The 57,237-nt window shown below is 57.3% G+C and carries 54 protein-coding genes and 2 pseudogenes (1 of these 56 only partly in view); 25 read left to right on the top strand and 31 right to left on the bottom strand.

Going from position 1 to position 57,237, the window contains the following annotated elements; all coding sequences use genetic code 11:
- The 3 genes from L901_RS06720 to glp form a co-directional block, all read left to right on the top strand.
- Nucleotides 1-711 carry the 3' portion of an arsenate reductase (azurin) large subunit gene (locus L901_RS06720; protein ID WP_059754750.1) on the top strand. Its footprint begins 1,827 nt before the window's first position, so only the last 711 of its 2,538 coding nucleotides appear in the window; the start codon falls outside the window, past its left edge; its stop codon occupies nt 709-711.
- Between the two features lie 68 nt (nt 712-779).
- Nucleotides 780-1,163, top strand: a complete 384-nt coding sequence (locus L901_RS06715) for a cytochrome c family protein (RefSeq protein ID WP_059754747.1) — start codon at nt 780-782, stop codon at nt 1,161-1,163.
- Between the two features lie 58 nt (nt 1,164-1,221).
- Nucleotides 1,222-2,490 carry a gephyrin-like molybdotransferase Glp gene (glp, locus tag L901_RS06710; protein WP_059754745.1) on the top strand — a complete coding sequence of 423 codons (1,269 nt, stop codon included), beginning with the start codon at nt 1,222-1,224 and terminating at the stop codon, nt 2,488-2,490.
- 351 nt (nt 2,491-2,841) lie between these two features.
- On the opposite strand, the gene L901_RS06705 is transcribed toward glp, so the two are convergent.
- The 4 genes from L901_RS06705 to L901_RS06690 form a co-directional block, all read right to left on the bottom strand.
- Nucleotides 2,842-3,903, bottom strand: a complete 1,062-nt coding sequence (locus tag L901_RS06705) for a LacI family DNA-binding transcriptional regulator (protein ID WP_059754743.1) — start codon at nt 3,901-3,903, stop codon at nt 2,842-2,844.
- 41 nt (nt 3,904-3,944) lie between these two features.
- Nucleotides 3,945-5,330 carry an aminotransferase gene (locus L901_RS06700; RefSeq protein WP_059754740.1) on the bottom strand — a complete coding sequence of 462 codons (1,386 nt, stop codon included), beginning with the start codon at nt 5,328-5,330 and terminating at the stop codon, nt 3,945-3,947.
- A 15-nt stretch (nt 5,331-5,345) separates the two neighbouring features.
- Nucleotides 5,346-7,268 carry a hydantoinase B/oxoprolinase family protein gene (locus L901_RS06695; RefSeq protein ID WP_082710517.1) on the bottom strand — a complete coding sequence of 641 codons (1,923 nt, stop codon included), beginning with the start codon at nt 7,266-7,268 and terminating at the stop codon, nt 5,346-5,348.
- 67 nt (nt 7,269-7,335) lie between these two features.
- The gene (locus tag L901_RS06690; protein WP_059754737.1) at nt 7,336-9,378 is read right to left on the bottom strand and encodes a hydantoinase/oxoprolinase family protein; all 2,043 of its coding nucleotides are present in this window, start codon (nt 9,376-9,378) and stop codon (nt 7,336-7,338) included.
- 349 nt (nt 9,379-9,727) lie between these two features.
- On the opposite strand from L901_RS06690, the gene L901_RS06685 reads away from it, so the two are divergent.
- From L901_RS06685 to L901_RS06670, 4 genes are all read left to right on the top strand, one after another.
- Nucleotides 9,728-10,843 carry a substrate-binding domain-containing protein gene (locus L901_RS06685; RefSeq protein ID WP_059754735.1) on the top strand — a complete coding sequence of 372 codons (1,116 nt, stop codon included), beginning with the start codon at nt 9,728-9,730 and terminating at the stop codon, nt 10,841-10,843.
- 131 nt (nt 10,844-10,974) lie between these two features.
- Nucleotides 10,975-12,027, top strand: coding sequence for an ABC transporter permease (locus tag L901_RS06680; RefSeq protein ID WP_020810093.1), 1,053 nt, complete (start codon nt 10,975-10,977; stop codon nt 12,025-12,027).
- The gene (locus tag L901_RS06675; protein ID WP_059754732.1) at nt 12,024-13,511 is read left to right on the top strand and encodes an ATP-binding cassette domain-containing protein; all 1,488 of its coding nucleotides are present in this window, start codon (nt 12,024-12,026) and stop codon (nt 13,509-13,511) included. The genes L901_RS06680 and L901_RS06675 overlap by 4 nt, the downstream gene beginning before the upstream one ends.
- A 2-nt stretch (nt 13,512-13,513) precedes the next feature.
- Nucleotides 13,514-13,933, top strand: coding sequence for an SDR family NAD(P)-dependent oxidoreductase (locus L901_RS06670; protein ID WP_245289593.1), 420 nt, complete (start codon nt 13,514-13,516; stop codon nt 13,931-13,933).
- Nucleotides 13,934-13,972: 39 nt separating this feature from the next.
- On the opposite strand, the pseudogene L901_RS06665 reads toward L901_RS06670, so the two are convergent.
- Together L901_RS06665 and L901_RS06660 are read right to left on the bottom strand one after the other, a co-directional pair.
- Nucleotides 13,973-14,579 (bottom strand): annotated as a pseudogene (locus L901_RS06665) (alpha/beta hydrolase); the annotation flags it as partial.
- Between the two features lie 62 nt (nt 14,580-14,641).
- Nucleotides 14,642-15,613, bottom strand: a complete 972-nt coding sequence (locus L901_RS06660) for a carbon-nitrogen hydrolase family protein (protein ID WP_020810099.1) — start codon at nt 15,611-15,613, stop codon at nt 14,642-14,644.
- 177 nt (nt 15,614-15,790) lie between these two features.
- On the opposite strand from L901_RS06660, the gene L901_RS06655 reads away from it, so the two are divergent.
- A complete protein-coding gene (locus tag L901_RS06655; protein WP_059754730.1) occupies nt 15,791-16,702 on the top strand; it encodes a helix-turn-helix domain-containing protein in 912 nt (303 codons plus the stop codon).
- Between the two features lie 195 nt (nt 16,703-16,897).
- Here L901_RS06655 and L901_RS06650 read toward each other — a convergent pair whose 3' ends face one another.
- The 8 genes from L901_RS06650 to L901_RS06620 all read right to left on the bottom strand — a co-directional run bounded on the left by L901_RS06650 (nt 16,898) and on the right by L901_RS06620 (nt 25,387).
- Nucleotides 16,898-18,430, bottom strand: a complete 1,533-nt coding sequence (locus tag L901_RS06650) for an IS66 family transposase (protein ID WP_059754728.1) — start codon at nt 18,428-18,430, stop codon at nt 16,898-16,900.
- Nucleotides 18,431-18,501: 71 nt separating this feature from the next.
- Nucleotides 18,502-18,858, bottom strand: a complete 357-nt coding sequence (tnpB, locus tag L901_RS06645) for an IS66 family insertion sequence element accessory protein TnpB (RefSeq protein WP_059754725.1) — start codon at nt 18,856-18,858, stop codon at nt 18,502-18,504.
- Nucleotides 18,855-19,331: a transposase gene (locus L901_RS06640; RefSeq protein ID WP_245289592.1), complete on the bottom strand. Its 477-nt coding sequence runs from the start codon at nt 19,329-19,331 to the stop codon at nt 18,855-18,857. The genes tnpB and L901_RS06640 overlap by 4 nt, the downstream gene beginning before the upstream one ends.
- Nucleotides 19,332-20,161: 830 nt before the next feature.
- Entirely contained in the window at nt 20,162-21,589 is a 1,428-nt protein-coding gene (locus L901_RS06635) for an arabinose isomerase (protein WP_059754720.1), read from the bottom strand.
- 30 nt (nt 21,590-21,619) lie between these two features.
- Nucleotides 21,620-22,630, bottom strand: a complete 1,011-nt coding sequence (locus tag L901_RS06630) for an ABC transporter permease (RefSeq protein ID WP_059754717.1) — start codon at nt 22,628-22,630, stop codon at nt 21,620-21,622.
- Nucleotides 22,627-24,192 carry a sugar ABC transporter ATP-binding protein gene (locus tag L901_RS06625; RefSeq protein ID WP_059754714.1) on the bottom strand — a complete coding sequence of 522 codons (1,566 nt, stop codon included), beginning with the start codon at nt 24,190-24,192 and terminating at the stop codon, nt 22,627-22,629. Before L901_RS06625 ends, L901_RS06630 begins: the two co-directional genes overlap by 4 nt.
- 26 nt (nt 24,193-24,218) lie before the next feature.
- The gene (locus L901_RS27600; RefSeq protein WP_245289591.1) at nt 24,219-24,392 is read right to left on the bottom strand and encodes a hypothetical protein; all 174 of its coding nucleotides are present in this window, start codon (nt 24,390-24,392) and stop codon (nt 24,219-24,221) included.
- A 53-nt stretch (nt 24,393-24,445) separates the two neighbouring features.
- Nucleotides 24,446-25,387 carry a substrate-binding domain-containing protein gene (locus L901_RS06620; RefSeq protein WP_245289590.1) on the bottom strand — a complete coding sequence of 314 codons (942 nt, stop codon included), beginning with the start codon at nt 25,385-25,387 and terminating at the stop codon, nt 24,446-24,448.
- Nucleotides 25,388-25,579: 192 nt separating this feature from the next.
- Between L901_RS06620 and L901_RS06615 the strand changes: the two genes are divergently transcribed.
- Complete coding sequence (locus L901_RS06615) at nt 25,580-26,461, top strand: AraC family transcriptional regulator (RefSeq protein WP_059754711.1); 882 nt, start codon at nt 25,580-25,582, stop codon at nt 26,459-26,461.
- A 132-nt stretch (nt 26,462-26,593) separates the two neighbouring features.
- Here L901_RS06615 and virB11 read toward each other — a convergent pair whose 3' ends face one another.
- From virB11 to L901_RS06550, 13 genes are read right to left on the bottom strand one after another with little or no spacing between them, the layout of a single operon-like run.
- Nucleotides 26,594-27,595 carry a P-type DNA transfer ATPase VirB11 gene (virB11, locus tag L901_RS06610; RefSeq protein WP_059754708.1) on the bottom strand — a complete coding sequence of 334 codons (1,002 nt, stop codon included), beginning with the start codon at nt 27,593-27,595 and terminating at the stop codon, nt 26,594-26,596.
- An 8-nt stretch (nt 27,596-27,603) separates the two neighbouring features.
- Nucleotides 27,604-28,776, bottom strand: a complete 1,173-nt coding sequence (gene virB10 / locus L901_RS06605) for a type IV secretion system protein VirB10 (RefSeq protein ID WP_059754706.1) — start codon at nt 28,774-28,776, stop codon at nt 27,604-27,606.
- Between the two features lie 12 nt (nt 28,777-28,788).
- Nucleotides 28,789-29,643 (bottom strand): P-type conjugative transfer protein VirB9, encoded by an 855-nt coding sequence (virB9, locus tag L901_RS06600; RefSeq protein ID WP_020810107.1) that lies wholly within the window; start codon nt 29,641-29,643, stop codon nt 28,789-28,791.
- On the bottom strand, nt 29,640-30,311 hold the full coding sequence (locus L901_RS06595; RefSeq protein ID WP_020810108.1) for a virB8 family protein: 672 nt from the start codon (nt 30,309-30,311) through the stop codon (nt 29,640-29,642). The genes virB9 and L901_RS06595 overlap by 4 nt, the downstream gene beginning before the upstream one ends.
- A 3-nt stretch (nt 30,312-30,314) precedes the next feature.
- Entirely contained in the window at nt 30,315-30,581 is a 267-nt protein-coding gene (locus L901_RS06590; protein WP_059754703.1) for a hypothetical protein, read from the bottom strand.
- A gap of 36 nt (nt 30,582-30,617) precedes the next feature.
- Nucleotides 30,618-31,553: a type IV secretion system protein gene (locus L901_RS06585; RefSeq protein WP_059754701.1), complete on the bottom strand. Its 936-nt coding sequence runs from the start codon at nt 31,551-31,553 to the stop codon at nt 30,618-30,620.
- A gap of 4 nt (nt 31,554-31,557) precedes the next feature.
- A complete protein-coding gene (locus L901_RS06580; protein ID WP_020810111.1) occupies nt 31,558-31,791 on the bottom strand; it encodes an EexN family lipoprotein in 234 nt (77 codons plus the stop codon).
- Nucleotides 31,788-32,486, bottom strand: coding sequence for a P-type DNA transfer protein VirB5 (virB5, locus tag L901_RS06575; protein ID WP_059754698.1), 699 nt, complete (start codon nt 32,484-32,486; stop codon nt 31,788-31,790). The genes L901_RS06580 and virB5 overlap by 4 nt, the downstream gene beginning before the upstream one ends.
- Nucleotides 32,486-34,867, bottom strand: a complete 2,382-nt coding sequence (locus L901_RS06570) for a VirB4 family type IV secretion/conjugal transfer ATPase (protein ID WP_059755039.1) — start codon at nt 34,865-34,867, stop codon at nt 32,486-32,488. Before L901_RS06570 ends, virB5 begins: the two co-directional genes overlap by 1 nt.
- Nucleotides 34,860-35,201 (bottom strand): type IV secretion system protein VirB3, encoded by a 342-nt coding sequence (locus L901_RS06565; RefSeq protein WP_059754695.1) that lies wholly within the window; start codon nt 35,199-35,201, stop codon nt 34,860-34,862. The genes L901_RS06570 and L901_RS06565 overlap by 8 nt, the downstream gene beginning before the upstream one ends.
- Nucleotides 35,202-35,203: 2 nt before the next feature.
- On the bottom strand, nt 35,204-35,503 hold the full coding sequence (locus tag L901_RS06560; RefSeq protein WP_059754692.1) for a TrbC/VirB2 family protein: 300 nt from the start codon (nt 35,501-35,503) through the stop codon (nt 35,204-35,206).
- A complete protein-coding gene (locus tag L901_RS06555; protein WP_059754689.1) occupies nt 35,500-36,186 on the bottom strand; it encodes a lytic transglycosylase domain-containing protein in 687 nt (228 codons plus the stop codon). Before L901_RS06555 ends, L901_RS06560 begins: the two co-directional genes overlap by 4 nt.
- Nucleotides 36,187-36,188: 2 nt before the next feature.
- Complete coding sequence (locus L901_RS06550; RefSeq protein WP_059754687.1) at nt 36,189-36,728, bottom strand: hypothetical protein; 540 nt, start codon at nt 36,726-36,728, stop codon at nt 36,189-36,191.
- 93 nt (nt 36,729-36,821) lie between these two features.
- Between L901_RS06550 and L901_RS06545 the strand changes: the two genes are divergently transcribed.
- The 6 genes from L901_RS06545 to L901_RS06515 all read left to right on the top strand — a co-directional run bounded on the left by L901_RS06545 (nt 36,822) and on the right by L901_RS06515 (nt 43,889).
- Nucleotides 36,822-37,184 (top strand): MarR family transcriptional regulator, encoded by a 363-nt coding sequence (locus L901_RS06545; RefSeq protein ID WP_059754683.1) that lies wholly within the window; start codon nt 36,822-36,824, stop codon nt 37,182-37,184.
- A gap of 771 nt (nt 37,185-37,955) precedes the next feature.
- Entirely contained in the window at nt 37,956-39,146 is a 1,191-nt protein-coding gene (repA, locus tag L901_RS06540) for a plasmid partitioning protein RepA (RefSeq protein ID WP_059754680.1), read from the top strand.
- 84 nt (nt 39,147-39,230) lie between these two features.
- Nucleotides 39,231-40,226 (top strand): plasmid partitioning protein RepB, encoded by a 996-nt coding sequence (repB, locus tag L901_RS06535; protein ID WP_059754677.1) that lies wholly within the window; start codon nt 39,231-39,233, stop codon nt 40,224-40,226.
- Nucleotides 40,227-40,383: 157 nt separating this feature from the next.
- Entirely contained in the window at nt 40,384-41,616 is a 1,233-nt protein-coding gene (repC, locus tag L901_RS06530) for a plasmid replication protein RepC (RefSeq protein WP_059754674.1), read from the top strand.
- A gap of 274 nt (nt 41,617-41,890) precedes the next feature.
- The gene (locus L901_RS06525) at nt 41,891-42,769 is read left to right on the top strand and encodes a hypothetical protein (protein WP_147401468.1); all 879 of its coding nucleotides are present in this window, start codon (nt 41,891-41,893) and stop codon (nt 42,767-42,769) included.
- Nucleotides 42,770-43,499: 730 nt separating this feature from the next.
- Complete coding sequence (locus L901_RS06515) at nt 43,500-43,889, top strand: hypothetical protein (RefSeq protein WP_059754665.1); 390 nt, start codon at nt 43,500-43,502, stop codon at nt 43,887-43,889.
- A 266-nt stretch (nt 43,890-44,155) separates the two neighbouring features.
- Here L901_RS06515 and L901_RS06510 read toward each other — a convergent pair whose 3' ends face one another.
- Nucleotides 44,156-45,019, bottom strand: coding sequence for a phage exclusion protein Lit family protein (locus L901_RS06510; protein WP_059754661.1), 864 nt, complete (start codon nt 45,017-45,019; stop codon nt 44,156-44,158).
- Between the two features lie 80 nt (nt 45,020-45,099).
- Nucleotides 45,100-46,236 carry a site-specific integrase gene (locus L901_RS06505; RefSeq protein WP_059754660.1) on the bottom strand — a complete coding sequence of 379 codons (1,137 nt, stop codon included), beginning with the start codon at nt 46,234-46,236 and terminating at the stop codon, nt 45,100-45,102.
- Nucleotides 46,237-46,360: 124 nt separating this feature from the next.
- Here L901_RS06505 and L901_RS06500 point away from each other — a divergent pair, with 124 nt between their 5' ends.
- From L901_RS06500 to L901_RS06490, 3 genes are all read left to right on the top strand, one after another.
- Nucleotides 46,361-47,314: a DUF1403 family protein gene (locus L901_RS06500; protein ID WP_059755036.1), complete on the top strand. Its 954-nt coding sequence runs from the start codon at nt 46,361-46,363 to the stop codon at nt 47,312-47,314.
- Nucleotides 47,315-47,316: 2 nt separating this feature from the next.
- Entirely contained in the window at nt 47,317-48,003 is a 687-nt protein-coding gene (locus tag L901_RS06495; protein WP_059754658.1) for an SMC-Scp complex subunit ScpB, read from the top strand.
- Between the two features lie 238 nt (nt 48,004-48,241).
- The gene (locus L901_RS06490) at nt 48,242-48,892 is read left to right on the top strand and encodes a TetR/AcrR family transcriptional regulator (protein WP_059754656.1); all 651 of its coding nucleotides are present in this window, start codon (nt 48,242-48,244) and stop codon (nt 48,890-48,892) included.
- Here L901_RS06490 and L901_RS06485 read toward each other — a convergent pair.
- Complete coding sequence (locus L901_RS06485; RefSeq protein WP_082710515.1) at nt 48,889-49,566, bottom strand: TetR/AcrR family transcriptional regulator; 678 nt, start codon at nt 49,564-49,566, stop codon at nt 48,889-48,891. The two genes, L901_RS06490 and L901_RS06485, sit on opposite strands and share 4 nt — an antisense overlap.
- Before the next feature lie 321 nt (nt 49,567-49,887).
- Between L901_RS06485 and L901_RS06480 the strand changes: the two are divergent.
- Together L901_RS06480 and L901_RS06475 are read left to right on the top strand one after the other, a co-directional pair.
- A pseudogene (locus tag L901_RS06480) lies at nt 49,888-50,103 on the top strand (biotin carboxylase N-terminal domain-containing protein); the annotation flags it as partial.
- A 141-nt stretch (nt 50,104-50,244) separates the two neighbouring features.
- The gene (locus L901_RS06475) at nt 50,245-50,529 is read left to right on the top strand and encodes a hypothetical protein (RefSeq protein ID WP_059754651.1); all 285 of its coding nucleotides are present in this window, start codon (nt 50,245-50,247) and stop codon (nt 50,527-50,529) included.
- Between the two features lie 133 nt (nt 50,530-50,662).
- Here L901_RS06475 and L901_RS06470 read toward each other — a convergent pair whose 3' ends face one another.
- A complete protein-coding gene (locus tag L901_RS06470) occupies nt 50,663-51,712 on the bottom strand; it encodes an amidohydrolase family protein (RefSeq protein WP_059754648.1) in 1,050 nt (349 codons plus the stop codon).
- A 265-nt stretch (nt 51,713-51,977) separates the two neighbouring features.
- On the opposite strand from L901_RS06470, the gene L901_RS06465 reads away from it, so the two are divergent.
- The 5 genes from L901_RS06465 to L901_RS06445 form a co-directional block, all read left to right on the top strand.
- The gene (locus tag L901_RS06465; protein ID WP_059754645.1) at nt 51,978-53,132 is read left to right on the top strand and encodes a Gfo/Idh/MocA family protein; all 1,155 of its coding nucleotides are present in this window, start codon (nt 51,978-51,980) and stop codon (nt 53,130-53,132) included.
- 2 nt (nt 53,133-53,134) lie between these two features.
- Nucleotides 53,135-54,292 (top strand): dihydrodipicolinate synthase family protein, encoded by a 1,158-nt coding sequence (locus L901_RS06460; RefSeq protein ID WP_059754642.1) that lies wholly within the window; start codon nt 53,135-53,137, stop codon nt 54,290-54,292.
- 1 nt (nt 54,293) lies between these two features.
- Entirely contained in the window at nt 54,294-55,112 is an 819-nt protein-coding gene (locus L901_RS06455; RefSeq protein WP_059754639.1) for a sugar phosphate isomerase/epimerase, read from the top strand.
- 21 nt (nt 55,113-55,133) lie between these two features.
- The gene (locus tag L901_RS06450; RefSeq protein ID WP_059754636.1) at nt 55,134-56,705 is read left to right on the top strand and encodes a Re/Si-specific NAD(P)(+) transhydrogenase subunit alpha; all 1,572 of its coding nucleotides are present in this window, start codon (nt 55,134-55,136) and stop codon (nt 56,703-56,705) included.
- Between the two features lie 20 nt (nt 56,706-56,725).
- A partial coding sequence (locus L901_RS06445; RefSeq protein WP_197419694.1) for an NAD(P)(+) transhydrogenase (Re/Si-specific) subunit beta occupies nt 56,726-57,237 on the top strand: 512 nt, incomplete at its 3' end.

The raw sequence follows: 57,237 nt of genomic DNA, 5'->3' as shown, positions 1-57,237 counted from the left end.
GACATGGGCGACGCGAGCTATGCCGGGCAATTTAAGGGTTTCGACTGGAAAACCGAAGAAGACGCTTTCATGGACGGTTACAACAAGCACGCTCATGGCGGTGAGTTTGTGACCTACGAGAGGCTGAGTGCCATGGGCACAAACGGTTTTCAGGAACCGGCGACGGGCTTTTCCGACGGTAAGATCGCGGGCACCCAACGTCTTTATACCGACGGCGTGTTCTCCACTGATGATGGAAAGGCGCGCTTCATGGATGCGCCCTGGCGTGGGCTCCAGGCGCCTGGCAAGCAGCAGCAGAAGGACAGCCACAAGTTTCTGATTAACAACGGTCGCGCCAACACCGTTTGGCAATCTGCCTATCTCGATCAGGAAAACGACTTCGTCATGGATCGATGGCCGTATCCGTTTATCGAGATGAACCCGCAGGACATGACGGAGGCAGGCTTGGAGGAGGGTGATCTCGTCGAGATCTACAACGACGCCGGCGCGACCCAGGCAATGGCCTATCCGACGCGAACGGCGCGGCGCGGTGAAACCTTTATGCTGTTCGGTTTTCCGACCGGCGTGCAGGGCAACGTCACGAGTGCCGGAACAAATGAACTCATCATCCCGAACTACAAGCAGACCTGGGGCAACATTCGCAAGATTGCCAACGCACCCCGCAATGTTGCCCATCTCACCTTCAAATCGAAGGAATACCGGTCGCTCTGAACGCTCTCCGGGGGCGGCGAAGTCGCCCCCTCCCCCAAATCGTAAGTCAGAAATAAGGAAGTTTTCACATGCGGTATTTTCTCGCAACATTGTCGTTTTGCGCAATTATGGCGCCGATCGCCCACGCGGAAGGCAACGTCGACGATGGTGCAATCGTATTCAAGAAATGTGCGGCCTGTCATGCGGTCGGCGAAGGGGCGAAAAACAAGGTTGGGCCTGAACTCAATGCGATTATCGGCAGAAAGGTAGCTGCAGTCGAGGGCTTCAACTACTCCGCAGCCTTCAAGGCGAAAGCTGAAGAAGGATGGGCTTGGGACGAGAGCCACCTCACGGAATATCTTTCCAATCCGAAAGCCTATGTCCCAGGCACCAAGATGGCATTTGCCGGCCTTAAAAAACCTGAAGAAATTGCCGATCTCATCGCCTATCTCAAGACATTCCAAACACCATGAAAGCTTGGTGCCCGTCTGCCGATCAGGTGGGCACCGTCATCCTTTGCGAGGGGATAACATGAACATCGAGGCAGGTCTCAAAGGCAAAAACATCGGTTGTTTTGACGGTACGGACAAAATGAGTTTCGAGGATGCTGTCGAAGCTGCAATTCAGTGCGCGAAGCCTCCTTTCCAATCCGAACGCGTTGCGTTGCTGGATGCGGCGGGGCGAGTCCTGGCTGACGATGTCGCCGCACCCTCGTCTCTACCTCGGTTTGATCACTCGGCCATGGACGGTTTTGCTGTCCGAACTGCAAGTTTTTCCGGGTCTGGACCGTGGAGTGCACGCATCGAAAGAGTGATCGCTGCAGGTGCCACTGAGAGCATGCCAGCGTTCTCAGACGACGTAGCTGTCGAAATTTATACGGGCGCGTCCATCCCGGATGGCTTTGATGCCGTCATGACGCGCGAAAGCTGCACGCGGTCCGGCGGGGAAATTACGTTTTATGTCGCTCCTAGTCAGGGGCTGAATATTCGCAGAGCTGGCGAAGACATCGCGGAAGGAACGGTCGCAGTGCCGGCCGGAACTACCATTACACCGCACACCGCTGCGCTACTGGCGGGATTGGGTATCCGCGAGATTGCGGTGCGTCCCAAATTGCGTATCGCCTTCTTCTCCACCGGTTCCGAACTGTGTCAACCCGGCGAACGGCTTCAGGTTGGTCAGCTATACGACTCCAACCGCTACATGGTCACAGCACTGTTGGCCCAACCATGGATCGATTTTACCGACCTCGGACACCTGGACGACAACCTTGACATGATTTCCCGATGTCTCGCCGATGCGTCGAACCAATTTGACGTCGTGATTGCTTCTGGCGGAATGTCGCAAGGCGGAGCTGACTTCATGCGCCAGGCTCTGACCGCGAACGGCGGTGAGCTTTCCGTCAACAGTGTCTTGATGCGTCCGGGCAAACCCGCAGCTATCGGCAGGGTCGGAAATGCACTTTTCATCGGCCTGCCCGGAAACCCGATGGCCGCAGCTGTGGTGTTAGACCAGATCGGCTTACCCGCACTTCGCGCCTCCACAGGAATGCGTTCCTATCGTGCTCCCGGGCAGCCAGCTATAGCCGCATTCGAATTCAAAAAGCGCGAAGGTCGCACTGAATTTATCCCGGTTAAGATCATCGGGTCGAACGAAATAGGCCTACCCGTTCTTGCAACGCTTGGCCGCGGGTCGTCTGGAAGTTTATCGCCTATGGCCCGCGGTGACGGTCTCGCGCTGCTCGATCCGAAGACCACGTGCCTCAGCAACGGCCAAGTGGTGCGCTTCTACCCTTTCGAATAAAATATTCGAAGTTCGGAAAAAATCTACGAGATCGCGATTTCACAAAACAAAGCGGCCCCGCACGCCTTGATGAAATTCGAACTCATGGCCCATTAGCTTCAGCTATAACCAACTGAATGGGCATCATTGTCATCTTCTTTCGATTTGAACTCCAATGGCCGACGACAGTTCCAATCAATGTCTGTCATTGAGCATTAGGCAAGCAGATTTCTTGCGCGCGAGACCAAATGAATGGTGGCCGGTTAACAGCGTAAACCGGGTTCGCTACGCGTACCGACCCGTACAATCAAAGGGCGAAAGTGTCTGATAGACACTCGTTTTTTCTGATGAATTTTCAGCGGATTGCCTTTTCTAAGCACCTAGCGGCTTCTTCGTGGACTCTCGCACCACAAGCTCCGGCTGGAACACCGTCTCCGTGGAAGAGCGGATAGGGGAGCCAAGCCGCGCGATGAGCAACTCTACAGCCGCTTGCGCCATCTGAGCGACAGGCTGCCGGACTGTGGACAGACCCGGCGTGGTCAGCTGCGACAGGACGATGTCATCAATCCCCAGGAGTGACATCTCACCGGGAACGGAAATCCCGTGCTGCCTGAGAGCGGAAAGTATGCCAACAGCGATCATATCGTTGAGGGCGATGATGCCAGTGGGACGCGGATGCGTTTCAATCAACTGCTTTACGCTGCCACGACCGATTTCGAAGAGCTCGACGTCGGAATAGCTCGCTATTCCATCGACAAAGGATTGAACGATAACAGGGCAATCGGAAAGGCCATGTGCGGCAATAGCCCCTTCGAATCCTGCAGCTCTCGCTGAGCGTGCAAATGTGAAGGACGTGTCGGTGACATAGGCGATGTTGCGATGCCCGAGACTGACGAGATGATCAACCGCAAGACCTGTCGCCGCTTGGTTGTCGAGATTCACCAAATCCGAATTTGGCGAGCCTAGGTCTCCACGCTTGGCATCGATTGCAACGACTGCCAGATCGGCGGGCGCCGGCTTTCGGCGGCCGGCGATCGGCGAAACGGTGATGACGCCGCGAATACCGAAACTGAGCATCTCCTCTTCGAATTCATGCTCCCGTTCCGCGTCGCGCATCGTGTTGCAAAGCAGGACGCGATAATTGTGCCGTGCAGCTGCCTGCTCAATCGCCAATGCCAGTTCACCGAAGAAAGGGTTGATGACGGTGGGCACGAGCAGTCCCACCATCGGCACTTTACCGGTCTTCAGTTGCCGGGCCGCGTTATTGGGCCGATAGCCGAGGCTCTCGATGGCTTGCGTGATACGCTCACGCGTCTTGAGCCCCATATTCGCAAAGCGTTCGTTCAGGTAATTCGAAACGCTGGAGCGAGAAACGCCAGCAGCTTCGGCAACCTCCTTGATGGTGATTTTTGTGGAGCCTTCGCCTGTGCTCATCGCTTGTGCCGCCTCGACTGGATTCTCATCATTTCAAGGTTCTATCCGGCTGCTGGCAATTTGGAAATGACCTCCTGCTGGAGCGTTTTCAAGCTTGCCAACAGCGCATCCGCGATGAAATCGATCTGCTTTTCGTCGATGATGAAAGGTGGGCAGAAGGTAATCGTGTTGCCCTGCGGCCGAAGCATCAGCCTTTTCTGCATGGCGATACGCTGAAGATGCTGCGGGATGCCGAAGGCAGCGGCAAATGGCTCTTTCGTTTCCTTGTTCGCGACGAGTTCCGCTGCGAGCAGAAGTCCCTCACCGCGAAACTGCCCGACATGGGGGAATGCGGCAAATATGGGCTCTATCTTCGTTCGCAGCATTTGCCCCCGCTGTTGCACCCATTGTGGCAGCTCCATGGACTGATACTGCCGAATGGCCTCTTTCACGATTGCCGCGCCGACGGGATGTCCGGAATTCGTGAAACCGTGTCCGAACTGGCTCCCATCAATGTTGATCGACCTGATCGCCTCGTAAATCTTGCCGGAAACTGCAACCGCGGAAATCGGGAAGAATGATGATGACAACCCCTTCGCCATGGCCATCATGTCCGGCTTCATTCCGACCGTCTGGCAGCCGAACCAGTTTCCCGTTCGGCCAAAGCCGCAAACGATCTCGTCATCCAGGCAGAGAATGCCGTATTTGTCGAGAACCGCTTGGACCTGCTCGAAATAACCTGATGGCGGCACGATGACACCAGCGCCGGCATTGATCGGCTCGGCGATGAATGCCGCGATGTTGTCCGGCCCTTCGGACAGAATGAGCGCTTCCAGCTCGTTTGCGAGACGCTCGACGAACGATTCCGTGGTTTCACCCTCACGTTGCTCGCGATAGGGATCCGGGCAGAGCGTGTGCAGAACACCTTCCAACGGCAGCCCGAATTCCCGGTGCATGTGGGGAAGGCCGGTCAGCGACGCCGCGAAGATGGTCGACCCGTGGAACGCACGTTGCCTCGCTATGATTTTTCGCCGTTGCGGTTCACCATTGGCTGCGTGGAAAAGCCAGGCGATCTTGACCATGGTCTCAATCGCTTCCGACCCAGATGTAGCAAAGAAAACCCGCGCGTCGTCAAGTGGCACCAGTTGCGCGATCGCTTCGGCTGCATCGATGACGGCCGGAGAAGCCCGGCCGCCGAAGGTGTGATAGAAGCCCATGGTGGCGTAAGCGTCCGAGGCCGCTTTCGCTAATCCATCATTGGTGAATCCGAGCGAGGCGCACCAAAGTCCGGCCATCACGTCCAGATACCGGTTTCCGGCATCGTCGAATATATACGGACCATCGGCCTTCGCGATGATGAGTGGCCCCTCCCCTTCATGCCGCTCCGGGTTTGTCTGGGCATGGAGGTGGTAGCGCACATCACGGGCAGCGCTTGAATTCGGTATCATGGAACTTTCCTCCTGTCAGGCCTTGGTCCAGCCGTAGATCCGCTCTGCCGCTTCGACAGAAACGAAGCCCTCAGCAACGTCGCGCTCTATCGCGTCCTTTGCACGCGCGGTCGGCGCACCGAAGCCGCCCCCACCCGGCGTGCGCAACCGAATACGATCGCCCGGCTCGAAACGGATGTTGGCGTACTTGCTCGTTGAGCGCTTGCCATAGGCATCCTTGACGTTCTGCCACTCGGTGGAGTTTGCCTTCAGAACGTGGGTCGCACCGTTGTCGCCTTCCTTACCGTCGAAAAGCGCCCAGGGTTTGACCGCATGGCGATCCGTGCACTGGCTGCCGGTGATCGCCACATCCGTCATCAGGAGCGTGCGTTCATAGCCAAGACCACCGCGGTATTCGCCTGCGCCGGCCGAGTCCGTAATCAGCTCGCAATTTTCAACGCGGATCGGAAATCGAGTTTCGAAGACTTCCGTTGGATTGAAGCGGCAATTGCCGTTGATCGCGATATTGCAGTTGTTGCCATCGAAGCCCTGGCGGCCACCCCAGCCGCCGGCCATTATATCGTAGCAGGCGAAATACTCGTCATAGTCGGGATGATGGCCGCCGAACACAAAATTGGTGCCCGTGGCCGCTTCCGCCGCCATGACGCGCTCAGGCGCGCAGGTGGCCATCGCCCCGATAACGATACCGGCCAGACGTGGATGAGTTTCGGTGTTTCCGGCAACTTCTGGCGCGGGGAAGTCGACATTGGCGACTGTGCCGGGCGGGGAGACGACCTTGATAGGGCGGAAGCAGCCGGAGTTCTTCGGAATGCTCGGGTCCGTCATGTGCAGGACGGCATTATAGGTGGCGCTTGTCGTCACGCCATACGTGGCATTGATCGGACCGCGTGCTTGCTTGGCCGTACGGCGGAAATCGGCGATGAACTCGTCGCCCTGCACGAAGACATCGACGGCAACCTTGTAGGACTGCGCCGTGATGCCGTCATCCTCGACCGTATCCTCGAAGCTGTACATGCCGTCACCGAAGGAAGCGATCTCGGCACGCATGCGGCGTTCGGAGTAGTCCATCAGGTCGAGGCATGTTTGCTTGAAGATATTCTTGCCGTACTTGTTGATAACGGCCGTCAGGCGGTCCACGCCGAGATCGACGCTGGCGATCATCGCGCGAAGATCGCCATAATTCTGGCGAGGCGTACGGACGTTTGCGAGAAGCAGCTTCCAGACCTCATCGACATCCTTTCCCGCCTTCTTGATTTTGATCGGCGGCACACGCAGGCCCTCTTGGAACACCTCCGTGGCTTCGCCAGCGAAAGCGCCGGGAACCATGCCACCGATTTCGGCGATGTGGCCGATGCAGACGGCAAATCCCATCAGTTCCCCATCGATGAAGACTGGTTTGAAGAAGGTATGCTCGGGAAGATGCAGACCGCCACGATAGGAGTCGTTGTGCAGGATGATGTCGCCTTCTTCGAGCGTCTCGAAATCGATCTCCTGGGCACAGCTCTTCATCAGGATCGGCATGCCGCCGATCATGGCCGGATTGAACTCGGCGACCGCGATCATCTCGCCGTCCTTGTCGGCGAAGGCGCAGGTGAAATCGAGGCCCTCATTGAAGATCGTCGAATAGGACGTCTTCATGAGCAAGATGCCCATCTCGCGGCAAACCGAGACCATAGTGGATTCAAGGATATTCATGGTCACGGGATCGAGTGGCGCAAGCCGCGTGCTCGTGGACGCCGATAACGCGGATGGCTCGAACGGCAGCGAAATGCCGGCGGACCGATCGGCACGCAGGCCATCCCAGCTTTCGCACCACTCACTGCAGTAGAGCGTATGGCCGCCATGCAGGCGCTCGTCGGACACACCGTAGAGCAATTGACCGCAATTGGCGCATTTCAGATATTTTTCGATGTAGTAGCCGTTTTCAGAAAAACGCATTTGATTTCTCCGGGTATGTCGGGCCTGCGGATGAGCCATCCACGCAAGCGCCGGGGAATGACTGGGCTCAGGCGAGGATGTCGATGATCAGATTGCCGAACTCATCGACGGACAGCGCGCTGCCGGGATTGAGCACCGTCACTGACGCAGGTTCTTCGATGATCGCCGGGCCGGGAATGACGTCTCCGAACATGAGATCGCCACGATCGTAGACCGGCGCCTGATGCGAGCCGTTGGCAAAGTAGACCGAACGTGCTGATTTCGGCTTCGCGGCTCCCGCGGCGCGTTCCAGGCGAAGGATGTCCGGCTTCGGCGTCGTTGCCACCAGAGTGACTGCGCAGCTTACGATTTCGATGATGTCGCCGGGCGAAGAAAACCCGAAGCGGGCCTTGTGTGCCCGATGGAATGCTTCCCACAGTGCGGTGCCATCGGCAGCCTCGAATGCAGTTTCGTCGATTCGCATTTCCAGTTCATAGTTCTGGCCGAGGTAGCGCATTTCGAGCAGATAATGCCCCTCGATGTCAGTGGTGTAGCCCTGTTCATGCAGCTCAGCCGTCGCCTCGGCGATCAACTGAGAAAGGATGGACTGGCCAAGAGTCGGGTCATAGTGCCTGCTGGTAATGTGCGTGGTGCGCTGGCGATCGACGCGCGCGTCGGTCAGGATAAAGCCGGACGCCGAGAACTGACCGGGGTGATTGGGAACGAGAGCTCTTGGAATTCCCATGTCGGCGGCAAGGTCATTGGTGTGGAGAGGGCCCGCACCACCAAAGCCGGCAAGTGTGAAATCGCGGGGATCCAGGCCCTGTTCGATGAGGACGGTGCGAAGCGCGCCGACCATGTTGTTGTTGGCGATCTTGAGGACTGCCAATGCGGTATCCTCGATGCTGCGGCCGAGCTGGTCAGCAACTCTCGAGACAGCAAGCCGCGCGGCTTCGGCGTCGAGCTTCATGCGACCGCCGAGGAAGTTGTTGGGATCGATGCGGCCGAGCACGACGTTTGCATCCGTCACGGTCGGAAGCGTTCCGCCGCCGCTATAGCAGGCCGGACCCGGGTTCGCTCCGGCGCTCTGCGGGCCGACGCGCAGCATGCCGCCATTGTCGATCCAGGCAATTGAGCCGCCACCGGCGCCGATCGTGCGGATATCGATCATCGGGATCTGGATCGGCATGCCCCACTCGATCTCGAATGCCGTGGTGAAGCGTTCGCGACCGTTTAGCACGGTGGCCACATCGCTCGAGGTTCCCCCGATATCGATGGTGACCAGGTTATCGATGCCGGTGAGCTTGGCAACGGAGCGGCTGGCAATGACGCCGCCGGTTGGACCGGAGAGAACGAGATTGACCGGCGCATTCGCGGCCGCTTCCAGCGTCATCTCACCACCGTTCGACTTGATGACGACGACATTGGCATCCATCTTCGCTTCGTCCAGCCGCTTGCGCATGCTGGCAAGCTGACGGGTGACGACGGGCTTCAGATAGGCATCGGCGATGGCGGTCGATGCGCGTTCATATTCCTTCCACTTGGGCAGGATTTCATAGGACGCCGTGATCGGCAGACCCGCCAGCTCTTCGGCGAGGATCGCCTTGATGCGCAGCTCGTGAACGGGATTTACGTATGAAAACAGGGTGCAGACGGCAACTGCCTGGATATCGGGCGTGGCGCGAATGGTCGCCGCCAGCGCGCGAACCTCGCCCTCGTCCAGCTGGATGAGCACATTGCCCTTAGCATCGAGACGTTCGGTCAGCTCGAAAGAATGGCTTCGTTTAACCAGCGGCGTCGGCTTCACCCAGCTCATGTCATAGTGGTAACGGCGATTTCCGCGCTGGATAAAGGGAATATCGCGAAAGCCCTTGGTCGTGACATAGGCAACCGTCGCGCCCTTGCGCTCGAGCACTGCATTGGTGCCGACGGTCGTACCAAGGCGGACATAGTCGATCTCGTCCCTGTGCTCGAACTCGGAAAGGCCGTTCAGGATGCCCACGACGGGATCCGTCGGCACAGACCTGACCTTCCACACATCGATGGTGCGCTTTTCGCGATCATAGGCGACGAAGTCGGTGAACGTGCCGCCGACATCGATACCGAGCATGAAACGAGATTGGTTATCCATGATAGCCTTCCTAAGACGTACTTTCGTACGTTCCCCTAATTACACGTGGTTTGTATCCGATTTAGTGTATCGATCTACAAAAGATGCGATTATGTCAACCACGAATTTTCAGCCAAATTGACGCGTTACCGCACGGTTCGGCATTAAATATTGACTTAAATCACTGTTTTAACTCCATATTGTTTTGAAATTGGGGAATTGAATAATATTTGTGCGACGTAGATAATTGATGAAAGATGCGCCATATTTTGAAATTGCAATTGACTTCCCAATTTAATTGTGTACCGATACACATGCCATATAAAAACAAAAATAGGGCTGTTCCTTCAGAGGTGAAAAGGTCAACTCCATGAAAACCAATTCTCGCATTGCCATTCTTGCTGCCCTTCTTTCCGCAAGCGCGATCGCGCCGGTCGCCGCTCAGAATAAGGCTGTTCCCGATGCAGTCATGTCGCACAAGTTCCCTTGGGGCGACTTCAAGCTTGCACCGCGCATCGCCGACAAACTGAAAGCCGGAAAGCCGATCAACATCGTCATTCAGGTCGCCGGCACGGGCGTGCCGATTTCCGGTGCCCAGTTTAAATTCGGAACCGACAAGGGATGCGAAGACGCCAAGGCGGCCGGCCTCAAGGCAAATTGCCGGCTGGTCGGCCCGGTCAACCCAGACCCGGCGCAGCAGATCAACGAACTCGAAACGCTCCTGAACTCCGATCAAGTCGATTGCCTTGGCGTCCAGGCACCACTCCCCAACCAGTTCAACGCGATCATCAACCGCTACGTCGATGCTGGCGTTCCGGCCATGACGCTGAACAACGATGCTGCCAAATCCAAGCGCTTTGCCTTCTCGGCACTGAACGAGGTGGCTGCCGGGCGCTTCAACGGCGAAGCCACCGCAAAGCTGGTCAAGGAAAAAGGTCTTACAATCACCGAGGTCGCCCTCGGCAGCGGCGGCCCGGACGAGCCGTGGGCACAGGGTCGCATGCAGGGCTTCCAGGAAGGCTTCAAGGCTTCCTACCCCGATGTAAAGTTCTTCAATGACTACAAGACCGGCCTGCCGACGAGCCGCAACTATACAACCGCGGAAGTCATCGATAGCGTCACGCCGTTCCTGACGGGCAACCCGAAGGTCAACCTGTTTTTCCACACGGACCAGGGTGTCGAGGGTGTTGCCCGCGTCATCAACAATCTCGGCTTGACGGGCAAGTCGTACACTTCAGGATTCAACGTCAGCGGAGCAATTCTCGACGACATCGAAGCGGGCCGCACGCTCGTCACCATCGACCAGGGCTTCGACAATCAATCCGAAGCTGCCGTCAAGCAGTGCGTCGCCTATCTGACAAAGGGCGATGTCCCGGCTGATCCCCTTCAGTATCTGAACCCCATCGTCATCACGAAGGACGGTGGAGGAGGGATGATCACGGTCGAAGCGGCCAAGGCGCGCCTGAAGGCTGCACTCGGCAAATAATCCAGCGCCTGGCGGCTGGCTTCGGCGAGCCGCCCACTCTAATAGAATTCAGGTGATGAACGCGACGTTTCGGGGCAGCAACTCCGACACCCGCGCTCACCGCGCCATGACTATTGTAAAGGGCCAGAGCAATGCTCGACATTCTCAAACCGGGAAACATGATCAACGGGCTGCGCACGGCGGGGCTCGTACTTGCGATCGTCGTTATCGCGGCTTTTGTGCAGAGCCAGCACGACTCGTTTCTCGGCATCAACAACCTGACGACCCTGCTGCGTTCGATGGTCGCCCTGGCCATGATCGCCTTTGCACAGAAACTGATCATTCTGCTTGGCGAAATCGACCTTTCGGTCGGCTCCGTCTATGGGTTGACCTCGATCACGATGGCGACCCTGTGGCTTGGCGGTGGAGCGATGCCGTTTACTTTGCCGCTTATCCCCTCCTTGCTCATTTCTCTCGCCATTGCCGCTTTCGTGGGCCTTCTGAACGGATGGTTCGTCGTCAAAGCCAAGCTGCCTTCCTTTATCGTCACACTTGGAATGCTGAATGTCGCCGAAGGTCTGCAACTGTTGATCAGCAACGCACAGACATTCACACCAGCCTATTCTGATCCGACGCCGCCAGATTGGGAGCTGTCCTTCTTCAAGGCGATCGGACAGGCCCCGCTTCTTTGGAACATCCCGAGCGCGACGCTCTGGCTCGCGGCCTCCTTTGTGGTCTTCTGGTTTATCAGGCATCGTACCGTATTCGGCTTTCGTCTCGCGGCAATCGGCGGAAATGCTGAAGCTGCCCGCATCGCCCGGCTGCCGATCGTCAAGTACAAGCTTGCCGTCTTCCTGATCAGCGGACTGATGGCTGGCCTGGCGGGCATCGTCGACTTCTCCTATGTCGGCTCGGTCGGCCCGCGGCAAGCTGGCTCACTGCAATTCTCGGTCGTTGCGGCTGTCGTCATCGGCGGTGCAAGTCTGGCGGGCGGGCGCGGAACCATCGTCGGCACCCTGCTTGGCGCTATTCTGCTATCGCTACTGACGAACGGGCTTGCCTTGATGGGTGTCGGCTCCTTCGCGCAGCTCCTTTTCATAGGCATCGTCACCATCGGCGCCGTCTGGCTTGACCAGGGATCTCAGATCCTCATCCGGCGCGCAGCCCAACGTTCCGCCGCAAAGCGGGAGGCGAAAAGCGAATGATCAGGCTTTCGGCAAGCGAACTGCGCAAGAATTACGGCCCGACGAGAGCGCTTGCCGGCCTGTCCATGGAACTTTGCTCGGGGGACATCGTTGGACTGGCCGGTCCAAACGGGGCTGGAAAGAGCACCCTCACCCGCATGCTGGCAGGAGAGGAAACGCCCGACTCCGGCTCGATTACCCTGGATAGGAACGGCATCAACGTTGTCCGGGTGACGGATCACGTCGCTGTCGTTCACCAGGAACCCCAGGTCTGGCCGAACCTGACCGTGCTCGAAAACCTCGCCGTAGGCCGCGAGGCCTCCGCCGTGGGTTCGCCGCGACCTCAGGTTGATCCCCTGCCTTCGCTGAAACTGCTCGAATTGGAGCGCTTCGCGCATTACCAGCTTTCGGATCTCTCGCTTGCTGTCCAGCAGCGTGTCGAGATTGCAAGAGCAATCATGTACGACGCAGACATCTTCCTGTTCGATGAGCCGAATTCCGCCCTGACCGATGAGGAGTCAAAGTCGCTCTTTTCGGTCATGCGGCGATTGGCGGACGCAGGCAAGATCGTCCTCCTGATCACGCACAGGCTGGAGGACTTCGTCAATTCCTGCGGTCGCGTTCTCGTTCTGCGCGACGGCACTATTCAGGCCGACCTCTCAGGCAATCGCATGACAGAAATGGCGATTGTCAGGGAACTTACTCATGGCCTTAATGTGACAGAGGCAACATTGCGGACGGAAACCCGCGAGGCAGCGCTCGACCCGTCTTTTGTGGTATCGCTGGACGGCTGCTTCGATCCGGCCGGCAGCTTTGATCGGATCGATCTGAGGATCGTGCCGGGAACAGTGACGATTGTCGCAGGCGTCGAAGGCTCCGGAGCCCGCGAACTTGTCCGCGCCCTTGGCCGCCACAGCCCGATCAGCGGCAACATGAACGCCAGGCGGAAGGATGGAAAGGAGATTGCCGTCAGCTATGTCGCCGCAAGCCGGCGTTCGACCGTCTTCCAAAACCTCAGCGTCGGCGATAACCTTGTCGCCCGGCTCGACTGGTCATCGCTGAGCAATCCCGTTCCTTTCCTTTCCCGCTCGAAGATTGCGGCACGGGCCGAAGCTGCGGTCAAGAAATACTTTGTTAAGACCGCAAGCATCAATCATCCCATCACCTCGCTGAGTGGCGGAAACCAGCAGAAGGTGGTCGTGAGTGCTGCGGTCGAATATGGGGCAGAACTTCTCGTGATCGAAGAGCCGACACGCGGGGTAGACTTCGGCAGCAAACGGGATATCTATGCAATCCTTCGGGACTATGCCGCGAAAGGTCATGCAGTCGTTCTATTCTGCACGGAGGTCCCGGAAATGTACGACGTTGGTGACGAAGTGGTTGTCGTATCCCATGGCCTCATCATGGGTAGGATGGCCGTTGGCGAACAAGCCTCGGCAACCGAGCTGACACACCGTATCACAAAGCTGGAATCAAGCCACCCTAGCGTCCAGGGAAATGCTTGAGCATGCTGGAAAGAACGCTCTTCAATCTGGACTGTAGGCATGCCCTCGTCACCGGATCAAGCCAGGGCGCCGGACTGGCGATTGCCGAGGGACTTGCGAGTTACGGCGCTAGCGTCACGCTGAACGGCCGCGATCCCGCGAAGCTGGAGGCCGCCCGAAGGGGGCTTGAACCAGCAGGTGCCAAGGTTAAAGCCGCCGCGTTCGATGTCACGGACGCGAAGGCAGCGGAGGATGGTGTCCGTCTTATTGAGGAGCGTTTCGGTCCGATCGACATCCTGATAAATAATGCCGGAATGCAGTTTCGCTCGCCGCTGGACAAGTTTCCGCTCGAGAAATGGAACGAACTGCTGAGGACGAACATTTCAAGCGTGTTCTACGTGTCGCAACGCGGACATCCGAGCGAAAGTAATGGCCAGTCCTGACATACCCCGCACGACGACGGTATAAGCAATTGGCTTCTACGTAATGACTTTCCGGCCATTCAGACGTGCCGACATTGCCACCTGATTTCGGGGGCAATCATCCGGTCGTCGCTGGATATTTGATACCACGACGGCTTCCTCTTCCAGGCCGGGGCGAAAACGGCATCTACAAAGGTACTGGCCAGCGGCGCCCCCTGGGTGGCCGCCATGACGAGCGCCTCCTCAGGCGTCATACCCGGCAGGCTTTCATGGACTTTGTCAACCTTGAGCCAGAGGTAACCATCGCTGTCCGGCTCGATATTGGCCATCGCCGTTGGAGATGCTGTTTGGGTGATGCCGCCTGGGCTTTCGCCGGCATCGGGTGCAAAAGGCGGCGATGTAGACGAGTCCTACCACATTCGGCTGATCCCCGACTTCCGTTTTGACCGTGCCGCCGTATGAATGGCCCACCAAGCAAGACGGGCTTCTTCTGTTGGGCCACATTTTGCGGGTACGTTCCGCGTCCTCCACCCGCGGCGTCAGCGGCAGTTCGACGGCGTGAATCGACTGATGATCCTTGTGGACCCCAGTTCGAGTACGGCCTTCCCCCAATGGCTCTCTCCGTCCCAGAAGCCGTGCACCAGGCGATAGTAGGTTTGTCCGTCATGGTTTCCTCCTTTTGAGGCGTGAATGCCAGTGTCGTCTCCGAACCGGCTCCGACCGGCACTGTCATTCGATTTCGGCAAGTTCCGGGTCGAAAGACTGGACGCGTGGCTGTTCACGCTTATTGAACAGAAGGCGCAGGACATCGGGACGGGAATAGTGGCCTGTGGGATCATAGGCCGCCTTGGCGACCCCAATGAAACCGAGGTCAATGTCCGCATACATTATCGCCTCCTCGGTTTCCGGGATTGCGTCTGCCAGAGGAGAGCCGTCCGGCCCGAAAATCATCGTGAAGCCACCACCTTCAAGCAGCAAGTTCTGTTTTGCCGGCGTGTCCACTAGCATCTCGATCATCGGCTTTGAAACCAAGGCACAAGGCGCCAGCACATAGCACTGGCCTTCGAGCGCATAGACTTGGCTGGCGGCGAGGTTGGCCTCGGAGCTCAACTGGAACGCAGCGCCGCGATAGACGGAGAAGCTTGGCCAGCTTGCCACATGGATCTGCTCGTTTTGTGAGTACATTGCATATTTTGACAGCGGCTGAATGTGCTCGGCGCAGCACAGCGCGCCTAGCCGGCCCAGCTTTGTCGAATGCACGGCGATATGCGATCCATCGCCTTCGCCGAAGACCGTACGCTCGGCGTGGGTCGGTTTGAGCTTGCGGCGATTGGCGATAACCTCGCCGCTGTCGCTGAAAAGCGCCTGCGCAAGATAAAGGCTGCCGCCTGCCCGTTCCGTAAAGCCCATGACTACATGGATCGAATGTCTTGCCGCCGCGGCCCTCAGCCGCTCATAGTGGACGTCGCCAATCTCCATGGCATTGGCGAAGTATTTGCCGACAAACCGCATCCCCCAAGCTGGTGAATCGAGCCAGATCCACCAGGGATAGCCCGGCAGCCAGACTTCCGGGAAGGCAATGAGTGACGCCCCTTCTGAAGCGGCCTGTTCAATGAGGCCGATCGCCTTCTCGATACCCTTTTCGATATCGAGAAATTCCGGTGCGGCCTGCACGGCCGCAACTTTGTATTTGGTGAGCATGACGGTTCCCTCTTTTCTAACTTAGGGAACAGTCGTGCCACAGTGCACATCTTCGCACTTGGACAGACTGGCCTCCATTATTGTCAGAAACGGCCATTCGACGTGCACGGCACGATTCTTGCTTTATAATCCGGGAGAAAATGCCCACGTTAAACAGGGTAATCGAAAGCAAGCCAAATGATGTCTGCGAAATCCGAAGCTCTTTTGCTTTGGAAAGAACAGTTGTGGTCAACCTATGTACGCCTCGAAAGCAAGTCCGAGGCGGCCGGCTTTTATGGCTCGGTCCAGGAGTTTTTTCCGCACAGGCATAGCCTAAGCCTGGTGGATTCCACGGCTCAGCTCACAGAGCGAACGCGGCGACACATTCGGACCGACCAGCAGGAGGTAGTACTGGTTGCCTTTCAGCTATCAGGGTGCGGGCGTGTAACCCAGGATGAGCGAGAGGCGTGGACAGTCCCAGGCGAGTTCGTCTTTTACGAAAGCATTCGCCCCTATTCCCTGGGGTTCGACGGGCCATTCAGGCAATTGGTGCTGAGGATCGATCGAGAGCGGATGATCTCGACGATGCCGTGCATCGGCAATCTGACAGCCAGAACGTTCGACGCAAGACGGGGTGCTGGTGCCGTCGCGCTGGATTTCCTCCAGAGCCTCGCGGCGCGTGGAAGCCAGATCAACGAAGGCAGCGTTTCGCCGATGGAGCGCACCGCCTTCGATCTTATTGCGACTGGCGTCCTGTCATCGACCGGAGATCTTTCACCACGGCGCGTGCTTTTTGAGCGGTTGCGTGATCGTCTCATCGAGAGAGTGCGGGACCCTTCGTTCAATCAAACAGAGATGGCGGTCCTGGCCGGAATTTCCACTAGGTCTCTCAGGCGGCTCTGCGCGGAAAACGGCATTTCACCCGTCGGTCTCATTCTGAGAACGAGATTGCAGGGCGTGAGAGACAGCTTAGCGCTCGATGGCAACAAGAGGCGGTCCGTCACGGAGATTGCCTTGAGCTGGGGGTTCAATGATATCAGCCATTTCAACAGGGCATTTAGAACGACCTATGGGATGACGCCGGGGCAGATGCGCCATTCGCATCAATGAAAAGCCGAGCCTTTGGCCGTGGTGACACATGTATCCAATCCACGCGCGTTGCGTACTCCGCGATGCTGGCCGCGACTGCCCAGTTCGACTGATCTTTGTCTCGCGAAGAAACCCTCTTTATTGACTTGTCGGAATATCAGATGACCATCTTCGCCTGCATTGGCGTCATCCGGCGAAGTGACGTAAGCGCTGTTTTCAGGCCACGGCTTTGATGTCGGGTTTTGCGGTGTAGGCCCAGGGCAGCAGGTCATCGATCTTGCTATTTGGATGCCCTTTGACGATCCTGGTGAGGACGTCTGAGAGATAGGCCAGAGGCTCAACATCGTTGAGCTTCGCGGTCTCGATCAGCCATGCGATGGTGGCCCAATGTTCGGCCCCGGCGTCGGAACCCGCAAATAATGCATTCTTGCGATTGAGGGCAATTGGCCTGATGGACCGTTCGACGATGTTGGAGTCGATCTCGATCCGCCCGTCGTCGATGAATCGGGTCAAGCCATCCCAGCGTGACAGGGCGTAGCGGATCGCTTCGGCAAGCTTGGTCTTCTGGCTGATGTAGCCGAGCTGTTCACGAAGCCAGGGAGCGAGGCCGTCGGTGATGGGGCAACTTTTTTCCTGACGGGCGACACGACGCTCCTCGTGGGTCCGGCCACGTATCTCGTCTTCGATCCTGTAAAGTTCGGCGATGCGTCGGAGCGCCTCACTGGCGATGGGTGCTGGACCGGCGGCAGCCAGTTCATAGAACCGGCGTCGAACGTGGGACCAGCAGAATGCCAGCGACACGGTGTTCTTTGCCGCAAGCGGGCGATATCCACTGTAGCCGTCGACCTGCAGGATGCCGACGAAGCCATCGAGATGGGCCATAGGCCGTTCACCTTTGCGGTCCGGCGCATAGACATAGGCGACGCCGGGTGGGTCATTGCCCTGCCATGGCCTGTCATCACGCGCATAGGCCCAGAGCTGCCCGGTCTTGGTCTTGCCACGTCCCGGATCGAGCACCGGGGCTGTCGTCTCGTCGGCGAAGAGCTTGGACGACGACTTCAAATGATCAAGGAGCCGCTGATGGACTGGGCGCAGATGCCAGGCGGCACGGCCGACCCAGTCGGCGAGCGTCGAACGGTCGAGATCGATGCCCTGACGCTTGTAGATTTGCGCCTGGCGATAAAGTGGCAAGTGATCGGCATATTTGGAGACCAGCACCTGGGCGACGGTTGCTTCGGTCGGAATGCCGCCTTCGATAAGCCTTGCCGGGGCCGGGGCCTGAACGACGATCTCCTCGCAAGCCCGGCAAGCATACTTTGGGCGGCGCACCACCAGAACGCGGAATTGGGCGGGCACAATGTCGAGCTTCTCGCTGACATCCTCGCCGATCCGATGCAGGTCGTTGCGGCAACAAGGGCAGGCTTGATCATCGATATCGACCACGATCTCGATGCGCGGCAGATGGGCTGGTAGCGAACCCCGGTTCATGCGCCGCTTGGCGACCCGCTCCTGGCGCACATCGGCCGAGGCCTGCTCCTTCTCTTCCAGCCCGTCCGCTTCGACCTGCTCGGCTTCTTCAAGTCCAAGCAGAAGCTGGTCTTCGGGAAGCGTCTCCGCCCGTCGGCCAAAGCGGTGGCGCTGCAATTCCTTAATGATCTGACGCAGGCGGGCATTCTCCGCCTCGCGCGAAAGCACCATGGCTTTCAGCGCATTCAGGTCATCGGGAAGCTCGTCCGCCGTCATCGTCATGCGCCAAGAACAGCATATTTTGCCGCTCGGAACGAGAGGTTGAATGGGGCTGATTCAATTGGTCGCGCCCGTCATCCGGCCTTTATCGGCGTGCGCGTTTCGCTCGGCGCTGCCACGCGTTTCCAGTCCAGTCCTTCGAACAGAGCCGAGAACTGGGCGGCCGTCAGATGCATCGCGCCATCCTGCATTCGAGGCCAATGGAACTCCCCATCCTCAAGCCGCTTCGCGACCAGACACACACCGCTGCCGTCCCAGAATATCAGCTTGATCCGGTCCGTCCGCTTGGCCCGGAACACATAGATTGTCCCAGAGAATGGGTCAGCACTCATCTCGGCCTTCACCAGCGCCGCCAATCCCTCAGCACCTTTGCGGAAGTCGACGGGCTTGGTGGCGATCATTACCTTTACCGCACCGGACGGACCAATCACGACTGAGCCTTCAAGGCCTGGATCACGGCGGCAATTGTCGCGGCATCGGTGCCGGATGCGATGTGCAGCTTGGCTCCATCAATCTCCAATTCAATGCCCGCATCCGCAGGAACCTTCCTCGGCGAACGGGTCCGACGAGCCTTCTTCGGTATGGACTTCTTAGGCGGCACGACGACCGCTGGCGCAAACATCGGGACTTCCTCCGCCACAGCAAGAACCTCAAGCGGCTTTCGCGCGAGCCGTCGCCATGTAAACAATTGCTGCGGCGTCAGCCCATGACGCCGCGCCACAGAGCACACCGTCACGCCAGGCTCGCAACTCTCCGCAATGATCTGCGCCTTTTGATCGTCGCTCCATTCGCGACGTCGGCCACTGCCAGTGAATACTTCAAACCGGCGTACCGGCTCTTCCCTGGATTTAAGCGTAAGCTCTGAAATCGACATATGTCCAAGCCCTCTTTCGAGGCTGAACATCAATGATCAAGCAATGATCCGGAAGGTGGGGTCAGGACAGCGCTTACGAAGTGACGCAACCGTGATTGGAAGCATTTTCACGCAGTATGGCAGTTGATCCTTTCGGACCAGCTTCGTTGGCAATCATGAAGTTCGAAGAGGGTCGCTACCTGGGAGCACGTGAACCTCACCGGTGATCACATATGCGAGGAGAAGCCTGGACTCGACGATTCAGGCTTTCGACCCCTGCCGCTCTCGGTATGATCCGCTTACCGTATATCTGTGCCCCTTTAATGTTTAGGGGCCTGAAAGGGAGGCTGCAAAACTGCGACAAGAATTGCAATGTTCTCTCCCTTAGTCTTCATAGGGAAAGAGATTGTCACCTTAAATTGTGGCTATTGAGATTGCGCTTGTCGTTCCGACTCTATGACGCAGGCGCAAATCGACAAGTTTTCAGCCATTTCGCGGCACTGATCGGCCGACATTGAGAACTGAATAGTTCGTGACGCGCCTTCAGCCTCATCTATAACGAGTTTTACTATACAGGTACTATCAAATTTAATATAACGATGGAACTCTTTGAGAGGAGGTCCATCAATTTGACCTTCTTTATTTAGCTTTGGAGGAGACATCATTTAGATCTCAGTTGTGCCAGCAGGGGCGGTTTATTTATAATAGAGGCTTACCTTGATGCGCATTTCGATCGCTTCCTAATGGATGAGGAAACTATAGATACATTATTGGTGGGCTTGTATTTTTGTAATAGCTCTCCCTAATTTCAGTAAAAAGAAATCGTTGAGTGAAATCTGCACGCCGCAGTGAAAATCACAGTAACGGCGCTTGTCCATTACTCAACAAATTTTGTTCGTTTGCAGATTGAGCAGTTTCCCAAGCTTTTCTATGCGGTTTCCGATGTGGCCTACGCCGACTGCGCAATGATGTGCCGGGCCTTGTGCATTCCATGCCTCAACGAAGCGACGGGCACCGAGGGAGAACTGATAGCGGCTGTTCGTGTTTCCGATTTCCAGAATTGGTCCGGGAACGGACGTGCCTTCGGCGCACAGCAGCTTGACCTTACCACCTTCCTCGACAACGGACAGAAGCGTGACCGGACCATGCTTGACGGACATTTCCACGCTGACGCCGGAGCCGACCTTGCCGTGATAGACCTTGAGTGGGCGAATCTTCGTGCGGCCTTCGGCAATTTTTGTGTGTCCCGGCCCGTCATGCCCCATCAGCACGACGTCTGCGGCAAAATCGATGGCGTAATATTCGGTGAATGAACCGCCTACACCGAAGCTGTCCATGATCTTCATGGCCTGCGCGTTCTTGATCTCATATTCGCCAGCAACCGGCACACCATTTGCCGTCAACATGGAGCAACCGACGATGACGGAGGTTATGATATCCTCATATTCATGGCCGGGCTGGGATTCGTAATAATAGGCAAGCGATCCGAGTGATTTTTTATCGACCAGCTTGCGAAGCGCCACGGCGGTTTTGGCTGCACGGGCAAGCTCCTGCGGGTCGCAATCCGGCTGAACCTCGAATTCAGCCTTTATCGTCGTCAGGCAGGCTTCGACTTCCTCCTCGCTCACACTGCGCCGCAGCTGCGCCAGCTCATCGATTTCCAGCACTTCGATATGGGTGCCGAACGCTGCGGCCTGGGCGGTGAGATCGGAGTAAATGTCGAGCATGCCATTGTAATAGCGACCCATCACCCCGAGCCTGTTATGCGCCATCACATGCGCGACGCGGGCGGCCTCGATCCAGTCATTGATGTCATCCTCAACGATCGGATCGCCGGTCAGAACCCCCGTCACCTGATGAAAGCTGACGCCCGCGCGGTGAAACACATTGGCAATTTCAGGAACGGGGCAGGCGGAGCAGTGCGCCAGCCAGTCTCCTGTCATCGCGGTTCGATCCCCAAGCGCGTTGAAGGTGGCATAGTCGATGGCTGCGGTGGGTTGCAGATTGAGAATGATCACCGGAACCTTGGCTCTTCGAACAACCGGAAGAACGGTCGAGGACAGGGCGTAAGTGGTGATGTAGAGGAAGATGATATCGACATCGGCCTGACGGAACTGATGTCCGGCCTCGACCGCCTTTTCAGGCGTATCGATCAGTCCCAGATTGACGACCTCCACGCCAGGGCGTGCAAGTTTTGCCTCCACGGTATCCACATAACCACGCAGCCGCGCTTCCAGACCTTCGAACTGCGCCCAGTAGGCCTCCAGACCAATTCCAAAAAGACCGGCCTTCAATGGACGTTCTGACATTCTCGTTCTCCGATGCTTATGTTTTGGGTGTCAGCCTTGAAGGCGCACGCGCAGCTGATCGAGGCCGACGGCCATCAACAGGACGACGCCACGGGTTACGTCCTGCCAGAAGGAGGACACGTTCATCAGCGTCAGGCCGTTGTTGAGCGTACCGAGGATCAAAACGGCGATCAGCGTGCCCCAGACGCTGCCGCGTCCGCCAAACAGGCTGGTTCCGCCCAGAATGATGGCTGCGATGATGGTGAGCAGATGCTGACCGGCGGCATTGGGCGCTGCGGCCCCAAGCATTGCGGCCAGAATGATGCCAGCCGCTGCACCGGACAGGCCGGAGACGATGTAAAGCATCATCTGCGTCCGCTCTACTGGCACGCCAAGCAGGCTGCTGGCTTCGGGATTTCCGCCGGTGGCATAAACGAAACGTCCGAAAGGCGTCTTCGACAGGATCAGCCACAGCACAACGAATACAAGCAGCATCAGGATGATCGGAAACGGAATGCCGAAGAGGCGTCCGGAGCCCAGCCAGTTAAAGGCTGGAACGAACAGCGGTTTCGACAGGCCGCCGGTCATGACCATGGAGAGGCCGGAAAAAATGCTCATCGTCCCCAGCGTAGCAATCAGCGGATTGAGTTTCAGCCGTGTGACGATGAAGCCGTTGAGCACGCCGACGGCGCAACCGATGACGAGTGCGGTCAGGCAACCCGCCCAGATATTGATGCCATTGGCATGCATCAGCGCCACGATGACACCGGCGAGACCGGCGACGGCTGCGACGGACAAATCCAGCCCGCCGCCGATGATCAACGGCGTACCCGCTGCCGCCATCAGGCCGATGAAGGCCATGTTGGTGCCGATGTTTGACAGGTTGCTCAGCGTCAGGAAATAGGGTGACAGAAGCGAGAAAGCAGCCAGAAGCAGGACATAGAACACCAGCAACAGAACGATGCCAGCGGCGGGACGACCGAGAAGGCCGGTGAGGGAGCCGTGCTGTTTCTTCGAGACAGCCGGTTCTGCCGGAACGGATGGCGACGGCGACTTGATCATGCTTTCTCCAGTTCATTGGTATCGCGGACGGCGGACCGCGGCTCTGCTGCCCGCATCAGGTCCGCCGCGCTCGCATCGCAGCCCAGCTCGGCAACGACCTTGCCGTCGTCCAGAACGATGCTGCGGTCTGCGAGACCCGCCACTTCTTCCGCATCAGATGAGACGATGAGGATCGCCAGACCCGTTGCGGCAAGGCGACGGATCTCCGCGTAGATTTCGCGTCTGGCACCCAGATCGACGCCGCGCGTCGGTTCTTCGAGGATCAGGAAATTCGGGTCTCCCAGCAGCCAACGGGCAAGGCAGACCTTCTGCTGGTTGCCACCGGACAACAGGCGGATTTCCTGATCCGGCCCCGAGGTTTTGATCCTGAGCGTCTTGATCCAGTCTCTGGTACTGGCATCCTCGCGCTTCTGGTCAACGACACCGGATTGCGTGAACATGCGCAGATAAGGCAGCGTGGTATTGGTCCGCACCGACAGATTGCCGATCAAGCCCTGTCGCTTGCGCTCCGCAGCCACGAAACCGATGCCATTGCGCACGCTCTTTCGAGGGCCTGACAGGCCGATATCGGTATCGTTCAGCCGTACCGTTCTGGCGCTGGCAGCAGGCTCGGCACCATAAATGACCCGACCGACCATTTCCGCACCCGAACCGATCAGGCCGAAAACACCGAAGACCTCACCGTGCCGCACGGACAGCGACACGTCGTCAAGCCAGCCGGGAAGAGACAGGCCCTCGACGTTGAGAACAGTTTTCGCATCCGGTACCGTCGATTTGGCGGGATAGAGGTCGCCAAGCTCGCTTCCAAGCATCGCTTTCAAAACCTCGTCGCGACTGGTCTCGCCCGTTGCGAACTGGCCACGAACCTCGCCATCGCGCAGCACCACGATGCGGTCGCTGAGCCGGAAGACCTCGTCGAGATAGTGGGAAATGTAGATGATTGTAACGCCCTGCGATTTGAGCGTCTCAATCACGCCGAACAGATTGTCGGCATCGGCTTCACCCAGCGAAGCCGTCGGCTCGTCCATGATCAGGATTTCAGCCTTGCCAGCGAGCGCGCGGGCAATTTCAACGATGCGTTGTTCGGAAAGGGGCAGCGAGCCCATGCGCTGACCGGGATCGACATGGTCGAGCCGCAAGCGGCCGAGCAGCGCCTGTGCCTGAGCTTTCATGGCTGCGCGGTCAATCATGGGAATGCCAGCAAATCGCCGTCTGGGCATCGAACCAAGCGCGATGTTTTCCGCAACCGAAAGGTCGGGATGAACGGAAAGTTCCTGCGGCATGAGGCGGATGCCCGCCGCAATCGCATCCTGCGGTGTCGCGATGTTCTTGATGGCGTCGTGAATTCTGATTTGTCCGCTGTCGAGTGTGTAGACGCCGGAGAGGATTTTCATCAGCGTCGATTTTCCTGCACCGTTGGCACCGAGAAGCGCGACGATCTCGCCTTCATCTGCCGAAAGCGACACGTTCTTCAAAACCGTCACACCGGCAAAGGCCTTGCTGACATTGGTAATCTGGAGCCGCGGATTGCGGCTCCCGTCATTGTTCTGGATGGCAGTCATGTCACGCTCCCTGAACGTTATCGCGCTCATTGCTGGGGGAGAATGGCCTCATAGCCCTTCAACCAGTCCTGCTTCTTGAGGTCGGCGAGATAGGTTGCGAATTCCGTTTCCGGGAACTTGTAACCGTCTTCCTCACCAACGCAGGGGAAGTCCTTGTAGAACTTGCAGATATTGGCCTTGGTGACCATCTGGTGGGTCACGAAGGTTGCTTCCGGCACAGGCTTCCCGGCAAGCGCCGACAGCGCAATCGGGATCAGATAGTTGCCGTAGCTACCGGGGAACGAACGGTGGCGGCAACCAGGTTGGGATCGGTTGCCAGCGCCTCGGCTTCATCCGCCCCGTTGCCGACCGCAATCGCCTGATCGACGCGACCGGCTGCCCGCACTGCCTGAAGCATGCCCATGGTCGCCTGATCATTGATCGCGATAAGCAGGATCGGCACGCCCGGCGGAATGCGACCGATGACATTGTTCATCTGCGCGAAGGATTCCTGCAACGTGTTCTTGGTGTCGATCTCGATGATATGGTCGGCGGGGAAATCCTTTGTCAGCGCCATAAAGCCGGCCTTCTGGCCTTCCGTGCGCATGCGTGGGATGACGCCGGATTGGGGCAGGGCGCCGATGACGAGATAGCCGGTCTTGACCGCATCAGCCCCGAATTTCTTCTGTGCTGCCGTTGCCAGATAGGAGCCACCCATGAAGCCGGACTTCGGATTGTTGACACCGAAGAAGCTGGCACCCGGCATCGGGATGTCGATCGCCGTCACCTTCGTACCATCCGCCTTGAAGACGTCCATCACGGCCTGACCGAAATTGGCGTCGGTCTGAAATTCGATGACGTAATCCACCTTGCGCTCGGTAAAGGATTTGGCGTTGGCCAGCGCGGTCGGCCCATCGAGGCGGTTGTCGGCAATGACGAGTTCGACGCCTGCCGCATCCGCATTCTGCTGGATGCCTTTCTCGACAAGGACGCCGAAGGCGATGTCGCGTTGCAGATTGGCAAAACCGATGCTGTAGGCCTTGCCGTTCTTCGGCGGCGTGGCTTTGGCGGCATCCGCGGCCATCGCTTTCAGATTGTCGGCTGACAGCATGTTGCCATCGAATTTCAGCGGATCGAACCCGTGGAAATCCTCGGCATATGCAGCGGACGCCAAAAGGCATGCGGCAACCGCCAGCAGTCTGGCTTGATGTTTCATGTCTCTCTCCTCCCGGCCTCTGCCCTCCCTGGCAGCGGCAAACGCTGATGATCTCAGCAAAATCTGACAGGGTCATTCGAAAATTGACCTTGTCTTCAGACGTTAACACCAAGCATTTCCGTTGACACGCCGCCATATTCCGCAAAAGTGATCTTTTGCATATAAAATATGATCTTAAAATTGAGTGGAGCAATGCATAGCTACTTCGTCTATATGCCTGACAATCGCCTCTGCGCGGCATGGGGCTGCACAGCGGTCTCGACCGGCTATACGGAAATTGCACCGCATTCCGATTATCCACCAAGCCGCCACCCCAACGATCACCATTTCAGCTGGTCGCGTGGCCGTATTCTCAATGCCTATCAGGTCGTACAGATAAGCTCCGGCAGTGGCAGGCTGGAATTTGGAACGGAGCGTCGGCAGGTGACGATTTCAGAAGGCTCCGTGTTCCTGCTGTTTCCGGGCGTCTGGCACCGTTTTGCCCCGGATCGACAGACCGGATGGACCGAACACTGGATCGAGTGTCGCGGCAGCGCTTTCGACTTTGCCCGCGATGCCGGTCTGTTGCAGCCGGAGCAACCAGTTCACGCCAGCAGCTCGGAAATTTCGGATGTGTTTGCGTCCATTCATTCGCTGGCGAAGGACGATTCCCTGCGCAACCAACCGCTGATTTCCACCCTTGGTCTTCAATTGCTGGCGCTGTTATGCCGTCCCACCGATATCACGCGAAACACGTCCGGCAGACTCGTTGACCGTGCTCGGATGATCCTGATGGAGCGGTGCGGGCAACCTCTTTCCGTCGAACAGCTCGCCGAAGAGCTTGGCGTCAGCTATCCGTATTTCCGGCGGCTGTTTCGCGAACAGACCGGAATGTCCGCAAAGCAATACCAGATGACGGTGCGGATCCAGCGTGCGAGCGACCTTTTGATGAATACCGATAAATCGATCAAGGAAATCGCCGGACTTCTGGGGTTTCACTCGGCGTTTCATTTTTCCACACAGTTTCATCAACTGGTCGGCTATACGCCGTCGAATTATCGCCTGCAGTGTTCAATAAATAAGACAAAGGTATAACTTTATCAGCACAGACTAATCTCGGCGCATTTGATGATTTAGGCGTGAGAAGGATATGCTGCAAATTTTAACCCACTCAGGAAGCTTGCCAATCGAAGTCAGGCCGTCGAGTGTTGATAGCCTTCCTTGATCTCAAAAGCCAAGTTCAACCCTGAAATATACCTCCATTAGTCTAAACGTCCTATCTTCTCGTTTACAATGCGCGACAACATCGATTCCCGATTTGAGCAACGCCAGAGAATCTTGCCGTGTAAGGCCCATCCCTCCCTCAGACTCTTTAATCAGCAGAGCTAATTGCTCGAAAGCAAGTTCTGCCGAATTCGCGTGAACGGTCGTTATAGACCCCGGATGACCCGAGTTGACATTGCGGATGAAATAGAAGGCCGTCCCGTCGCGGAGCTCCTGAAGCAAGATACGATCTGGCCGCATACGAAGACAAGACTCCAGAAGTTCGTTTGGGCCTGCGCGCGAAAGCCCCTGCCCTCCCTTCGAGTAAAATAGGCGAACGTGGTTGGGTTGGCAGATGACGAGTTCAGGGGTATCTTCGATTGAGATGACGCGCTCGTTTTGTGGGATGTGCTTGATGAGAGCCTTGGAAAGCGTTGTCTTAGCCGAACCTGTGGCGCCAGAGATTATGATATTCTTTCGTGCAATGACTGCCTGCCGCAAGAAATCCTTGAAACGCCCAGCGCGATAGCTTTCGTTCAATTCCTCATCCTCTAAGGGCCGGTCCACATTCGTAGCACGCGTTTTTGCAAAAAACCCTTTTTCCTCCAGATCGTCAAGGCTGAAATCGACCGACGAAGGCTTTCGAATTGTGATGCTGACGGTGCCTTTCATCGTCGCCGGCGGGATCACAATCTGAATCCGTTCGTCGCCCGGAAGCGTCGCCGACAAAATAGGACGTGTTTCATCGATCGACTGATGGGAAAAACTGGCGACGGCCCGGGAAAGGCGCATGAGCTTTTCGAAGGTCAGTTCCGGCGCGTCATAGGTCCGCCAACCGCCGGGACCTTCTGTCAGCACCTGCCCGGGCCGATTCACAATCACTTCATAGAGGGACGGGTCTTGGAGGTATGCCGAAAACGGCTTCAAGAGTTCGCTTACAACAGCCGAGTCCTGCCCCTCCGACATTACCTATCCTACTTCGTTACGAGCGTCGACTGTGGCGAGAAATCGCCCAGCACTGCTCGATCAAAAATACGGTTCCTCGGCTCTGTCACCCGCAGACGATAGATTCCTGAAAAATCGAGATCGCGAGCGACAAAGATCGAAACCAGTTCACCCTGATGCTTATTTAACGTCGGCGGAATGTTGATGGACTGTTCAACTGCGATAGCAGCTGCCTGTTGACCGGCGCTCGTGGTGTTCTGCGCATCGACATCACTATCCTGCAAACGACTGCTGGCATAGCTTGTCGCATCACCGACGATGGAAAGAAGAAGGGCGCTGCCGAACCGTTCCCACCAATGGGTATCGACATAACCAGCGACGCCGGCGCGACCAAGTGCATCGGTTGCCGGTGATGCTAGCGTCACGATAACGCCCTTCGGCGTCTTTACTCGATTCCAGAGAACGAAAAGACGCTTTTGTCCGCGTTGGAGCCCGCCGCGATATTCTCCGACAACCTGTGTGCCCTTTTCCATCAACACGACCCGACCGTTGTCCGAAAGGACATCGCGGTTGATCACGCAACTGGCGAAACCTGGCTGGTCGGAAGCCAATGCTGTTTCGAGTACGCAGGGTATCGACGCCCCCATCGCGACGATGAAGTCGCGGTTTCCAAGTGTACCGGCGCGCGAGCCTTCAAGTCGTGTCGGCCGCAGCAGACCGTCGAAACGCTGTTGGTCGCTGCTCTGCTGGTTCTGGGCCATCATGTTGTTGTCGAGCGGCACGAAATTCCCATTGTTTGAAGTGTCCGGATTATCAGTCTCTCTTCGATCTTTCGCGTTTTCCTGCCCACTGCTGAAGGCCATCACGGGCGCGCGGCGGGCAGAGTCGAGGAGTTTATCGCTCTCCTCCGCGACTGGTTCGACGACAGGGGTCGGCAACTTCACTTCAGGTACCACCTGCGCCGGCTCAGCCTTTTCCTTCGCCGCCTCAAACGGATTTGTCTGGCGAATAACCACGCGCTCGGGCTGAACATTCTCATCCTTTGCCTTCTTGCCCGTTGTCGACCACAGGGCGAAGCCAACGAACGCGACGATCGCAATCGCTACCGCGCCACGTTTCAAAAGAGGGTTGTTGTCGATCCGGCGACCGGTGATCGTTTCCGCACGCTCCCCGGGAATGCGAGTTTCGTCTTCTTGAGTCATGGATGTCGCTCCCTATTGCGCGTTGACGTCGCTTTTCACGATGCGCTCTACCGAGGGAGACGTCGTGTTCGTATCGGGATTGATGCCGACACGGTCGTAGGCCTCGTTGAAGACGCAGAGCACATCCTTGCCCCGACGCAGGATGAACTTGCGGCTGATTGCGTGCACCATGACGAGATTGCCATCGACGGACTTCGGAACAAGGCTTTCCGACCCGTCTGAATTTTCCATATAGATCGCAGGCATTTCCTGATTGCCGACGAAGGCGAACGTCGTGATCTTGCCATTGTCATAGACGCTTTGAGGCTCCAGTGGCTGGGAGCCCTGAGCCGAATAGCGCCAGTTCCGAGGACCATACGCTTCGTGGAGGGCCAGCACATTGTCGGCGTCCTTCGCTTGAGCGGCGAGAGCCCTAGACGCTGCCTGCTGCCGGCGAAGCTCAGCTTCATCTCCGGGGTATCTGAACTTCACGTAGAAATAGGTGTTCTGACCGGCTTCGACAGTGCCGTCTCGCACTGTCAATTCCATCTGGTAGCTGCGCGTGGAGCCATCCCGGCGCGTCGTCACCACAGATATGTTTGTTACCGGCTGGTTTTCGCGTGGCTTCAAGAACAGGATGTTGCCGGCCGGCGCGACTTCCCAGGCAACGCTGTTGCCAAGCGCCACATGGGCGATTTCCTCGTCTGCCGCGAACTCGATCTGCACGGAGGACCGCAAGGTGCCGACGATCCTGGTGATATTGAAGGGTTGGTAGTTCACAAATCGGACACGACTGTCCTGCGTAGCGCCTCGGGGAATCTCCAGCGCCAGCGCCGAAGACATGGAAGTTGAAACGACGAGTGCGACGATTGATGCGATGCGCTTCATCTCACCTCCTCCGGATCTGCACGATATTCGCTGACGACAAAACCGAGTGGGTTCACGAGCCGGTCTGTCGACGACATTGGGGCGTTGACATACGAGAAGGTCAGGGTCGCAACCCAATGAGTCGTTCGAACTTCCTCACCTCGTGTGATGGTGCGCATGTAACGCACAGAGACGACATTTTGATTGATCAGAGAGATCGACGCGATGTCGATCCTCGCGGTGGCGCCACGGCCATAGATGTTCTGAGGCGATTCCGGGTTGCTGCCTCGATACACGCCTGCAAACCGTGTCTGCTCCGGTTGGGTCGATAAGAGCGCGATGGTGCGAAAGTTTTCTTGTGCCTCGCTCCAAACATAACCCTCGCGGGCGCGCACATATTTGGCAGCGAAGTATTTTGTTACGGCCTCGTCGTAGGTGCCGGCCGTCGACGTCAATGCCGAAACGACATCGACAATACCCGTCGAATTGTCGACGCGCACCACAAAGGGTTCCACCGTCTTGAGAGGAGTGAGACCCGCGACCGCAAAGACCGAAACGCTGGCGACGATGCCGGACGCGATGGCGATCGACCAGGCAATCCGGTTCGAACGTTCTATCTGCATCATTCGATCCTGGTCGAATCGACGTGCCTTGTCGAAGTAACTCCTGAGATTATCTGTCGTCACCATGTCTCATCCCTCACAGCGGCGATAGGAACCGTCGATGTCCAGATGCGCGAAGGCTGCAGGCTCTCCGCTCTCTTCGGCAAAGGGCGTCACGGACATGGAGGAACTTGCGTTGGATTGCTGCTGTTTGAGCTTGCTGTCGCCCTCCCATTCCCACATCGAGCGGTTCAAGGGGCGGCGTGAATAGCCGTCGCATTTCGGTAAAGGGTAGGTCAGTGACGCGCAGCCGCCAAGCGTGGCGGCGAGGACGAGCAACAGGGCAGGCTTAATCATGCGGGCAGGCCTTTTCTTATTGTTCTGAATTGCATGTCATGCGCCGGCATTTCTCGATCCGAACGCGCGGCCAGCAAAGCGAGCCCCGCGACCAATCATCCGGCCGGTGTACGATGTTCCCCGAGCCAGCATGCCTTCATGCGCATCGCGTGCGGCGCCATAGCCATAAGCCAGCGACGCACCGCCAGAGGCCAGGGCCGAAGCGATGCCCGGTAGCTGGTAGAAAACATAGAGAGCGGCGATCCCGATGGCGCAGAGCGCGATTGGACGCATCAGCACGTCGCTGTAGCTATCGATCGCAGTGAAGGTCGAATCGATGCAGGAGATCAGCAGGGAACCGACGGCAACGACGAGCACCTGCAGGATGACGAAATTCGCGAGCTGCCCGATCCAGGACTCGGTAAAACGCCGCGTCGACTGGAACATGGCGAGCGCAATGAAGATCGGCCCGATCGCCAACACTATTGCCAGCGCCAACCGCGCATAGAGGGAGACGACGTAGCCGATCCCCGCGACGAGAAAGCTGACGCCGATCACCATCATGCCACCGGCGCCGGTGACGATGTCGACCGGCCAGGAGGCTCGTGACCAGATATCGGTCGCAGATGCCTGGCCTTTGTCGAGCAGGCTGTCGAAGGAGCTGGCGCTTGGCGCAGCACCCGAATTCAACGCCTGCGCGATCTCGCGCGGCAACACATCGAAGAAGATGTTCGTGACATATGTTTGATATTCGCCGGCGTTCTTGACCAGCATGACGATGATTGCAAGCTTTATGGCGCGAAAGGCGAAGTCGAGGATGGGTTCCTGCACGGAGCCACGCAGGACCAGATAGCCATAGAGGACCACATAAAGCGTGACGGCTGCCGTCAACGGACCGGTGACCCATTCGGCGATGTTCGACGTTCCATCAGAGACGAACGTCTCCAGCGGTCGCTTGAACTGTCCATCGATGAATTCGAACACCTGGTACATTGGATCAACCTCCCAGCGCTTTGCGCATGTTCTGGAGGCGGAGCTTGCCATCGGCCGCTTCCGCGTTCCGGCAACTGATCGTGTTCTGCAGCTCGCCCGGATTGTCACGGCAATCAGAAATGGTACGGCTCAGCAGCGCTTCGTCGGCGATGAAGTCATCGACGGTGTAAGTCCGCTCGGATTCCTGCGAGCAAGCGGTCAGCAGAAGGAGCGTCGCGACCATCGCGAGCGGCCTCATTTCAGTGCCGCCTTCATTGCATCCATGCGTTGGCGCCAATCCTCGGCCTTGCGCTGTTCATCGACCTCGGTCTGCGCTTGCTGCACCATCCTCAACCCCTCCATCCGCAGTACGTCGGTCTGGAGGAATGCCTGTTCAGCCTGCAGGCGTGCCTGCAAATCGGCGATCTCCTTGGCATCTCCTGCGGTGGAGATTTTCTCACGTAGCTGGTCGATTCCATCGATGCGCTTGGTCGCGACATCATAGATCTGCTGGCCGAGGCTCATTTGGCCCGCATTTTGATTCTGAAGACGCGACAGCTCTTTTGCATAGAAATCGTCGGCGTCTGTGCGGTAGGTCGAGTTATCTTCCAAGAACTTTGATGCGGAATCACCGAACACACCGGTGCCATTGCCTTTAAGCAGGCCCTCAATGGCGGCGAAGTCGGACGGAAGCGCCTTGCGGATCGCCGGATCATTGAGAACGCTGGCGACATCCGCCATATCGGTCAGCTTGTTGAGCGAGCCATAGAGCTGCTGCGCCTGCTCGATTTGCTGATTGAGCGCGTCGAGCTGGGACTTGAGCTGCGCGATGCTCTCGATCTGCTTGGCGATAGCCGACTGGTCGATGACCGGAATCCCCTGCCCTGCAGCACCATCGGCGGAAAGGATAAGCACTGTCGCGAGCACCGCGCTATAAAGTCGATAGAAAACCATCAGCTTGCACTCCTTCGCTGTTGGAAAACGGGAAGCCAATCCTTGACGTCATTCCCGACCTCCGCGCGGATCGCGTCGAGAAGTTCGACATTGGCGGTCCGGCCGGAAAGGATGGCGAGCTCGTCATCGAAGCCATTGAGGTCGAGTTCGGCAACGACGCTGTTGTGCCCCTGCTTCAACACGAACCGCCGGCTCTCGACGGAAAGTTCGCGCGCAATCAGTTCGTACTCGCGCTCCGTGAGCTTGAACCCGTCGACATAATCGGCATGGTTTCCGCGCGAGTTGGGCAGAAAGATCTGCGTTGGGCATTGCTCGATGATGGTGTGCGCGATCGGCGAGATCAACGCGTCGCGTGGGCTCTGCGTGGCAAACAGCATCAAGCCATTTTGCTTGCGGATCGTCTTCAGCTTGTTCTGCGCAAGATCGCGGAAGCCCTCGTCCTGCAGCGCTTTCCAGAATTCGTCGATGACGATGATGATCCGACGGCCATCGATCAACTGCTCGACGCGGTGGAACAGATACGCCATCAGCGGTGTGCGGATTTCCTCGTTGTCGAGGAAGTCGGTCATGTCGTAGCCGATGAATTTGCCGGAGCCGCCAAAATCGCCAAAGCCGATATCTTCGATGACGTTGTCGAAAACCCAGCCGAGCGGCCCTCCCCTCTCCCACCGTCGGAGCCTGGCGGCGATCCCTTCCGGGTCCGTATTGTTTAGAAAGGTCCGCAGTGCGCCGATGGTCCGTCGGTCCACGGGCAGGTCGGCGAGGCCATCGATAGCGCCGGAAATATCGCGAAGCTCAGTGACCGAGAGTTCCCGCGAGCCGGATCCGACAAGCTTGCCGACCCAGCGTGCCAGGAAGACTTTGTTTTCCGGCGTCAGGTCGAGGGCCCTCAGGGGAGCGCAGCCGGTGGGGACACCATTTTTCAGCGGCAGGTAGGTGCCGCCGGCGGCGCGAACATAGAGGTCCGCGCCGCGATCCTTGTCGAAGAACACCACATGAGGATCATGTTTTTCCAACTGAGACAGCATAAAATTGACGATCACGGTCTTACCGGCGCCGGACGGACCGCACATGAAGGTGTTTCCGAGATCACCGTAGTGGAGGTTGAAGTAGTAGGGTGACCCGGAGGCGGTCTTAAGCAGAGCGACAGCAGGTCCCCATTCGTTGCCGCCCTTCTGGCCGATCGGATAGGAGTGGAACGGTGACAGAGCCGCGAAATTCCTTGAGGTGATTGCGCCAGATCGCGCCCGGTAGCGGAAATTGCCCGGCAGCTGCGCCCACCAGGCTGCTTCGAGGCCGAGGTCCTCTCGCGCAACGACGGCGCCTCCATTGGTCAGGCTGGCGCGAGCCTTCGCGAGATTGTCCGTCAGGTCTTTCACTGTAGCCGCGAAGACGGACAGCGTCAGGTGATGCTCGCCGATCACGAACCGGTTGGACTCCAGATCGTCCATCGCATCGTCAAGTTCGTCGATCTGCGAGGCCGCCTTGTCGCCGCTGCTGACCAGCTGGTTTTGCTTTCGCCCCATGATGACGCGGGCGTCCGCCTTCGACGCAAAGCAGAAGGATTGGGAAAGAATGAGTTCAAACGGACTGGTCAGAACGCCGTCCAGCATGCCGGTCCTGGTGCGAGCCGGGTATTCCTTGAAGCTCAGTATGCCGGCAAAGCGGCTTTCGGCCTCATGCCGAATTTCAATCGTCTCGCGACCGATGATGACGCGATCCGAGTAGATCGCCGAAGCGATGCGGCCTTCGGTCAGCGGAACTCGCTCGCGCCTGCCGCCAACGATCTGGTGCAGCACCTCGCTCGGCTCGGAGAAGAGCATGCCGTCCTGATCGTACAGAGACAAAACACGTGGCTCGAAACGCTTCAAACCGGCGACCACATCGACGACCTTGTCCTGAAGCTGTTTTAGGGCTCCCTCATCGAGTTCCACGCCAGTGCGATAGGCGCGGCGAAGGCGCGACAGCAGCTTCGTAGCCTTGTCAGCCGGGTCGCGGGCCGGCGACCAAAGGACGGTCAGATAGAGATCATTGCGGAACAGGTCTTCGCGCACCATGCGCTCACGGTACTTCTCATTGAGCGCTGCGGAGAATGGCGTTGCAAATGTTCCATCCGGATAGTCGCTGTCCCTGCGGCGGATCAGGTGCGTCCAGAGGGCAAGCCGCTCATCGGCGATATTTCGGTAAAGCGTGTTGAGATCGCGATGGAGGGCGTTGAGGTCGAGCACATCCGCGGTTTCGAACGACACGCCTTCGAGCGCAACCATGACCACCAGAGTGCGAGATTCGAGCGCGATGGTCGTCTCGTCGATGTGCCGCACATAGGGAATGAAAGCCTCTGGTGCGAGCTCGCGGGATCTGAGAGTGGCGTTACTAGGCAAATCCAATATCCCTTTCGTCAAAGCGGCGGGCCAGCCGAAGTGGAGAGAGCGTCGCTCCACCCCAATAGGCACTGTTCCGCGTCCGGCCGCGCGTCTCGACCCAGACTAGCAAGATGCGGAACATGTTGTGATCGTGCTTTACAAGGGCGCGGAAGATGAGGTGAAACACGACGCCGACAACCGCATAGGCGATCGATCCGGCAACGATGTAAAGGATCGTTGTGAGCATGATGTTGAAGCCCATCGCCTCCATGGTCACGCCAGCGATCATCGCCGGCCTTGTGCACGCGATGAAGAGCGTGTCTTCTTCGAGGGCCGCCCGTTCGCTTGCCATCTTCAGCTTCCAACGATGGTGTTGACGAGCTCGGTGGCGCCGAAGATGCCGCCGATGCCGATGATCCAGAAGCCCGCCCGCCTCAGGTCCATATAGCCAAACATCCAGGCAATGCAGATGACGATCACTGCGATGACCGCCAGAAGCTTGGCAATGTTGCCAGTCAGCATTGTGACTATGTTCTGCAGCACGGATTCGATGCCAGCGGCCTGCGCGAAGGCCGGCTCGACCATCATAACCACGATCGTAGCGGCCATCACAGACGAAGCGACAATGGGTCGGATACGGGAATTCAATGTCATTCACTCTGCTCCAATTGATTGCCCTGAAACACCAGGACGGATGAACGGCGCCGGGACTTGAACACGTCCCATGCTGGCGGCGCGGAGAGCGCAACCGTTTTTTCCGTTGAGTTTTCCACCACCACCTCGGCGACGACGTCTGCCTGAGAAAGTTCGGCGGGAACGTCGGTCCTCCTCCCCTCCCCCGTGTCGCCGATCGTCAATCGGGCCATAGTCGGGCCGAGGCGTTTGATTTCGCGGCGAACCTGGTCGTCGTAGCTGACCATGGCCCCGACGGATGGATCGTCACGTCCGTAATAGGATTGCAGCATGACCTGCTCGGCCCTGGCGGGGTGGGCTCCTGCCTTCACCGCGAGGCGATAGTAGCCGTCGAGCAGCGTCGCTGTGGCCCGCAGATTGAGGCACGGATCGAAAGCGTCGGATATCGAGAGGTTCAGTCTCTGCAGTTCTTCCAGTCCGATCCCGCCGAGACCTATCTGGATGTCGTAGCGTTCACCCGCCGACGATGTGGCGATTTCGATTGCCTCGGCCTTCGTGGCGGGCTGCCGCTTAAGGGGCGCGCCGCTGTTGATCCGGATGTTGAACGGAGCGAACCGGCTTTCGAGGCTGACGACGCCCGCAAGGGTCTCCGATGCAACGAAGGGCGCGCAGGTCTGCGCAAGGTCCAGGAACGCAATGGGCATATTCAGAACCACACCCTCTGCTTACCGACCCCGTCGATCGTCACATCGATGTATCGAGGTTTCTCGCGCACTAAGGGCCGGGCGACGGTATACGCCATGCACTGATAGCGACCGTTTTCCCTTTGCCAGCGTGGCGACATCACTGAGCCGTTGCTCGAACCGCTGCCGTCTCGATCTCGCTGGCAGAATGTATCGCTCACGGCCTGCAGCGACGTCGAAATGCACGTCGCGTCGCTCCCGCGTGGGCCATAGCCAGCAGACAGACGGTAACCGGCATTGCAGTAGTAGGGTTCGTAGCGCGGACGCGAACTTTGAAAGCCGACGCCCGTGCAGGTCGGAAACGAACGCCCTTTCGCCAACCAACTCCAGAGCTTCTCGATCGGCGGCCTGCATTCGCCATATTGCGTCGGGCCGCCCGGATTGGATAAGCACAGGATAACCTGGCAGCCCCAGTCGTCGGCACGAGCACTTCGTTCCGAAATAGTATAGAGTGAGGCGAACCCTAACGTGGCTATAATTGTTCGAAAGAAAAGGCTCTTCATGCCCCCTACCCTCTGGTTTCTCCAATGTCAGGTGGAATTGACATGCGACTCGCCTCAATCCACATACTATGCAAATAATAGATAGTTAAATCGATGGCAAGTAATTTGAGTGACCGATGGCAAAGCCAAGCGTTATCTGTCTTCGCAGTGCGTGAAATCCTGGAGAAGCCGATTGAAGGTGAGTCGGCACAGTCCCGCATCAAACAGATCGGGATGATGAACATTTTGTATATGATGCACCAGGCTCACGAAAAGCTAACGTTATCAAACATAATAGAAATTACGGGTATGACGCGCGGCGGCGTGATTGAAACTGTGGACCTTCTTGTTCAGCGAGGCATCCTTCTCGAAACTCTCGGCAAGAATTCAATGGGGCGTGGAACGGCACGGCAGTTCCAGTTTGCTCCTGGGGTGTTTGAGAGCCTACGAGCTGTGATCGGAAATGAAAAACATTGATTTTTAGCTGACACAAAATGGTAGGTCGGTGGCGGCGACATCACCTCTGCGATAGTTGTGGGGATGTCGCGATTGATGGCCTGGATAGAGGACTCGCTATCGGTTGAGCAATTTTACAAGCCTTTTGTACCTAGCGTAGCTCCGGGTCTATCGTGCCGCCCTGAAGTAGTTTTCGCATCGTTGACGTGCTCATGTCAGACGATTCGCAAACTACTTCAGGGCCTGCGGATATGAGCCAGAACGATCGAGAACGCTCTAAAGCAAACAGCAAAAGAGTGAGCCAGCCCGATACAGATCAAGGTAGAATAGTTTTGTAAAAAATGGTTCCGCGGCCGAAGGGCGCGCAGAACGGAGCGAAGTTGTTTAACCAGCTTAAAAGCCGCAAATCTCAGGCTTCGATGACCGCCCGAACCGGTCGTATAGGTCCCATGGATATACGAAATCGACGCGTGCTAATGCGCAACTTGCATCCTGTGATTCTACCGAGTCGGGGGTGAAGCTCCCGACGAACACTGTATTGCGTTGAGCGAAAGGCTCTTTTTCATGTGCAAATCTGAATGCGGTGGGAAATGGTTGCAATGAAGAGATTCTGCCTAACTGTCGGTTTGTAATCAGAGATTCGGGCTGGAGGACACAATGACGGTGTCCGCGTTAACTCCCTGTTAACGTTAAATCCCTTGCAGCGGTGAGGGAATCGCGGAATAGTTTCGCAATTGATGGCGTTATGGCCATTTTTTCGAAAATGAAGCCCTCTGAGAAACAGTTAGCAAAATGAGCCAGTCGCAGCCCAACCGATTTGATATCGAGATCGCTCAGCAAGGGGCAAAGATCTCAAGTGCGTTGCATATGTTGCGCAGTCAACAATATCCGCCCGATGCTCGTAAGGGATTGCGCAAGTTCCAGCTTGGAGAAGTTGCCGACTTCATTGGTGTCACTCAGAGCCATCTTCGTCAAATTCATTCGGAGGGCAAGGGCCCCGAGATCGAATCGGTGAGTGGACGACGCTACTATACGGCCGACCAGATGTTGGAGCTTCGAGACTATCTTGAGGCAAACAAAAAATCCGACAAGAGATACTACGTTCCCCGGCGCCGCGATGGCGAGGCGATGCAGGTCGTGTCGGTGGTCAACTTCAAGGGCGGAAGCGGCAAAACAACGACCGCCGCGCACCTTGCGCAATATCTCGCCCTTACCGGCCACCGCGTCCTGGCGATCGACCTCGATCCCCAGGCATCGCTGACGTCACTCTTTGGAATCCAGCCTGAACTCGACGATACGGCGTCGCTCTATGAGGCGCTGCGTTTTGATGATGAGCGGAAGTCGATCACGGACGTTATCCAGCCGACGAACATACCTGGCCTGGATGTGGTACCCGCGAACCTGGTTCTGCAGGAGTACGAATATGACGTTCCCTTGGCCATTTCCTCGCGCAAGGGAGACGATGGCCGGCTGTTCTACATGCGCATACTCAACGCGCTGAAGGCGGTGGACGACAAGTATGATGTGGTCGTCATCGATTGCCCCCCGCAATTGGGCTATCTGACGATCACGGCGCTGATGGCCTCCACCGGAATTCTCATTACCATCCACCCCCAGATGCTGGACATTATGTCGATGAGCCAGTTCCTAATGATGTTGGGCGGCATTATGACCCCTGTTGCCGAAGCAGGTGCCGAAATCCGGGTTGAATGGTTCCGCTATCTCGTCACGCGCTTCGAACCAACAGATATCCCGCAGGCGCAGATGGTAGGCTTCATGCAATCGATGTTTGCTCAGCAAATGCTTCGAAACCATGTCTTGAAATCGACAGCCATCTCCGACGCGTCCATCAAAAAGCAGACCCTGTATGAGGTTGAACGAGGCGATTTCGTGCGATCGACCTATGATCGCGCAATGGAGAGCCTGAATGCGGCAAATGGCGAAATCATGGAGCTGATCCATGGAGCTTGGGGGCGCAAGTGATGACCTTGTCAGCCGTTTTTCTGTATACTTTTATTAGCTTATTCAATGCCTTGTCTCGGTTGATGACCAGTCTGGAGGCCAGATATGTCTCGTGAAAATCCGTTCGCAAAATTAGATATAGCTTCCATCTCCGCTAGCCACAGCCCCACAAAGGCAGGGTACGGTATGACGGGGGCCGCCAAGACGGTCGTCCGGTCTATCGAGGATCTGGCGGAGAATACCAAGAAGCTCATGGAAGGCGAAGTCATCGTGGAGTTGGATCCACGGTTGATTGACGCTTCCTCCGTTGCTGACCGTCTTTCCGATGATGGCGAGGAGTTTGAAGAACTCAAGCAGGCCATCAAAGAAGGAGGACAGAACACCCCTATTCTTGTCCGACCAAGTTCGGGTGATGGGCAGCGCTATATGGTCGTTTTCGGCCATCGCCGCCTGAGGGTCGCTCGGGAACTTGGAACACCGGTAAAGGCCGTAGTCAAGAAGCTGGACGACATCACGTCTGCGATCGCACAGGGACAGGAAAACTCCGCGCGTTCGAACTTGTCATTCATCGAGCGCGCATACTTCGCCCAGAACCTGATTGCGTCCGGATTGGCGAAGGACGTCGTGAGATCCTCTCTTTCTGTTGACGAGGCGTTGCTTTCGAAGATGCTCAGCGTCGTCGAAGCGGTCCCTGCCCAGATCGTTAAGGTGCTCGGCGCTTCCAAGAAAATCGGCCGCGACAAGTGGTTGAGCCTGCGTCAGCTTTTGCTCGCCCCTGCCCTTTTAAGGGCAGCGTCCGACTATGCCGCAGCCCCCGAGTTTCTCGACGTCGTCGAGGAAGCAAGGTTCGACAACCTTCATGACTACCTGAAGCGATACAAGGTGAAATCATCGGCGAAGAAGCCGAAGAACATCGCGTCTGGGAAAGAATGGACCTCGAGTGACAACTCACTGAATTTCGCCATGACTGCCAAGTCGAAGAGGGTTGCGATCGAGCTTTCCAATGTCGAGGCAAGGCCCTTCAGTGACTGGCTTTCGAGCCGGCTCGATCGTTTGTTCGAGGAATACAGAGCGTCAAAACCGGAAAACAACGGAGACTAAACCGCAAAAGAAAAAGGCCCCCAAACGGTAAACCGTGGAAGCCAATCTCGTTATCCTTAGCAAGATCGAGAATCGCATTTCCCGGAATCACAGTCAAGAGTCTTTGGCACCGATTTGGTGAGCGGACTTCTTTTGCCTTAAGAAAGGCGAGAGGGAAATGCAGACAGGATATATATCAACGCCCTTTGGGGGGCGGCCAATGACGCTTGCCTTGGTGAAAGGCCAGATGGAAGTCGCGGAAGCGGCACCAGGCCCCCGGGTTGAAAAATGGAAAGTGTTTCGCGATGTCTGTGAGGCGCGCGAACGCTTAGGCCTACAAGACAGAGCGTTGGCCGTTCTGGATGCGCTGTTGACGTTCTATCCTGAAACACAGCTTAACGCCGAGCGAGGGTTGGTGGTGTTCCCCTCAAATGCGCAGTTGTCAGTCCGCGCACATGGGATCACAGAAACAACGCTCCGGCGACAGCTCGGCGCTCTCGTCGAGGCCGGGCTCATCCAGCGTCGCGACAGTCCCAACGGGAAACGCTATGCGCATCGCAATCGTGACGGCGAAATCGAGCAGGCATACGGTTTCGATTTGGCGCCGCTGCTGGCTCGGGCGGCCGAGCTTGCGGCCGTCGCTCAGGCCGTCGCCGCCGAACGGATGCGTTTCCGTAGGGCCAAGGAAGCTCTCACCATCTGCAGACGCGATGTGCGCAAGCTGATCACAGCGGCGGTGGAGGAATGTGTGCCTGGTGACTGGCAAGCCGTTGAGGCGATGTATGTGAGCCTCCTTGACCGCCTCCCACGCTACCCCGACAGAATACAAGTCGAAGCAACCCTTGATGAAATGGAGCTTTTGCGGGAAGAGGTGCTCAACCTTCTGGAAACGCAGCTAAAACCCAAAAATATGCATGGCAATGCCATTCAAAATGACCGGCACATACAGAATTCAAAACCCGAATCTATCAATGAACTTGAACCTAGCTCTAGAAACGAGCCGGGCGAGAAGGCACGGCAGGAAGAGCAGACGAAACGTGCGGTTTCAACGAAGGCTGAGCTCTCAAAATCATTTCCGCTTGGCATGGTCATTCGAGCGTGCCCGCAGATCGCCGATTATGGACCGAGCGGCGCCATATCGCATTGGCGGGAACTGATGGCCGCAGCGGTAGTGGTTCGCTCGATGCTGGGGGTCAGCCCCTCAGCGTACCAGGAGGCCTGCGATGCCATGGGACCGGAAAATGCCGCCGTGGCGATGGCGTGCATTCTCGAGCGATCGAACTTCATAAATTCCGCCGGCGGCTATTTGCGTAACTTGACCAAGCGCTCGGAGCGCGGTGAGTTCTCGCTCGGACCGATGCTGATGGCTCTGCTGAAGGCGAACGGGGATGAGTCTCGCAAGGCGGGTTGATGGCATCGCGGTCGCGCTGGTCCGGGTCCGGCCTCAAGGTCGTCTGAAGAGAGGCGACCACGCATTCGGCAGATCGGCGACTTGTCAGCCGTTTTTTTTCGTGATTTTGTCATGAATTACAGTCGGTTATCGGCGTTGAACGGGCGAAAGAACCGCAATAGGCACGGCAGACGGCGAAAGCAAGAGGGTAAGAATATGATCGTAAGCGCCCCTACTGCCGATGAGCTAAATGACGTTTCGTTGAGACTGTACTTCTCGGCTTGGTCGTCCTTGATTGAAATCTGGTCCGACTTTGAGTCGTACTTTCGAGGGATTCGGCCGGGGCAAGGGGTCCGCATGGAAGGACGAATGGCAGCATTATCTGGTTGCCGCCCAGAGCGAGATGCAGTCGATCTTCTCTATCGTTCAGCATTCCAACAAACTCGGATTGAAGGCCATGATTTGTGAGGTGAGCCCCTATCTTCTGTTGATAGGCAACGATCTCAAGCTGAACGTCAATCCGTCGGCGGACCTGAGATTTACCGACTTTCGAACCATCGATGCGGTGGATCTCCCCGCCGCAGTCAACAATTTCTGCCCGCGCAAACTCACTCCGCAGTTTGTGCAAACCTATGACGATATCCGAGGGTTCAGGAACAAGTTTGTTCACCTTGGGCACAGTGACAGGCGTTTCGATCCGTTCGAACTGCTTCACTCACTGATCGCCATCTATTCCGAACTGTGGCCGGAGAGGAACTGGCTTCGCGATCGCGTCGACTTTGCGACAGAGGAACGCAAGGCCTATTTCTCAGATGGGAAGCATTTTTCGGTTCACGCGGGCATAATGTACGAGCAGGAGTACAACATCAAGCTGTTCACGAAGTCGGAATTCAAGACCGTCTTCGGGGAAGAAAAATCAAGACGCCGGTACCTTTGTTTCAATTGCCTTGATGAAGCGACGACGGGTTGGTCCGATTTCGACAGGGAAACCGCGAAGACCGCATTTATTTCGAGGTCAGACAATCAACAAATCCGATGCGCCATGGGCGAAACATCGTTTGTAGTTGAAAGGGTTGCTTGTGCGGAGGATGGATGCAAGGGGAACGTGATCGGGGCCGATTCTGATAATCACGACGGCCGCTGCCATACATGCGGTGAGTATACATCACCTTGACCTGGACGTTGATGCTCGAAACGAGGCGCCCGCGATTTTTGCGGCAGCTGTAGGCCCTTCGCGCGATTTAACTCTCTGCTAGTGAAGTTACCTAGTAGTTCCAGCCGGCTCTGGCTGACTTTTGTCGCTCAAGTAATGACATGGAGAAACAATCGGGCGCGAGTAACTTGACAGCTATTGCAATCCTAAACGCCCTTGCCGATCCCCATCTATTGGCTGACACTTTGATTTCCCGGGCTGAGGCCGATGACGGGGCCGATCAAACGGTCTGGCTGCCGTCGCTGGGTACAATCCAGACCGCACCAGCCGAGAACAACAGGCACATTCGACGACTGGGTCGCAAATCGATCACATTGCCACATGGTGGGGGAATGCTGGCGTATGCTGGTGAGGTGCCGAGGGCTCGGGAATTCTAGGCAGAGTTTTTTGAACGGATCGAAAATCTTAACGCCTATGATGAAACTCGCCGCATAGATCGCGCCATGCTGGAGGCGATCCTCCAGTCAATGAACGTGCCGCAACTCTCGATCCTCGGCGTGTTGAATGATTACAACTGTCAGCAGGACATCTTTGAATAAGGCGGGGCGGTAACCGCTGAGACTCAAAACTATGGGAGATGTCTCTTCGCCGGGAGTGGAGCTGAGTTCCTACTTGATTTGGTGCTGACAGCCGATGCGTCCTGGAGCGGGGTGAACCATCGTCCCTTTGGCCAGACACGACGACAGAGGAGTTGGCAGAGAGCATCTCTAGTCGCTCCCTCATTCTTGAAAGTGCATTCCCACCCAATAGTCAGAATTCGCCTCTCGCGCATCCCTTCGGCGGCTTTGTAGAATGGTACAAGATCGAGCGCGACGGTGTGAAGCCACATCGGGAGCGCGTCGAGATTCATCTGACATCCGGCCAGAGATCAAGGATCGGGCGAGTTTATCTGGTTGGCATGGTGCGGAATCAAAATGCTCCGACTTTGGGAAGCGACATCGTCGTTGTATCGCTCACACCGGCGGTCGCTGACATCGAAGTTCATCAGGTTGATGGGCTGAACCTGTGGCTCATCAACCAGTTGAAGGGGGAGGGGACGATAATTCAGCCAAGCCTTCCTTTCTATGATCGGCCAGAGTAAGAGCAAGCGATTGACAGGCTTGATGGTCCTATCTCTTATGAGAGCCTATGCCGCGCGTTTGGAGATGACGCCGAGTTTCATCGTGTTCGCTTGGTTACCGCCACTGGTTCAAGGATCACCGCCGAGGGTATAGTGTCCGTCGGAGCTAGTGATCCTTTGGCTTGGCTCGGACCGACCGACGGGATAGCACGAGATCGTGCTCAACCACGCAGTTGCGTCGACGGCACTCAAACGCTTATTGGGTTCTGAGTGATGGCGAGCGTGTCCTAAGAGCTCCGCAAGTAACTGATGAGCTGATCAACGAATGCACTGTGTGCGTCATCGGGTTGCGGGATATCCGTAGCCGGATCGAAAAATGCCTTGATGACGTAGCTGCTCACTTCAAGCGCGAGACTGTCCTCGGGCGCAATGCCGAAGCCGTCGAATGCTTTTCCCAGGCGCTGCGCGGCCGGCGGATGAGTTGTGCTGGCCCGACGAACCTCATCAATCAAGCCGATCCAGATGAAGGCAACACATATCGCCAACATCCGAAATTCACGATGGTTCTTGGCGGGAGCCATTTTCAATATCCAAGCTACAGCCCAAGTATCGGCCTCGTGTTCCTGCTCGTGGAGGTGGGTAGTGTAAGGCTGGTGGCCGAGAGCGATATGCCCGCATTCGTGAAGAATGACGACGCTCAGCGCAGCGAGAAAGAGATTGGTTGTCAAACCGTCTGCTGACGAGAGGTCGGCGGTGGGAACCGGATCCGCAGGAAGGTCAACCCACGCTGACGCCTCGTTTCGTATAAGTGCGAGCGCTGCATTCTTGAATTCAATCGCTTCGAAGCCGGGGGTACCTGGCGCTATGACGATCTGCGTGAGATCTTGTTCCGCGGCTGTCTGCGTAGCGATCATCAACACTCTGACGGATGCAGCAGTCGCCCAAAGGCTCAATAGCCCGGCATAGGCGCCCACGATCGATTTGGAATCCGGATAGGCAGTGAAATTCGCATGTCCCTCTTCAAAGTCCAAGTACCACGTCTCACCACCCATCAGGTTCACTAACTCCTGGGCGCGTTCTGGCGCGATCGCGAAAGCTGCCGCCCTGGCCGCATTTTCGAAACCCGCTGTCAGGGTCTTGGCGTCTGTCATTACAGGAAGCTCCGGTTGCTGATGCCAGGGCCGGGATCGTCAGGTCTGACCGCCGGCTCTGTAGACTTAAGTGATGCCGACTAGAGCCCGGCAGCCTTGGTTAGATTGATCCTGAAACGGTCCCGCCGCCTCTGGTAGCGTCGTGTCATCTCCGCGGAGGCGTGCCCAAGTTGTTTCTGGACATACCGCTCGTCAACCTCGGCAGAGGAGGCGAGGCCGGCACGCAAAGAGTGTCCAGAGAACTTAAAGGCCCGTTCGATTTCGGCAAGATCGCCGCGAACACCGGCAGCCATCGCTGTACGTTTCACCAATCGGGCCACCTCCTTGTCGTTCAACCGGTTAGCACCAACCGACTTTCCCTGTCCGGTAACGCGACGAAACAGGGGCCCATGGGCGATCTTGGCGAACTTGATCCAGGTTTCGACCGCGACGACGGGGCAGGTGGCATCCGACGAGCCTCGCCCGATCTCGACCTCGCGCCATCCGGTTTTGCCGCGGAGCGTTACCAGGATGCCCTTGTCGAGAACCTCGATCCAGCCGCTGCCTTCTTCAGTCTGATCAGCCTTGAGGTCGAGACCGACGATCTCGGAACGCCGCAGACCGCCGGCGTATCCGATCAGCAGCATTGCCCGGTCGCGCAGGCCGCGGAGGGTGCCGCGATCGAGGGTTTCGATCATGGCGATGATATCGCTGGCCACTGCCGCTTCCTTCTGCACCGGCGGACGCGCATGGCTATTGCGGATTCCGGCCATGACGGTGGCAATATGCCGATCCCTCCGATCGAGGATGAGACCGCGCTGCGCGTAGTTCCAGGACAACGACGAGAGGCGACGTTCGATCGTAGATACGGCGTTTGCCTTCATACCACGCTCGGCTTCACCGGAGGCGCAGGCAGTAATGTAAAGCCCGACGGTTTGTGGATGCGGGGGGAGGGGAGCCAGATTGGAGCGTCGGCACCAGGCGGCAAAATGCTTCCAGTCGGCGGCGTAGGCTTTGCGCGTGTTGGCAGAGCTGGCGGCTTCGACATAGCCGCGGGCTCGCTCAGTGAGGCTGGCGAGATGGGCTGGTGTCCGGTCGTCGGCGACGAGAGAGGAAAGGGGCATCGTTTCAGCCGACGCGTGCGGCGTGGAAACATCACGCTCGGCTCCGGTGCTGACAGACGGCGCGGAGTGTTTATCGACGTGAATTTCGCTGTTTTGCTCGATGATTTGGGCCATTTCTCTATAATGAGCAAAACGTCCGATAATGCAAGATTATCGGACGTTTTATGTTGTCTACACGATGTGCGGTTTCACTCGCTATTGCTGGCATAAACCGCGCGCATGGATTATGCTCCGCCGCATGGATTCGCTCTCGCCCGCCACTGAACCGTCCTCGATCTGGTCACCCCGCCTGCCGGCTTTTGCGCTGTCGCGTGGCCGCGATCCGACGGAAGCCGACGCCGCCTTCGCTGCCGGTATCGCCCTTAAATCGCTCGACGATCTTATGCATGCCGACCCGCCGTGGCTCGGCTGCTGGCGCGATCGCCTTGCCCTGAAATCGGCTGCAATCGCTGCCAGAATGGTCGGCCGCAGCGAGGAGGAAATCGCCATCCGAGACGCCGTCCTATTTACCGCCGCCGGTGACGACCCCGGCCCCGCCGGAAAGCTGTTTTTGGCCACGCGATTGCTGTCGCGTCGATCTGGCACGCTGGGATCCCCCTTCGTGAGGGAGATCGCCGATCTATTGGACCTCCGTTGGGACGAGGGGCTTGCCTCGATCCCGGATCTGGTCGATTCTGCGATCCAGTCCGGGCGGGCGGCGCCTTTCGTCGCGGCGGACCTGATAACAGCGATTTGCGCGGCTCGCCCGGATGCAGAGGTGTTGGCACTCGGGCTGGCTGACGTCGTGCTTTCCCGAAGACTGAACTGGCCGAAACCTGTGCCGTTGCTGCTGCCCGAGCGCTACGGCCCGGCGTTTCGGACGATCGGCGGAAGAGGCCGCGTCCGGCCGGGCGAACCGGCTTATCCAAAAGCGATCTGCCTGGCGCTGGTCGACGGGGTCGATGCTGCCCTTCGCTCCGCCACCGAGATTGATCGTCGCGCCTTGCGGTTGCTGGCCGTGGCGCCAAAACTGCGCACCAAGGGCGCCGAGCCGGTGATCCGCAAATTGCTCAACGAGGATGCCGAGCCAGCCTCGGCGCCCGGCAGTACCCTGTCGCGCTGGGCGGCGACGCGACTGTTCGAGCGGCTCGAAGGTTTTGAGGCGGTGCGCGAGCTCTCCGGCCGGTCCTCCTTCCGGATTTTTGGGTTGTGACCATGGCCGGATCCAGCGCAACTCGCAGCAAACGGAGGCCCGAGAAAGGTGTGGGAGGCGAACGCCTCTACGATCGGGAGCTGGAGGATCTGCCGCCAGAGCTGCGCTGGCGGGAATGGATGGTGCGAGTCGAGGCGGTGATTTTTGCCTCGGCCGAGCCGGTTTCCCGCGAGACGCTGGCGCGGGTGGTGGGAAAAGATTGTAGCATCGATCTGCTCATCGACGATCTCATCGAGGAACTCAGTTCCCGGCCCTACGAACTGGTGTCGGTCGCCGGTGGCTGGCAGCACCGCACCCGACCGCGGTTCGCCGAAACGATCCAGGCTTCGTCGGCGCCGACAAGGGGCGGCGCAGCGGCGCTGTCGGAGTTCGAGGCCATGGTGCTGATGGCGGTGGGTTATTTCCAGCCCGTCACCCGCAGCGAGCTATCGAAGATTTTTGGCAAGGAAGTCAGTCGCGACACCATCGGCAATTTGCGTGGCGCCGGCTTCATAGCCTCCGGTCCGCGCAGGCCGGCACCCGGCGCGCCTTATACCTATGTCACGACGAAATTATTCCTCTCCACCTTCGGGATGCAGACGCTGCGCGATCTTCCGGATATCGAGGCGCTGGAGCATGCGGGGTTACTCAGCCAAAAGGGAGTTCAGGACGACATCTTGGTGGTAGAGGTCGACGAGGAAGAGGAATAAACTGTGCTCAGGGCGCTGGGTCTGTGGAATGTGCCCCTCTTTGTCTTGGGAATACACTTGATTTACAACGCCGCATGATCGCGCCAATTGTAGCGCGTATTTCCCCGCACCTTCTGCTGTTGAGTGCTTTGATGCATAAGGTATCCATAAAAATAGGCGGACACTTCATGATGGAAGAAGATTATCAGAAACAGCACTCGAGCGTAGCAAGACCTGTGGTGTCCTGAGAGATAGAGTTTTGATTGAGAACAGTTCACGTGACGCCACATCGACGAAAGCCCGAATCCTGTTGTCGGCGCGCACCGAATTCGCCGGACATGGGGTGGCTGGAGCGCGGGTGGATTTGATCGCCGCTATGGCAAAGGTCAATAAGCGAATGATTTACGAGTACTTTGGCAACAAAGACACTCTTTTTGAGAGAGTGGTTAGCGACGCTCAGCTTGCCTCTGCCGCCGCAGAGGAAGGAATGGGTTTGGACCACATGAGTCCTTTGAATGCGCTAGAGACCTTTGCTGAACGTAAGTGGAATTTTTGCCAAACCCACCCAGAAGAAGTCGCGATCCTGTACGGCGGAAGAGACAAACAAGAGAGTTATCGTCCCGCCCTGGATGCCTCACAGAGCGCTCGTTCGGCATTGTCGCTAGAGTTTCGGAACATGGTCGAAAGAGGTGTATCCCTCGGCGTGTTCAGGAACGAGCTGGACCCGGTTTATCTCCATCTTACAATCAGTTCTCTGGCCTACTGCCTATCGAACAACTTCTTTCAGATCTTGGTAGTACCCAGCCTTTGCTCCATCCCAACCAGAGACATGCAGATGCGCTTCGAGCTGTATCTGCAGATGATTGCTGGGTGCGCTCACAAACAGTTAGTAAAAGATAATGCCGATTAAAGCGTCACGTAACTCAGTACGATTTGTTTTATATGATCCAGCCTTTCAGCCCTGGCATCGGGAGATAGCAAGTCCCTTCCAAATATGGCCGAAAGCGTGAAGTTGTTGGAGAGGTAGAAATACGAGAGAGCAGCGATCGAAATGTAAAGCTGAATAGGGTCGACGTCTTGCTTGAACTTCCCTTCCTCCGCGCCGCGTTTCAGGATCGCATCAAGCATCGAGATAAGGGGGGAGTTTAAATCGCGAATATTAGGGAAGTCACGAATGTGACGTGCACGATGGAGGTTTTCGCTGTTGAGGAATGTGATGAATTCGGGATTGTCGACGTAGTAGTTCCATGTGAACTCGGCGAGACGACAGACCGCCTCTGACGGCTCCAGTTCGGAGAGGTGCAGTTCCGACTCTGCCTGGCGAATCTTCGCGTACGCTTCGGCAAGAACCTCCGTGTAGAGGCGTTCCTTGTTGTCGAAATAGTAGAAGATTAGCTTTTTGTCGATGTTCGCCCGTTCGGCAATTCGCGCCATCCGGGCACCGCCCAATCCATGCTCCGCGAACTCACTGCCAGCGACTTCGAGAATTAGTTTCTTTGAACGGTCAGCGTCTCGGAATTTCGTAAACGCGTCCGTCGATACTGCCTCATCAGGCAGAGATTCAATTAATTTTCGTCGAGCCATGGATGCTTTGGCCTTTCACATGTTGCCTTCAAAAGTATCATGCTTGGCCATCTCACATCGCTTTCGAAACCGTGATCGTCCGCCTTTAGCGGCGTGATTTTACTCAAAAGATCCAATTGAGCAATCGCGAGGGCTTGATCCGTGGGATATCGGAGCCATGCACATCGTTCAGTCTGTGTTTTTGGTAGACTCTATTCACCATTAGGTGAATAAGCAACTGCAAGTTTTTGAGAATTGGGCGGGCGTTTCAACGTCCGGTCGGGTTGTGTTTTGAAATCAACTCTCTCCCCTAATCAATAATGTCACAAACTGGGTTCCGAAATGGTCATGAAGAAACTACTTGTCGCCAAAGGATCGGAGATCGCGACCCGTGCATTCCGGGCGGTGAATGAGCTGAGGATAAAAACCGTCGCGATTTGGGCGGAAGAGGACAAGCTGTCTTTGCACTACTTCAAGGCGGATGAAAGTTATCATGTCGGTAGAAGCCTGCATCTTGCCAAGGATATGGGACTGATCGAAAGCTATCTTTCGATCGAGTAGGTTACAGGTGTTCTCTACCTTGCCGTTAAAAAAACTCGGAGAACAGAATGGCGGCAGGCAGTTCAGGATTGCCGGCCGATGATCAAGTGAAGTTGCCTTGCGGCACTTGGCACTGTAACGGCGCACCTTGAAAAAACGGTGAGTGACCGCCAGCTCAAGCAAAAGCTTGCGGATCTTAGTCAACGCCAGATCGACGACGAGAAGAAGGTCAAAGAAATTGAGGAAAACCTGGCGCGAGCGAGTAAGGCGCAGGCGACAGCAGTGACGCTCTCGATGATGGCTTCGTCACCGGGCGAGCTGCAGACCATGGTCAAGAGGATCTCGCGAAGTCATCAGACGCTAAGGCGGGCCGATTGCGGTTTGAATACAAGAGTGTCGCGGACGGCAGAACCGGCATACGAAACGAAACGCTCACGATTCTGAAGTAATCGAGGTATCCTGTCACATCAGTTCCGCAGATAGCGCCCTAATCCTGTCACGTCACGCTGGTTGCCAAACCAATAAGCCAGAAATTTCGCATTCGCCCCCTGAGCTGAGAGTTCAGAGGGCGATGGAACTAGAGTTGCGACTCGAACGAAACTGTTGCGAGTGCCTTGATGTTATTGTGGCCGATCAATGTGATCTGCTCCTGTGACATTCCGGCGGTGTGCAATGACTTCAGCGTCTCGCGGATGAGGTAGGAGCCACCTTCCGCATCAAATGGGAAGTCGGTAGCGAAAACGACGTGCTTCAGGCCGAAGAAATCAATTCCACATTGAAGCGCATTCGCTGCACCGGAAAGCGACGTATCGCCGTAGAATGCCTTGAAATACTTCATCACGGGATGCTTCAACTCTCCGGGAAGCAGATGCGCATCCGATGGCGGTGTGCGCGATCCCATCTCAAGGCCTAGACCTTGCTCGATTCGACCTGAAAAAAATGGAATCATGCCGCCCATGTGATGCGTGATGATACGAAGATGCGGGTGACGGTCGAACAGACCTGACATCGCAAGTCTCGACATGGCCACCGTAGACTCATACGGCCAGCCGAAGCACCACCAGATTTCGAATTTCGATTTCTCTTCCGTAGGATAGTCCGCAGTGGGACCTTTGATGGGATGAAGCCAAACCGGGCGACCCGTGGCTGCAAGAGCATCCCATATGCCAACGAACTTTTCATGATCGAGTGCAACGCCCCGAACGTGGGTGGGAAGCTGGAAACCAATTGCTCCCAGACCTATGGCTCTATCGATTTCCGCAATAGCAGCGGTCTCATCTTCGAGCGAAATGCCAGCCACGAAATAAGGGAACCGTCCGGGGAAGCGTTGTACGAGATCGGCTAGGCCGTCGTTCATCAGTCTGGCGAGTGATGCTGCCTCTGGCGCGTCTGCGATCTCGTCGAAAGCTGGCATGGAAGGCGTGAGAATCTGCTGATAGCCCTCGAATTTGTCCATCAGCCTGAAACGCTCTCCGAGGTCAAACAGAGGCTTTAACGTTACCCAGCGTTTAAGTGGCCCGGCGGCCGTTGAGATCGATTTGATCTTCTCGAAGTACTGTTCGGGAAAGATGTGCGTCCATCCGTCGATCATGGTCGAGCTATCTTTGCGGGGATTTTCCAGGTTCATCGCGACTCCTCCTACCTTTGTTTTGGCGCGTCGATCGGCTTCCTTCGTCAGAGCTCACGATCATACGGCAGTGGGCCGACACATCATCATAGTTACCCCTCGGGGCGGTCTGCGTCGATGTCTGTCAAATAATTCACCGGATGATGAATTGTCAACTTGCCAAACCGTCCGAGGTCTGCAATAAGATCCTCAATTCTCCAAATGGTGAATTAAATTTCTGAGGTAACAAATGAAGGACGGGTGACCGTCGAGCGGGAGGCTAAATATGGCTAACGACAGGAAAATTGGCATTGTAATGCACGGCGTGACTGGCCGTATGGGTATGAACCAACATCTCATTCGTTCAGTGCTGGCGATCAGAAATCAGGGCGGTGTCGTGCTGTCGGATGGTAGCCGCGTGGTGCCTGATCCGATCATCGTCGGCCGCGACAGCGCAAAGATTGAACGTCTTGCCAAGACCCACAATGTCGAGCGTTGGACGACCGATCTCGATGCGGCTCTGGCTGATCCCTACAATGAAATCTTCTTCGATGCGGCATCCACCAAGCTGCGTCCGACATTGCTGCGCAAGGCGATCGATGCCGGAAAGCACGTCTATTCCGAAAAGCCGATCTCGGAAGGGCTCGAGGAGGCGATCGAGATCGCCAAGTACGCAACCGCAAAAGGCGTTAAGAACGGCATCGTTCACGACAAGCTCGACCTTCCTGGCCTCGTGAAGTTGAAGCGACTGCGCGACAGTGGTTTCTTCGGTAAAATTCTCTCGGTGAAGGGTGAGTTCGGCTATTGGGTGTTTGAGGGTGACTACCTCCCCGCGCAGCGCCCAAGCTGGAACTACCGTGCGGCTGATGGCGGTGGCATGGTTTCCGACATGCTTTGCCACTGGCGCTACGTGCTCGATAACGTCATCGCTCCGGTGAAGTCTGTAAGCTGCACGACTGCTACGCATATCGACAAGCGTTGGGACGAGCAGGGTAAGGAATACAAGGCCACGGCCGACGATGCAGCCTACGCAACTTTCATGCTCGAAGGCGACATCGTCGCACATATCAATTCGAGTTGGTGCACGCGCGTCCGCCGTGACGATCTCGTCACGTTCCAGATCGACGGCACGCATGGTTCTGCTGTCGCTGGCTTGCAAAAGTGCTACAGCCAGCATCGAATCAATACGCCAAAGCCAGTCTGGAATCCTGACGTGGCGCAGCCGCTCAACTTCTACGAAGGCTGGGAAGAGGTTCCGGACAATGTACCGCTTGATAACGGCTTTAAGGTGCAGTGGGAGCAGTTTCTGCGACATGTTCTCGAAGATGGCGAATGGCGCTACACGCTCGCCGAAGGCGCAAAAGGCGTGCAACTCGCAGAAGCCGGATACCAGAGCGCCCGCGAGCGTCGCTGGATCGACATCGAAGACCTGGGGCTCTGATCATGGCTTCAGTTATCCTTCCTACAAAAGATGGTGGGCTCGAGACTTTTGAGATCGGATCACCAGTAGTCGCCGGACCCACCGGCGACTGGAACCGCATAGCCTATGCTGCAGCTCACGTCGTCGTCGATCCATTTGCCGACAATGATCCATGGCTTGACTGCGCGGTCGATTGGGACAGGACTCTCGCGTTTCGCGAGCATCTCTGGTCGAAGGGATTTGGCGTTGCCGAAGCCATGGATACTGCTCAGCGCGGTATGGGCATGGATTGGCCGACATCCCTCGAACTGATCCAACGAAGCGTCTCCTTGGCGAATGCAGGCGGACATCTTGTTGCCTGTGGCGCTGGAACAGACCATCTCGCTCCTTCCGACAGCATCACGCTGGAGGATGTGATCGCTGCCTACGAGCACCAGTGCGAGGCAGTCGAAGCGGCTGGCGGCCGGATTATCCTCATGGCCTCCCGTGCTCTTGCAAAAGTGGCGAAATCACCGGACGATTACCACAAGGTCTATTCACATGTCCTCGGATCCTTAAAGGAGCCTGCGATCCTCCACTGGCTGGGAGAAATGTTCGATCCGGCTCTTGAAGGGTATTGGGGGAACAAGGACCACACTGCGGCGATGGATACCTGCCTGAGCGTGATGGCTGACAATGCGTCCAAGGTCGACGGTATCAAGATTTCGCTTCTGTCGGCTGAGAAGGAAGTCTCTATGCGTCGCCGTCTGCCTCCGGGCGTGCGGATGTACACGGGAGACGACTTTAACTATCCTGAACTGATTGCGGGAGACGAGCAGGGCTACAGCCACGCGCTTCTCGGCATCTTCGATCCGATCGCAACAGCGGCGGCCCAGGCGCTGACGGCTCTGAACAATGGTGACAAGGCAGCTTACAGCGCTGCATTCGATCCGACGGTTCCATTGTCCCGTCACATCTTCAAGGCTCCCACGCGCTTCTACAAGACTGGTGTTGTGTTCATGGCCTACCTAAACGGACATCAGGACCACTTCACGATGCTCGGTGGTCAGCAGAGCACGCGTTCTGCGCAGCATCTTGCGGATATCGTTCGTCTGGGTAGCAATGCCGGTCTCTTCGACGATCCGGACAAGGCTGCGAAGCGCGCTTCACGCGTGTTGGCGACATCCGGGATTGGTGTGTGAAATGCTGAACGCTCAACATTTGTCTCTGAACACTGCGACCGTAAGGGCGCAGTGGGACCTCCGCCAGGCTATCGAAGGTTGCGCACGTCACGGCTTCGGCGGCATATCGCCGTGGCGTGACAAGCTCGATGAGCTGGGAGCCAAGAATGCCGCCAAGCTTATTCGCGATGCCGGGCTTTCGGTCTCGGGTCTGTGCCGTGGCGGCTGGTACACTGTCGCCAACCCGCTCGACCAGAAGACGCTCGACGACAACAAAAAGGCGATCGACGACGCGGCCACGATTGGGGCTGAGTGCCTGGTGATGGTCGTGGGCGGACTTGTGCCCGGTTCCAGGGATATCGCGGGTGCCAGGAAGATCGTCGAAGAAGGACTCGAGCGTTCGCTCGAATATGCGCGCAATGTCGGCGTGAAAATCGCCATTGAGCCACTGCATCCCATGTATGCGGCGGATCGCGCATGCGTGAACACTATGCGGCAGGCGTTGGACATCTGCGACAGATTGGGACCGGGCATCGGTCTAGCCGTGGATGTCTATCACGTCTGGTGGGATCCCGAGGTCGAAGAGCAGATCGACAGGGCAGGGCCGGATCGCCTCATGGCTTTCCATATCTGCGACTGGCTCGTGCCGACCAACGACCTTCTTCTCGACAGAGGGATGATGGGAGACGGAATCATCGACATTCCGATGCTTCGCAAGCGAGTTGAAGCGAACGGCTTCAAAGGCCTGAACGAAGTGGAGATTTTCTCCGAAAACAACTGGTGGAAAAAAGACGCCGACGAAGTGATGCGCACCATCGTCGAGCGGGCTGCTGACTGCTGACAATCGCCGGGAGGGGAGAGAATGAGGATCGGAGCTCTTAAAGAGACCGTGGCCGGAGAATCGCGCGTTGCGATGACACCGGACAGTGCGACACAGCTTCGCAAACTCGGATTTGAATGTTCAATCGAAACAGGCGCTGGCCGAGCAGCGGGCTTTTCGGACGACTCCTACCGCGAGGTGGGTGTCACGGTCGTAACCGATGCGGCGGCTGTCATTTCAGCGTCTGACATCGTCGTGAAGGTGCGACCGCCGAGCGATGCGGAGGCGAGCCATCTCGCCTCCGCAAAGACCCTCATCTCTTTCTTCTATCCCGCCCAAAATGCGGAATTGCTTGAGACATGTCGCGCCTCCGGCGCGAATGTCATCGCCATGGACATGGTGCCGCGCATTTCCCGCGCCCAGAAGATGGATGCCTTGTCCTCCATGGCCAATATTGCCGGTTATCGTGCGGTGATCGAGGCCGGTAATAACTTCGGCCGCTTCTTCACCGGTCAGGTCACCGCCGCCGGCAAGGTGCCGCCCGCCAAGGTTCTGGTCATCGGCGCCGGCGTTGCCGGTCTTGCCGCCATCGGCACGGCCACCTCGCTGGGCGCGATTACCTATGCCTTCGACGTGCGCCCTGAAGTGGCCGAACAGATCGAATCCATGGGCGCTGAGTTCGTCTATCTCGATTTCGCCGAGCAGCAGGATGGCGCAGCCACCGGCGGTTACGCCGCCCCCTCCTCGCAGGAATTCCGCGAGAAGCAGCTGGAGAAATTCCGCGAACTGGCCCCGCAGATGGATATCGTCATCACCACGGCGCTGATCCCCGGCCGTGACGCCCCGAAGCTGTGGCTCGCTGACATGGTGGCCGCCATGAAGCCGGGTTCCGTCATCATCGATCTTGCAGCCGAGCGCGGCGGAAATTGCGACCTGACGGTTCCCGACAGCCGTGTCGTTTCCGACAATGGCGTCATCGTCATCGGCTACACGGATTTCCCGAGCCGCATGGCGGCGCAGGCCTCGACGCTCTATTCCACCAACATCCGTCACATGATGACCGATCTGACGCCCGGAAAAGACGGCAAGCCGGTTCACAACATGGAAGACGATGTCATCCGTGGCGCGACCGTCACCTATCAGGGCGAGATAACCTTCCCGCCGCCGCCGCCGAAAATCCAGGCGATTGCCGCGCAGAAGCCGAAGGAACGCGCACGAGAGCTCACGCCCGAGGAAAAGCACGCCAAGGAACGGGTCGAATTCAAGGCGCAGACCAAAAGCCAGGTCGGACTGCTCGTCATCGGCACGGCACTGCTGCTTCTCGTCGGTCTCTTCGCCCCGGCAAGCTTCATGAGCCACTTCATCGTCTTCGTGCTCGCCTGCTTCATCGGTTTCCAGGTCATCTGGAATGTCAGCCACTCGCTGCACACGCCGCTAATGGCGGTGACGAATGCCATTTCCGGCATCGTCATTCTGGGCGCGCTGCTGCAGATCGGCTCCAGCAACTGGCTGGTGGTGATCCTTGCCTCGCTTTCCGTCCTGATCGCGACGATCAACATCGTCGGCGGTTTCCTCGTGACACGGCGCATGCTCGCCATGTTCCAGAAATCCTGAGTGTGCGGGGATTTAAATAAATGACCATTGGTATCGTTTCCGCGGCCTATGTTGCCGCAGCCGTTCTTTTCATCCTGTCGCTTGGCGGCCTCTCCGGCCAGGAAAGCGCCAAACGCGCCGTCTGGTACGGCATTACAGGCATGGGCCTTGCCGTCGCCGCAACCGTCTTCGGACCCGATGTCGGCAATTGGTTCATCGTGCTGCTGATGCTCGCCGGTGGTGCCGTTCTCGGCTATTTCGTCGCCAGCCGCGTGCAGATGACCGAAATGCCGCAGCTTGTGGCCGCTCTTCACTCCTTCGTCGGCCTTGCCGCCGTCTTCATTGGCTTCAACGCCCATATCGAAGAAGCGCATATTGCCTCGCTCGACGAGACGGCACGCTCTCTGCTGACGGGCTTTTCCGCCCTCCTCGCCCACAAGACGCCGGTAGAACTGGCCATCATGAAGGTCGAGGTCTTCCTCGGCGTCTTCATCGGCGCCGTCACCTTCACCGGTTCGGTCGTTGCCTTCGGCAAGCTTGCCGGCAAGGTGGA

It is taken from the genome of Agrobacterium sp. D14, assembly GCF_001526505.1.
GTDB classification, from domain to species: domain Bacteria; phylum Pseudomonadota; class Alphaproteobacteria; order Rhizobiales; family Rhizobiaceae; genus Agrobacterium; species Agrobacterium leguminum.
The sequence above is the reverse complement of the archived record's forward strand: the minus strand, read 5'-3'. Positions and strand labels throughout refer to the sequence as shown.

What these genes read in the sequence shown, in the direction of transcription:
- L901_RS06715 (WP_059754747.1), top strand. Translation starts at nt 780, where the DNA reads ATGCGGTATTTTCTCGCAACATTGTCGTTTTGCGCAATTATGGCGCCG.
- glp (WP_059754745.1), top strand. Translation starts at nt 1,222, where the DNA reads ATGAACATCGAGGCAGGTCTCAAAGGCAAAAACATCGGTTGTTTTGAC.
- L901_RS06705 (WP_059754743.1), bottom strand. Translation starts at nt 3,903, where the DNA reads ATGAGCACAGGCGAAGGCTCCACAAAAATCACCATCAAGGAGGTTGCC.
- L901_RS06700 (WP_059754740.1), bottom strand. Translation starts at nt 5,330, where the DNA reads ATGATACCGAATTCAAGCGCTGCCCGTGATGTGCGCTACCACCTCCAT.
- L901_RS06695 (WP_082710517.1), bottom strand. Translation starts at nt 7,268, where the DNA reads ATGCGTTTTTCTGAAAACGGCTACTACATCGAAAAATATCTGAAATGC.
- L901_RS06690 (WP_059754737.1), bottom strand. Translation starts at nt 9,378, where the DNA reads ATGGATAACCAATCTCGTTTCATGCTCGGTATCGATGTCGGCGGCACG.
- L901_RS06685 (WP_059754735.1), top strand. Translation starts at nt 9,728, where the DNA reads ATGAAAACCAATTCTCGCATTGCCATTCTTGCTGCCCTTCTTTCCGCA.
- L901_RS06680 (WP_020810093.1), top strand. Translation starts at nt 10,975, where the DNA reads ATGCTCGACATTCTCAAACCGGGAAACATGATCAACGGGCTGCGCACG.
- L901_RS06675 (WP_059754732.1), top strand. Translation starts at nt 12,024, where the DNA reads ATGATCAGGCTTTCGGCAAGCGAACTGCGCAAGAATTACGGCCCGACG.
- L901_RS06670 (WP_245289593.1), top strand. Translation starts at nt 13,514, where the DNA reads ATGCTGGAAAGAACGCTCTTCAATCTGGACTGTAGGCATGCCCTCGTC.
- L901_RS06660 (WP_020810099.1), bottom strand. Translation starts at nt 15,613, where the DNA reads ATGCTCACCAAATACAAAGTTGCGGCCGTGCAGGCCGCACCGGAATTT.
- L901_RS06655 (WP_059754730.1), top strand. Translation starts at nt 15,791, where the DNA reads ATGATGTCTGCGAAATCCGAAGCTCTTTTGCTTTGGAAAGAACAGTTG.
- L901_RS06650 (WP_059754728.1), bottom strand. Translation starts at nt 18,430, where the DNA reads ATGACGATGACGGCGGACGAGCTTCCCGATGACCTGAATGCGCTGAAA.
- L901_RS06640 (WP_245289592.1), bottom strand. Translation starts at nt 19,331, where the DNA reads ATGTTCAGCCTCGAAAGAGGGCTTGGACATATGTCGATTTCAGAGCTT.
- L901_RS06635 (WP_059754720.1), bottom strand. Translation starts at nt 21,589, where the DNA reads ATGTCAGAACGTCCATTGAAGGCCGGTCTTTTTGGAATTGGTCTGGAG.
- L901_RS06630 (WP_059754717.1), bottom strand. Translation starts at nt 22,630, where the DNA reads ATGATCAAGTCGCCGTCGCCATCCGTTCCGGCAGAACCGGCTGTCTCG.
- L901_RS06625 (WP_059754714.1), bottom strand. Translation starts at nt 24,192, where the DNA reads ATGACTGCCATCCAGAACAATGACGGGAGCCGCAATCCGCGGCTCCAG.
- L901_RS06620 (WP_245289590.1), bottom strand. Translation starts at nt 25,387, where the DNA reads ATGAAACATCAAGCCAGACTGCTGGCGGTTGCCGCATGCCTTTTGGCG.
- L901_RS06615 (WP_059754711.1), top strand. Translation starts at nt 25,580, where the DNA reads ATGCATAGCTACTTCGTCTATATGCCTGACAATCGCCTCTGCGCGGCA.
- virB11 (WP_059754708.1), bottom strand. Translation starts at nt 27,595, where the DNA reads ATGTCGGAGGGGCAGGACTCGGCTGTTGTAAGCGAACTCTTGAAGCCG.
- virB10 (WP_059754706.1), bottom strand. Translation starts at nt 28,776, where the DNA reads ATGACTCAAGAAGACGAAACTCGCATTCCCGGGGAGCGTGCGGAAACG.
- virB9 (WP_020810107.1), bottom strand. Translation starts at nt 29,643, where the DNA reads ATGAAGCGCATCGCATCAATCGTCGCACTCGTCGTTTCAACTTCCATG.
- L901_RS06595 (WP_020810108.1), bottom strand. Translation starts at nt 30,311, where the DNA reads ATGGTGACGACAGATAATCTCAGGAGTTACTTCGACAAGGCACGTCGA.
- L901_RS06590 (WP_059754703.1), bottom strand. Translation starts at nt 30,581, where the DNA reads ATGATTAAGCCTGCCCTGTTGCTCGTCCTCGCCGCCACGCTTGGCGGC.
- L901_RS06585 (WP_059754701.1), bottom strand. Translation starts at nt 31,553, where the DNA reads ATGTACCAGGTGTTCGAATTCATCGATGGACAGTTCAAGCGACCGCTG.
- L901_RS06580 (WP_020810111.1), bottom strand. Translation starts at nt 31,791, where the DNA reads ATGAGGCCGCTCGCGATGGTCGCGACGCTCCTTCTGCTGACCGCTTGC.
- virB5 (WP_059754698.1), bottom strand. Translation starts at nt 32,486, where the DNA reads ATGGTTTTCTATCGACTTTATAGCGCGGTGCTCGCGACAGTGCTTATC.
- L901_RS06565 (WP_059754695.1), bottom strand. Translation starts at nt 35,201, where the DNA reads ATGGCAAGCGAACGGGCGGCCCTCGAAGAAGACACGCTCTTCATCGCG.
- L901_RS06560 (WP_059754692.1), bottom strand. Translation starts at nt 35,503, where the DNA reads ATGACATTGAATTCCCGTATCCGACCCATTGTCGCTTCGTCTGTGATG.
- L901_RS06555 (WP_059754689.1), bottom strand. Translation starts at nt 36,186, where the DNA reads ATGCCCATTGCGTTCCTGGACCTTGCGCAGACCTGCGCGCCCTTCGTT.
- L901_RS06550 (WP_059754687.1), bottom strand. Translation starts at nt 36,728, where the DNA reads ATGAAGAGCCTTTTCTTTCGAACAATTATAGCCACGTTAGGGTTCGCC.
- L901_RS06545 (WP_059754683.1), top strand. Translation starts at nt 36,822, where the DNA reads ATGGCAAGTAATTTGAGTGACCGATGGCAAAGCCAAGCGTTATCTGTC.
- repA (WP_059754680.1), top strand. Translation starts at nt 37,956, where the DNA reads ATGAGCCAGTCGCAGCCCAACCGATTTGATATCGAGATCGCTCAGCAA.
- repB (WP_059754677.1), top strand. Translation starts at nt 39,231, where the DNA reads ATGTCTCGTGAAAATCCGTTCGCAAAATTAGATATAGCTTCCATCTCC.
- repC (WP_059754674.1), top strand. Translation starts at nt 40,384, where the DNA reads ATGCAGACAGGATATATATCAACGCCCTTTGGGGGGCGGCCAATGACG.
- L901_RS06510 (WP_059754661.1), bottom strand. Translation starts at nt 45,019, where the DNA reads ATGACAGACGCCAAGACCCTGACAGCGGGTTTCGAAAATGCGGCCAGG.
- L901_RS06505 (WP_059754660.1), bottom strand. Translation starts at nt 46,236, where the DNA reads ATGGCCCAAATCATCGAGCAAAACAGCGAAATTCACGTCGATAAACAC.
- L901_RS06500 (WP_059755036.1), top strand. Translation starts at nt 46,361, where the DNA reads ATGGATTCGCTCTCGCCCGCCACTGAACCGTCCTCGATCTGGTCACCC.
- L901_RS06495 (WP_059754658.1), top strand. Translation starts at nt 47,317, where the DNA reads ATGGCCGGATCCAGCGCAACTCGCAGCAAACGGAGGCCCGAGAAAGGT.
- L901_RS06485 (WP_082710515.1), bottom strand. Translation starts at nt 49,566, where the DNA reads ATGGCTCGACGAAAATTAATTGAATCTCTGCCTGATGAGGCAGTATCG.
- L901_RS06470 (WP_059754648.1), bottom strand. Translation starts at nt 51,712, where the DNA reads ATGAACCTGGAAAATCCCCGCAAAGATAGCTCGACCATGATCGACGGA.
- L901_RS06465 (WP_059754645.1), top strand. Translation starts at nt 51,978, where the DNA reads ATGGCTAACGACAGGAAAATTGGCATTGTAATGCACGGCGTGACTGGC.
- L901_RS06460 (WP_059754642.1), top strand. Translation starts at nt 53,135, where the DNA reads ATGGCTTCAGTTATCCTTCCTACAAAAGATGGTGGGCTCGAGACTTTT.
- L901_RS06455 (WP_059754639.1), top strand. Translation starts at nt 54,294, where the DNA reads ATGCTGAACGCTCAACATTTGTCTCTGAACACTGCGACCGTAAGGGCG.
- L901_RS06450 (WP_059754636.1), top strand. Translation starts at nt 55,134, where the DNA reads ATGAGGATCGGAGCTCTTAAAGAGACCGTGGCCGGAGAATCGCGCGTT.